The 41,488-nt window shown below is 58.1% G+C and carries 35 protein-coding genes; 18 read left to right on the top strand and 17 right to left on the bottom strand.

The window, feature by feature from the left end; all coding sequences use genetic code 11:
- The 3 genes from ACFSE1_RS19200 to ACFSE1_RS19210 form a co-directional block, all read right to left on the bottom strand.
- Window positions 1-970 (bottom strand): prolipoprotein diacylglyceryl transferase (locus ACFSE1_RS19200; protein ID WP_377405206.1); only part of this gene is annotated, 970 nt, incomplete at its 3' end.
- A gap of 356 nt (window positions 971-1,326) precedes the next feature.
- On the bottom strand, window positions 1,327-2,565 hold the full coding sequence (locus tag ACFSE1_RS19205) for a saccharopine dehydrogenase family protein (protein ID WP_377405209.1): 1,239 nt from the start codon (window positions 2,563-2,565) through the stop codon (window positions 1,327-1,329).
- A gap of 51 nt (window positions 2,566-2,616) precedes the next feature.
- Entirely contained in the window at window positions 2,617-3,714 is a 1,098-nt protein-coding gene (locus ACFSE1_RS19210; RefSeq protein ID WP_377405212.1) for a carboxynorspermidine decarboxylase, read from the bottom strand.
- A 269-nt stretch (window positions 3,715-3,983) separates the two neighbouring features.
- Here ACFSE1_RS19210 and ACFSE1_RS19215 point away from each other — a divergent pair, with 269 nt between their 5' ends.
- Both ACFSE1_RS19215 and leuA read left to right on the top strand, forming a co-directional pair.
- Window positions 3,984-5,165: a benzoate/H(+) symporter BenE family transporter gene (locus ACFSE1_RS19215; RefSeq protein ID WP_377405215.1), complete on the top strand. Its 1,182-nt coding sequence runs from the start codon at window positions 3,984-3,986 to the stop codon at window positions 5,163-5,165.
- A gap of 708 nt (window positions 5,166-5,873) precedes the next feature.
- A complete protein-coding gene (gene leuA / locus ACFSE1_RS19220; protein WP_377405218.1) occupies window positions 5,874-7,595 on the top strand; it encodes a 2-isopropylmalate synthase in 1,722 nt (573 codons plus the stop codon).
- Between the two features lie 62 nt (window positions 7,596-7,657).
- Here the strand turns inward: leuA and ACFSE1_RS19225 are convergent, their stop codons facing one another.
- Window positions 7,658-9,016 carry an aminotransferase-like domain-containing protein gene (locus tag ACFSE1_RS19225; RefSeq protein WP_377405221.1) on the bottom strand — a complete coding sequence of 453 codons (1,359 nt, stop codon included), beginning with the start codon at window positions 9,014-9,016 and terminating at the stop codon, window positions 7,658-7,660.
- 142 nt (window positions 9,017-9,158) lie between these two features.
- Here ACFSE1_RS19225 and ACFSE1_RS19230 point away from each other — a divergent pair, with 142 nt between their 5' ends.
- Window positions 9,159-10,022, top strand: a complete 864-nt coding sequence (locus tag ACFSE1_RS19230; RefSeq protein ID WP_377405224.1) for a DMT family transporter — start codon at window positions 9,159-9,161, stop codon at window positions 10,020-10,022.
- A gap of 5 nt (window positions 10,023-10,027) precedes the next feature.
- Here ACFSE1_RS19230 and ACFSE1_RS19235 read toward each other — a convergent pair whose 3' ends face one another.
- The 3 genes from ACFSE1_RS19235 to ACFSE1_RS19245 form a co-directional block, all read right to left on the bottom strand.
- Complete coding sequence (locus ACFSE1_RS19235; protein WP_377405227.1) at window positions 10,028-10,864, bottom strand: anti-sigma factor; 837 nt, start codon at window positions 10,862-10,864, stop codon at window positions 10,028-10,030.
- Window positions 10,861-11,349, bottom strand: a complete 489-nt coding sequence (locus tag ACFSE1_RS19240; protein WP_377405230.1) for a sigma factor-like helix-turn-helix DNA-binding protein — start codon at window positions 11,347-11,349, stop codon at window positions 10,861-10,863. Before ACFSE1_RS19240 ends, ACFSE1_RS19235 begins: the two co-directional genes overlap by 4 nt.
- Window positions 11,350-11,464: 115 nt before the next feature.
- A complete protein-coding gene (locus ACFSE1_RS19245; protein ID WP_377405233.1) occupies window positions 11,465-12,418 on the bottom strand; it encodes a metallophosphoesterase family protein in 954 nt (317 codons plus the stop codon).
- Window positions 12,419-12,459: 41 nt separating this feature from the next.
- Here ACFSE1_RS19245 and ACFSE1_RS19250 point away from each other — a divergent pair, with 41 nt between their 5' ends.
- Window positions 12,460-12,948, top strand: coding sequence for an NUDIX domain-containing protein (locus tag ACFSE1_RS19250; RefSeq protein WP_377405236.1), 489 nt, complete (start codon window positions 12,460-12,462; stop codon window positions 12,946-12,948).
- Window positions 12,949-12,952: 4 nt separating this feature from the next.
- On the opposite strand, the gene ACFSE1_RS19255 is transcribed toward ACFSE1_RS19250, so the two are convergent.
- Complete coding sequence (locus ACFSE1_RS19255; protein WP_377405239.1) at window positions 12,953-13,930, bottom strand: glutathione S-transferase family protein; 978 nt, start codon at window positions 13,928-13,930, stop codon at window positions 12,953-12,955.
- A gap of 187 nt (window positions 13,931-14,117) precedes the next feature.
- Here ACFSE1_RS19255 and ACFSE1_RS19260 point away from each other — a divergent pair, with 187 nt between their 5' ends.
- Window positions 14,118-14,717, top strand: a complete 600-nt coding sequence (locus ACFSE1_RS19260; RefSeq protein ID WP_377405242.1) for a GNAT family N-acetyltransferase — start codon at window positions 14,118-14,120, stop codon at window positions 14,715-14,717.
- A gap of 21 nt (window positions 14,718-14,738) precedes the next feature.
- Here the strand turns inward: ACFSE1_RS19260 and ACFSE1_RS19265 are convergent, their stop codons facing one another.
- Genes ACFSE1_RS19265 through ACFSE1_RS19285 form a run of 5 tightly spaced genes read right to left on the bottom strand, consistent with a single transcriptional unit; the run spans window position 14,739 to window position 22,022 of the window.
- Window positions 14,739-15,158 (bottom strand): GNAT family N-acetyltransferase, encoded by a 420-nt coding sequence (locus ACFSE1_RS19265; RefSeq protein ID WP_377405244.1) that lies wholly within the window; start codon window positions 15,156-15,158, stop codon window positions 14,739-14,741.
- Complete coding sequence (locus ACFSE1_RS19270) at window positions 15,158-17,230, bottom strand: hypothetical protein (protein WP_377405247.1); 2,073 nt, start codon at window positions 17,228-17,230, stop codon at window positions 15,158-15,160. Before ACFSE1_RS19270 ends, ACFSE1_RS19265 begins: the two co-directional genes overlap by 1 nt.
- 13 nt (window positions 17,231-17,243) lie before the next feature.
- On the bottom strand, window positions 17,244-20,051 hold the full coding sequence (locus ACFSE1_RS19275; RefSeq protein WP_377405250.1) for a DUF4159 domain-containing protein: 2,808 nt from the start codon (window positions 20,049-20,051) through the stop codon (window positions 17,244-17,246).
- Window positions 20,048-20,965 (bottom strand): DUF58 domain-containing protein, encoded by a 918-nt coding sequence (locus ACFSE1_RS19280; RefSeq protein ID WP_377405252.1) that lies wholly within the window; start codon window positions 20,963-20,965, stop codon window positions 20,048-20,050. Before ACFSE1_RS19280 ends, ACFSE1_RS19275 begins: the two co-directional genes overlap by 4 nt.
- A 43-nt stretch (window positions 20,966-21,008) precedes the next feature.
- Complete coding sequence (locus tag ACFSE1_RS19285) at window positions 21,009-22,022, bottom strand: AAA family ATPase (protein ID WP_377405254.1); 1,014 nt, start codon at window positions 22,020-22,022, stop codon at window positions 21,009-21,011.
- A 172-nt stretch (window positions 22,023-22,194) separates the two neighbouring features.
- Here ACFSE1_RS19285 and ACFSE1_RS19290 point away from each other — a divergent pair, with 172 nt between their 5' ends.
- The 3 genes from ACFSE1_RS19290 to ACFSE1_RS19300 are packed head-to-tail and all read left to right on the top strand — an operon-like array spanning window position 22,195 to window position 24,735.
- Window positions 22,195-22,818, top strand: coding sequence for a DUF1285 domain-containing protein (locus ACFSE1_RS19290; protein WP_377405299.1), 624 nt, complete (start codon window positions 22,195-22,197; stop codon window positions 22,816-22,818).
- A gap of 10 nt (window positions 22,819-22,828) precedes the next feature.
- A complete protein-coding gene (locus tag ACFSE1_RS19295; protein ID WP_377405256.1) occupies window positions 22,829-23,476 on the top strand; it encodes a CoA pyrophosphatase in 648 nt (215 codons plus the stop codon).
- Complete coding sequence (locus tag ACFSE1_RS19300) at window positions 23,473-24,735, top strand: CCA tRNA nucleotidyltransferase (RefSeq protein WP_377405259.1); 1,263 nt, start codon at window positions 23,473-23,475, stop codon at window positions 24,733-24,735. The genes ACFSE1_RS19295 and ACFSE1_RS19300 overlap by 4 nt, the downstream gene beginning before the upstream one ends.
- On the opposite strand, the gene ACFSE1_RS19305 is transcribed toward ACFSE1_RS19300, so the two are convergent.
- Window positions 24,736-24,936 carry a DUF1059 domain-containing protein gene (locus ACFSE1_RS19305; RefSeq protein ID WP_377405263.1) on the bottom strand — a complete coding sequence of 67 codons (201 nt, stop codon included), beginning with the start codon at window positions 24,934-24,936 and terminating at the stop codon, window positions 24,736-24,738.
- A gap of 636 nt (window positions 24,937-25,572) precedes the next feature.
- Window positions 25,573-26,487, bottom strand: coding sequence for an oxygen-dependent coproporphyrinogen oxidase (gene hemF / locus ACFSE1_RS19310; protein WP_377405266.1), 915 nt, complete (start codon window positions 26,485-26,487; stop codon window positions 25,573-25,575).
- Window positions 26,488-26,632: 145 nt separating this feature from the next.
- On the opposite strand from hemF, the gene ACFSE1_RS19315 reads away from it, so the two are divergent.
- Both ACFSE1_RS19315 and ACFSE1_RS19320 read left to right on the top strand, forming a co-directional pair.
- Entirely contained in the window at window positions 26,633-26,890 is a 258-nt protein-coding gene (locus ACFSE1_RS19315) for a hypothetical protein (RefSeq protein ID WP_377405269.1), read from the top strand.
- Window positions 26,891-27,001: 111 nt separating this feature from the next.
- Entirely contained in the window at window positions 27,002-27,961 is a 960-nt protein-coding gene (locus tag ACFSE1_RS19320; protein WP_377405272.1) for a flagellin N-terminal helical domain-containing protein, read from the top strand.
- 197 nt (window positions 27,962-28,158) lie between these two features.
- On the opposite strand, the gene ACFSE1_RS19325 is transcribed toward ACFSE1_RS19320, so the two are convergent.
- A complete protein-coding gene (locus tag ACFSE1_RS19325) occupies window positions 28,159-29,373 on the bottom strand; it encodes a hypothetical protein (protein WP_377405275.1) in 1,215 nt (404 codons plus the stop codon).
- Window positions 29,374-29,471: 98 nt separating this feature from the next.
- A complete protein-coding gene (locus ACFSE1_RS19330; protein ID WP_377405278.1) occupies window positions 29,472-29,933 on the bottom strand; it encodes a tRNA (cytidine(34)-2'-O)-methyltransferase in 462 nt (153 codons plus the stop codon).
- A 368-nt stretch (window positions 29,934-30,301) separates the two neighbouring features.
- Between ACFSE1_RS19330 and ACFSE1_RS19335 the strand changes: the two genes are divergently transcribed.
- From ACFSE1_RS19335 to ACFSE1_RS19370, 8 genes are all read left to right on the top strand, one after another.
- Window positions 30,302-32,158: an ABC transporter ATP-binding protein gene (locus ACFSE1_RS19335; protein ID WP_377405281.1), complete on the top strand. Its 1,857-nt coding sequence runs from the start codon at window positions 30,302-30,304 to the stop codon at window positions 32,156-32,158.
- 64 nt (window positions 32,159-32,222) lie between these two features.
- Entirely contained in the window at window positions 32,223-34,079 is a 1,857-nt protein-coding gene (locus ACFSE1_RS19340) for an ABC transporter ATP-binding protein (protein ID WP_377405301.1), read from the top strand.
- A 457-nt stretch (window positions 34,080-34,536) separates the two neighbouring features.
- The gene (petA, locus tag ACFSE1_RS19345) at window positions 34,537-35,115 is read left to right on the top strand and encodes a ubiquinol-cytochrome c reductase iron-sulfur subunit (RefSeq protein ID WP_377405284.1); all 579 of its coding nucleotides are present in this window, start codon (window positions 34,537-34,539) and stop codon (window positions 35,113-35,115) included.
- Between the two features lie 11 nt (window positions 35,116-35,126).
- The gene (locus ACFSE1_RS19350) at window positions 35,127-36,401 is read left to right on the top strand and encodes a cytochrome b (protein WP_377405287.1); all 1,275 of its coding nucleotides are present in this window, start codon (window positions 35,127-35,129) and stop codon (window positions 36,399-36,401) included.
- A 21-nt stretch (window positions 36,402-36,422) separates the two neighbouring features.
- Window positions 36,423-37,301 carry a cytochrome c1 gene (locus ACFSE1_RS19355; RefSeq protein ID WP_377405289.1) on the top strand — a complete coding sequence of 293 codons (879 nt, stop codon included), beginning with the start codon at window positions 36,423-36,425 and terminating at the stop codon, window positions 37,299-37,301.
- A 126-nt stretch (window positions 37,302-37,427) separates the two neighbouring features.
- Entirely contained in the window at window positions 37,428-37,970 is a 543-nt protein-coding gene (locus ACFSE1_RS19360; protein ID WP_377405291.1) for an adenine phosphoribosyltransferase, read from the top strand.
- Between the two features lie 485 nt (window positions 37,971-38,455).
- Window positions 38,456-38,911, top strand: a complete 456-nt coding sequence (locus ACFSE1_RS19365) for a cache domain-containing protein (protein WP_377405294.1) — start codon at window positions 38,456-38,458, stop codon at window positions 38,909-38,911.
- Window positions 38,912-39,279: 368 nt separating this feature from the next.
- Window positions 39,280-41,196 (top strand): methyl-accepting chemotaxis protein, encoded by a 1,917-nt coding sequence (locus tag ACFSE1_RS19370; RefSeq protein WP_377405296.1) that lies wholly within the window; start codon window positions 39,280-39,282, stop codon window positions 41,194-41,196.
- Window positions 41,197-41,488: the final 292 nt, after the last annotated feature.

Below are 41,488 nucleotides of genomic sequence, written 5' to 3' on the forward strand. Positions count from 1 at the left end.
CTACCGTTCCAGCCTTGTCCTTATCGACAGGCGAGGCATCGAGGTCCGACGCATCCGCCGTCTTGCCCTCCTGATCGACTGTGCCTGTCTTGGTGTCCGCTGCTTTTGGATCAGTCTTGGCGTCAGCCGCCTTTGAGGCATCTGCCTTCGGATCGGCAGCCTTTGTACTCGTCTTGTTGTCAGCGACCTTGTCAGTTGAAGCAGCTTTAGGATCAGCCTTTGCGGGTTCGGCCTTTACATCAGCCGCTTTGGCGTCCGCTGGCTTTCCAGTCTTGGTGTCCGCTGCTTTTGGATCGGTCTTGGCGTCAGCCGCCTTTGAGGCATCTGCCTTCGGATCGGCAGCCTTTGTATTCGTCTTGTTGTCAGCGACCTTGTCAGTTGAAGCAGCTTTAGGATCAGCCTTTGCGGGTTCGGCCTTTACATCAGCCGCCTTGGCGTCCGCTGGCTTTCCAGCCTTTGCGTCCGCTGTTTTCGGATCAGTTTTGGCGTCAGCCGCCTTTGAGGCATCTGCCTTGGGATCGGCAGCCTTTGTACTCGTCTTGTTGTCAGCGACCTTGTCAGTTGAAGCATCTTTAGGATCAGCCTTTGCGGGTTCGGCCTTTACATCAGCCGCCTTGGCGTCCGCTGGCTTTCCAGCCTTGGTGTCCGCTGCTTTTGGATCAGTCTTGGCGTCAGCCACCTTTGAGGCATCTGCCTTCGGATCGGCAGCCTTTGTATTCGCAGGCTTGGCAGCAGCCTTTTCATTTGCCGCGAAGGGTGTCACCTTTTGCGTTGCTGCGCCCTTTGCAGCGCCTGCAGATGCAGGCTGAGACCCGCCGGGGGCTACCTTGTTAGTGGAACTGGAAGGTGACTGTGCAGTTGACGAATTGGCTGCGGCTGCCTTCTTCTTCTCCTCATCAGCGGGCGGCGGTGGAGGCGTCTGTCCCCGAACAGGTGGACGCGCGGCTGCTGCATTCGAAACTGTGCTCATAACTGTCCCCTTTATATTTTGAATCTATAATGATTCAATATTATTGAGGGGGAGCATAGTCCTTGTTTGTGAAACTTTTAAGAGAATTATACTGAAGGTTTAACCAAAAAAAATCATCAAATCGCTGTTTCAATGGTACATTTTTCTGACAATAAGTCTTATTTTGCTGCCTTATGTATAGTCAAAATGATCAATACTCGCACCTATTCTTGGCATCCTAGAGTGGTGGTGCGCGCAATAATCTTTTAAATATCAGCAGCTTAGTTGCTGCATTGTTGCGTCGCAAAGTGAGCATAAAAGAAAAAACCCACTGAATTGCTTCAGCGGGTTTTACTATTCTAATTTAGAGTATTGATTCAGAATTCAACTGGGCGATCGCCGTTCTCATCCTGAATGCGAGTCGGCAGGCCGATCTTGTTCAGCAGGTTGATGAACGGCTTGGGCGGCAGTTCTTCCACATTGGCCATCTTGCGCACATCCCATTCGCCGGTTGCGATCAGCATCGCAGCGGCAACAGGCGGAACACCCGCAGTGTAGGAAATGCCCTGGCTGCCGACTTCGTTATAGGCTTCCTTGTGATCGGCGACGTTGTAGATGAAGACCGTCTTTTCCTTGCCGTCCTTCAGGCCCTTTACGTAATCGCCGATGCAGGTCTTGCCTTCATATTCAGGCGCCAGCGATGCCGGGTCTGGCAAGCAGGCTTTCACGACCTTGAGCGGTACGACTTCAGAACCATCCGCCAGCTTGACCGGCTGTTCGGAGAGCAGACCAATCGACTTCAGAACCGTGAAGACGTTGATGTAGTGATCGCCGAAACCCATCCAGAAGCGCACATCCGCGCCGTCCATGTTCTTGGCCAGCGAATGTACTTCATCATGGCCGCAGAGATAGGCTTTGCGCTTGCCCACGACCGGCAGATCATATTCCTTGCCGATCTCGAACATCTTGTTCACCTGCCACTGGCCCTTCTGCCAGGAGTAGACGACGCCGGTGAACTCACGGAAGTTGATTTCCGGATCGAAGTTCGTGGCGAAATACTTGCCGTGGCTGCCCGCATTGATGTCGACGATATCGACATCCGTGACCTTGTCGAGATATTCGTCCTTGGCGAGCTTGGCATAGGCGTTGACCACGCCCGGATCGAAGCCTGCGCCGAGGATGGCGGTAATGCCTTTCTCCTCGCATTCAGCGGCACGCTTCCACTCGTAATTGCCATACCACGGCGGTGTTTCGCAGATCTTGTTCGGCTCTTCATGGATCGCGGTATCGATGTAGGCGGCACCCGTATCCATGCAGGCGCGCAGAACCGACATGTTGAGGAAGGCTGTGCCGACATTGATGACGATCTCGACGCCAAGCTGCTTGATCAGGGCCTTCGTTGCCTCGATATCGAGAGCGTTCAAGGCATGGGCTTCCAGAACGCCCGGCTGCTTCATGGCCTTCTTTTCATGCACGCTGGCGATGATGGCATCACACTTCGACTTGGTGCGCGAAGCAATGTGAATATCGCCCAGCACGTCGTTGTTCTGTGCGCACTTGTGCGCCACGACCTGCGCGACGCCCCCGGCGCCGATGATGAGCACGTTCTTTCTCATGATGGGGACCAACTCCTTAAGTCCAATCGTCAGAGACCTTCCTGAGGAATTTCAGGAAAGGCTTTGTTCGTAGTCCGTGTAAGAAAATTCACGGACCGTCCTGAGGCTGCCATCCAGTTCCCGGATGGCGATTGCCGGCATTTTCACGCCGTTAAACCAGTTTTTCTTGACCATCGTGTAACCGGCTGCATCCTGAATGGAGATCCGGTCGCCAATGTTCAGCTCATTCGGAAAATCGAACTCGCCAAAAATATCGCCGGCCAGGCAGGACTTGCCGCAGACCATGTAACGATGCGGTCCCTGGTTGGGGGAAACCTTCGCGTTTTCACGATAGATCAGTAGATCCAGCATGTGCGCTTCGATGGATGAATCCACCACGACAAGGTTCTTGCCGTTGTAAAGCTTGTCGAGCACGGTGACTTCCAGCGTGGTCGATTTCGTGATCGAAGCCTCACCGGGCTCCAGATAGACCTGAACGCCGAATTCGCCGGAGAAACGCTTCAGGCGTTCCGCAAACTGCTCCAGCGGATAGTCCGGCCCCGTGAAGTGAATGCCGCCGCCAAGGCTCACCCACTCCGCTTTCTTCAAAAGCGGCGCAAACTTTCCTTCGATCTGGCCAAGCATCTTGTCGAAGAGGTCGAAATTGCCGTTCTCGCAATTGTTATGGATCATGAAGCCCGAAATCAGGTCCATGACCGGTTCGACTTCCTTCACATTCCATTCGCCGAGCCGCGAGAAGGGGCGGGCAGGGTCTGCCAGATCGAAGGTTGAGGAGGAAACGCCGGGATTGAGCCGCAGACCACGAATGATGCCGGAGGACTGCTTCTCAAAGCGCTGCAGCTGGCCGACCGTGTTGAAGATGATCTTGTCAGCGTGGCTGACCACTTCGTCGATCTCGTAATCGGCATAGGCCACGGAATAGGCATGCGTTTCCTTGCCGAAGCGCTCATGGCCCAGGCGCACCTCGTTCAGCGAGGACGAGGTGGTGCCGTCCATGTAATCGCGCATGAAGTCGAAAACCGACCAGGTGGCGAAACATTTCAGCGCCAGCAACGCCTTGGCGCCGGAGAGTTCGCGGAGCTTTGCAATCTTCTCCATGTTCTGAAGAAGCTTTGATTTATCGATGAGATAATAAGGTGTCTGGATCAAGGCTCTATCCTTCGTGAACCCAGCCGTTTCCGGCGGAAGTGAACGGGACGCCCCGAATTGCGTCGAGGGGGGCTTATGCAAAAGGGGGGCAGAAGGCAAGAGGCAAAGCCGATTGTGACAACGAGAGTTCGAATTTCCTTTCAAAACACGGTATGGCTCCCGCCGTCGGCGGTGCTTCGCCACAGTACCCGTTTGCGCGGGGCTGCCCTTGCTGCCGCACGCCAATTGTTGTTTCTGGATCGTCATTCGCCTTAATTCCGGGTCTCCTCATGCTGAAAGATTTCTCTCCCCAGGCCATGGTCATGGGTCTGCTCGTTGCGTTTGTCGGTTTCATCAGTTCCTTCGCCGTCATCATGCAAGGGCTTACAGCTATGGGTGCGCAACCGGATGAGGTTGCGTCGGCGCTGCTTGTTCTGTCGGTTCTGATGGGGCTTCTTGGAATATTGCTGCCACTGTGGCGGCGAATGCCGATCAGCTGCGCCTGGTCCACGCCCGGCGCGGCGCTTCTCGCCAATGTCGGAGCCATAGAGGGCGGCTTTTCAGCCGCGGTGGGCGCTTTCCTCCTGTGTGCGGTTCTGATTATCCTGTCCGGGCTGTTTTCGCCGCTGGGCCGCGCCATGCGCAAGATACCCGCTTCTCTGGCCAATGCCATGCTGGCGGGCATTCTTCTCGGTCTCTGTCTTGCGCCGGTCAAGGCGGTCGCGTTCAATCCCTGGCTGGGGCTGCCCATCGTGGGCGCATGGATGATCGTGCTGATGTGGAAGCGGCTCTGGGCCGTGCCGGCGGCCTTGGGGGCTTTCGTGCTTGTCCTGGTTTTTGGCGTCGATCTGCCGCCGGATCTGATGAGCCAGCTTGCGGGTTCCATTCATCCCACGCTGGTCCCCGTCATCCCGACCTTTACCTGGCATGCCTTCATTTCGATTGCCGTTCCACTTTTCATCGTGACCATGGCGTCGCAAAACATTCCGGGTATCGCTATCCTGAAGGTCTATGGCTACGAGCCGCCGGCGGGGCCGCTTTTCGTGGCGACGGGCATATTTTCGGCAATCGGTGCCCTGTTTGGCGCAGTGCCAGTGAACCTTGCTGCGATTACGGCCGCCATGTGCGCCAGCGAGGAGGCCCATCCCGATCCCAAAAGACGGTATTGGGCTGCGATCATAGGCGGAGTTGGCTATATTCTGCTTGGCCTGCTTGCTTCCGCAATCATTGCCTTTGTCGCTCTCTCGCCGCCGATCCTGTTGCAGGCGGTGGCAGGTCTGGCGCTGATCGGCGCCTTTTCGAACTCGGCGCAGGCCGCTTTTCGAGATGCAGCTTCGCGCGAGGCGGCGGCGGTAACCTTTCTCGTCACGGCCTCAGGCACGGCATTTCTCGGCGTTTCAGGTGCTTTCTGGGGCGTGGTCGCGGGTATGGCCATGCTGGGGCTGTTGAAATTCGTCAGGTTTAGCGCATGAGGCAGATTCGGATCCGCGCAATCATTTTTATGATGGTCGCTTGCCTGTTCGGCTTCCTATTCTACACGCGCTACTGGATCTGGCGGGATTGCATTGCGGCGTCAGAATCCAGTTGTCGTTTGCCTGATGGCAGTAACGTAACCAGTGGCGGGATGGTGTGGGGTTTGATGGCGATTGGTTTTCTGGCCGCTGCTATCCATGCTGAAATCAGGCGGCGATAGAGCATTTACCTGAGAAAAGCGTGTCGCGGTTTTCCGTCTGGAAATGGGTAAATACAAAGAGTTAGGGCGGTTCAGAGTTTCCGGGAAACAGTGAGCCGCCCTAGGCACGTCTTGCGCTTTGGCATCATGAAATTTTGATGGCTTTATGTCAGGCTGCGAAACGCACTTGCACGATCTCACTTCCCACGTTATTCCTCACCGCATGACGAAAAACGGCGCAACCATTGCTGGGACGGAAACGACGGCCTTTCACAAGGCTGGTTTCGTTGCGTCGGCGCCAAACTCGCTTCTTCTCCTCGGCCTTATCCGCGGTTGCCGGGTCCGTTGAGGAGCGCCCGGCGGCCGAAAGAGCCTGCCGGCAAGAGCTCCTCGCACAAAATCCCCAGTTGAAAACCGAAAGCCTCAAACGAGGTCTTGATCCATCGTCGTGACGCTGTAACAGGCCAGAAGCCAAAGCGCCGATGCTGGATGCGAAGGAGAGATGAAGATGGACGCCAAGATTTCCACAACCACGCAGTCTGCAACCTCTGCCAAGGGTATGGCCGATGCCGCCCGCAAATATCGCCCTTATCCGCAGATCAATATTCCTGACCGGACCTGGCCGTCCAAGGTGATCGACAAGGCCCCCATCTGGTGCTCCGTCGATTTGCGCGATGGCAATCAGTCACTGGTCAACCCCATGGGGCATGATCGCAAGGCGCGTATGTTCAAGCTGTTGCTGGACATGGGTTTCAAGGAGATCGAAATCGGCTTTCCGTCCGCCTCGCAGACGGATTTCGACTTTGCCCGCTGGTGCGTGGAAGAGGGCGGTGTGCCCCAGGATGTATCTCTGCAGGTGCTGGTTCAGTGCCGCCCGGAGCTGATCACCCGCACCTTTGAGGCGCTGGAAGGGGCTCATAAGCCCATCATCCATTTCTATAACTCCACTTCTGAACTGCAACGCCGCGTGGTTTTCGGCAAGGATGTCGGCGGCATCAAGCAGATCGCGGTCGATGCGGCCAAGATGATCACCGATATGGCCGCGAAGGCAGGCGGCGGCTATCGCTTTGAATATTCGCCGGAAAGCTTCACCGGCACCGAGCTGGAAGTGGCGCTGGAAATCTGCAACGCAGTGATCGCGGAAGTGAAGCCGACGGCGGATAACAAGCTGATCCTGAACCTGCCGTCGACGGTCGAAATGTCCACGCCCAACATCTATGCCGACCAGATCGAATGGATGTGCCGCAACATCGATAATCGTGAGAATGTCATCATCTCGCTGCACCCGCATAACGACCGGGGCACGGGTATTGCCGCAACCGAGCTGGGCTTGATGGCAGGCGCCGACCGCGTGGAGGGCACTCTGTTCGGCAATGGCGAGCGGACCGGCAATGTGGATGTCGTGACGCTGGCCTTGAACATGTACACCCAGGGCGTCGATCCGGAGCTGGATTGCACGGATATCGAGCGGATCAAGGCCATCTACGAATATTCTAACGAAATGGTCATTCCGGAGCGCCATCCTTATGTGGGCGAGCTGGTCTATACCGCCTTCTCCGGCTCGCACCAGGACGCGATCAACAAGGGCATGAAGGCAATCAAATCGGCCAATTCGCCGCTGTGGGAAGTGCCTTATCTGCCCATCGACCCGCAGGATGTGGGCCGCACCTACGAGGCAATCATCCGCATCAATTCGCAATCGGGCAAGGGCGGTATCGCCTATATTCTGCAGCAGGATTACGGCATCAACCTGCCACGTAACCTGCAGGTGGAGTTCCGCGAAGACATTCAGCGCATTACCGATGAGGAAGGCAAGGAACTTCCCTCCAAGCGCATCTATGAACGCTTCATCGAGCGCTATGTCGATCAGCCGGAAGGTCGCATCAAGTTCGTCGATCACCACACCTACCCGGCCGGATTGGATGAGAAGGGAATCCGCGTCGTTTCAGCGGAAATCACCGATAATGGTGAGACGAAAAAGATCGAAGGCAAGGGCACTGGCCCCATCGATGGATTCATCAATGCGCTGTCTATCTATCTCGGGGTAGAACTCTCGGTCGCCGATTATTCGGAGCACTCGCTGCAACATGGTTCCAACGCCGCCGCCATCGCCTATGTCGAGGTGGAGCATGCCGACGGGAAATTGTTCGGCGTTGGCATCAACAAGAATATCGTTGCGGCCTCGCTTGAAGCCATCGTTTCTGCTGCAAACCGGGTGAGCGGCAAGTAATTGCCGGTATTCTGTAAATGATTGGATAGCCTCTTCCCGAGTTGGGAAGGGGCTTTCCTTGGTCAACGTGACGTCAAAATATCTGCCAGAACCGCATCGATCCGTTTGTCCTGCATCTGCGCCACGTTGAAACGCATGAGATTGGCAGCATTCTGCGAGAGGCTGAACACATTGCCGGGGGCGAGCACAATGCCGTGCGCGAGAGCCGCCTGCGCCAACTCGGCGGCATCCACGCCGCCCGGTAGCGAACACCAGAGATAGAAGCCGCCGCGTGGGCGCAGCAACGGGCGAATTCCCAAGGCTTCAAGCCTTTTGCCGAGATCCTGTCTGGCGTGCGCCAGTTTGCGGCGCAGTTCCTCCATGTGCTTGCGGTAGCCGCCGCTGGTCAGAACATGGGCGATAATCTCTGCCGCAACCGGGCTTGGTCCACCAAAATTCGTGGCAATCTGTAGATCGACCAGGCCCTCGATCCACTCCTGACGGGCGGCGATAAAGCCGCAGCGGATGGAAGCGGAAAGCGCCTTTGAGAAACTGCCAATGCGAATGACCTGGTTGAGGCCATCCAGGGCGGCCAGGCGAGGTGAAGGCTCCGGCTCGAAATCTGCAAAGATATCGTCTTCGATGATCGTCACTTGATGTTGGCTGGCAAGTGTCAGCACCCGATGGGCGACCTGTGGGGAAAGCGTCGCGCCCGTCGGGTTATGCAGCGCTGAATTGGTGATGTAGAGGCGAGGGCGGTGCTGGCTGATTACGGCCTCGAATTCACTCGGATCCGGGCCGCTTTGCGTGTAGCGCACGCTGACAAGATTGACCTGATGTGCCTTGAGCAGCGCCTGGAAGTTGAAATAGCAGGGGTCGTCGATCAGCACCGTATCGCCGTTGCGCAACAGATACCGACAGATCAGATCGAGCGCCTGCGTCCCGGTATTCGTCAGCATCACCTGTTCCGGGCTGGCGGATATGCCTTCCTCCGAAAAACGGGACAGCAGCAAGCGCCGGAGCGTCGGCGAACCCCGGCTATTGCCATAATCGGTCATAATGCCAGTTTGCGTTCGTGCAACGGCACGCATGGCACGGCTCAAGGCAGCCTGCGGCATCCAGTCCGGCGGCAGCCATCCGCAGCCGGGGCGTAAGACAGTCTCGGCAGCATCCAGAGACTGGCGCGAAACCCAGAAGGGATCAATGGCGCGTGCTTCCGGTGTTTGTGCCTTCATCAAGGTCAGCGGCTGCAACACTGCATTTGAAACATAGAAGCCCGAGCCGGGCCGCGCTTGAATAGTGCCCTCCGCGACCAGTCGCTCATAGGCATCCACCACCGTTGCGGGGGAAAGCTTCATACTGCCCGCCAGCGCCCGCACCGAGGGCAGGCGATCGCCAGGCAGGAGCGAACGCTGCGCAATCCGCTCGCGAATTGTGTTCATCACCCGGTCCCGGCGGCTTGGGCTTTTGGTCAGATCCATTTGTATCGCTCAATGCACCAATACAGTTTTGCGTAACTGTATCGCTCTGTGCCTGTCTCTGCCAAGCGGCTTTTCCTATAGAACCACCAGAAAGAGAGGAACGATGAAGCTTTCGGTCGATGCCTGGCTCAGCGGTTTTGCGGGCGTGGTCATATTCAGCGGGTCTTTGCCTGCCACCCGCGCTGCGGTGGTGGATTTCTCGCCACTCTTTCTCACATCGGCGCGTGCAGTGATTGCTGCCAGCCTTGCCGCCGCCATGCTGGCGATGTTTGCCGATCAGCGTCCGGCGCGCGCCGATATTCTGCCACTCTGTGTTGTTGCTCTCGGTGTTGTGGTTGGTTTTCCGCTTCTCACCGCACTTGCGCTACAAACGATCACCTCTGCGCGATCTACGGTTTTCATCGGGCTTCTGCCTTTGGCGACAGCGCTCTTCGGCGTGCTTCGCGGTGGTGAACGTCCAAAGCGCCTGTTCTGGATATTCTCGTGCCTGGGAAGTGCTGCAGTGACAGGCTTTGCGGCACAATCCGGCGGCTTTTCGGGCGGAATGGGCGATCCGTTGATGCTGGCGGCGATCATTGTGTGTGGCTTAGGGTATGCGGAAGGGGCGCGTCTCTCCCGCCGCTTGGGTGGTTGGCAAGTCATCTGCTGGTCGCTTCTGATTGCGTCACCATTCATGCTCGCCTTGGCGCTTGCCTGCCTGCCGCAGCAATGGTCGAGCATTGGTTCCGGGGCCTGGGTGGGCCTCGCCTATGTGTCCGTCTTCAGCATGTTGATTGGTTTTGTGTTCTGGTATCGCGGGCTGGCGTTAGGCGGCATTGCCGCTATCGGACAGCTGCAATTGCTGCAACCCTTCTTCGGGCTTTTGCTTGCGGCCCTGCTTCTGGGCGAGCCGGTAAGCTCTGCGATGCTGATCGTGACGCTGGCTGTGGTGGCGTGCGTGGCGGCAGCACGAAAGTTTGCCCGGTAAGCTGGTCAGATGATGCCAGCAACCTTCGTGGCGAGCGATTCCAGAAAAGCATCGGAGGAGGGGCCGGTCAGCACGTAGCTGGCCTGCATTCCCTGCCACGTTACCATGCCGATATCGTCGCGAATGATTTCGCGCATATCCTGATCCTGCATGGGGGCGATGAACTTGGTGAAGGCGATGGATATGACTTCTCCATCGCGATTCTGGTAGATCAGCTGGCCGACGGGGCGGCCACCGGCGGAAAACAGCCGTGCACCCTGAAATGTCAGATGTTCGCTGGTCAGATCCGGAATGCGGAAGGAGAGGCCGGTGGTTGCCATGAGCCACTCGACGATATGGGCGGATTCCGCTGCCGGAACCTCGACCAGATGCCGCGACTGGCGGGAAAACAGCCTGTAGTGGGAAGCCACGTCATCCAGCCATGCCTTGGCCGGATCGCCAGCCATGTCTGCATACGTCACCATATGAGAAGGTGCGCCCAGCATATAGCCGGCCGCGGCCCCCATCGCGAACATGATCAGGCAGGACGAGGCCACCAGCCGATAGGTTGGGCGGATCTTCTGGCGAACGATTTCCTGCTTGGGAAAACGCAGTGCGCGCCGGCCTTCCTGGGCTGTCTTGATGCCGCGCACCAATCCGAGCGAAACCGGCTCTTTCAACATAGCGTCGAACGCGGCCCGCCCGTGCTCATTCGCCCGGTTGAGTTGCTCTGCCGTATCCCGGGCCTGCGCATCTTCCGCCAGAAGGGCCGATAATGCGGCTTTCTCCTGCGTGCTGACTTCATTGTCCATCAGGGCGGACAGGCGGGCGTCAAGGCTCATCTGGCGAATTTGATCTGTCATCGCGCCTTTCGCTCCGCATTTATGGGCATGAGGATGGCCAGCTCGCGGCGTGCGGCGAGAAGCGTCTCGGCAATACTGTCTTCGGTTGTTGCCATCACTGCTGCAGCCTCGCGATAGCTCAAGCCTTCGACGGCGCAAAGAAGGAAAGCCGCTGCCAGTTCGGCGGAAAGGGCAACAGGCATGCCGGATGCCGCGCTTGCAGGGGCGGCAGTCGCGCCGCGAAGGGCTGCCGCACTCTCGCAGGATGGTTTCTTCTTGCGAATATCCGTACGCCAGAGGGTGCAGGTCGCGCCAAACAGACGCAGATCCAGCCGATCTTCCCCGTCCTGGAAAGGAGCCTTTAAAAGCGCGTGTTCGCAAACTTTGGAGACAAGTTCGTCAGCCCGCGCAGTATTTTGTGTAAGCACAAGCGCAAACCGACGAAGCCTTGGTAGCAGCGCCACCAGGTCTCGCTTCATGTCAGAACTGTTCGACCTTGCGTCCATGAATCCGTTAGGCTTCGATTCGTTCAATGGGTTAAATCTGATTGTTCATTCAACCAGACGGGCCTTTCGCCAGGCTGGCTTAGGGTGGGTACTCAATCATTCTGCTGGCATTGCGTTATAGCTCAAGCTCCAGCGGCGGCGGTTCCGGCAAAGCCTCCGGTGACCCGTATAGAACGCGCCTCTGTTCGCGCGCAATTCCATCCGCAGTCGGCGTCAGCCCAAATCGATCGCATGCCAGATTCCAGGCCCCAGGCTGGCCGGACAATGTGAAGAAATTATAGGCGGCTGGCGGTTTATGTCCGCCCGGCCCCTGTGAGGCGGAGGCAATACCCACCACCGGCACGTTGCCGTGGTGCGTTTTCAATTGATACAGCGTGTTGAGATGGGTGTGGCCATGCAGGATCAGTTCTGCGCCACCTGTTGAAATGGCGGCGGTAAAGCGGCGTATTCCCAGCATCCTCTTGTGCGAAGCGGCTGCGCCGCGAATGGGCGGATGATGGATGAGCACCACCCGGAACAGCCCTTCTTCTCCAGCCTTGCGCAACAGATTGACGGTCTCTCGAGCCTGGCGCGCGCTGAACAGGCCGCTGGCTGAGAAGGGCAATGTGGCATTGGAGGTTGAGCAGCCGATAATGGCAATGGGGCCCCGCCGCCGATAGGTGGGGAAAATGTGCTCTTCATCGGGCCACTCGGCTGGATCGTCGTCACCGGCGATGAAGGGATACCATTCCTTGACGGAACGGTCATGCGCGCCCGGTACATAGGCATCGTGATTGCCGGGAACCACAGTCGTATCCAGCGGGTTGCCGATGCTCCGAAGCCATTCGCCCGCGAGCTTGATTTCGATGGAGGTCGCAAGATTGACGAGATCTCCCGTCACCATCAGGTGCTCCGGTTCCTTCAGGCGCATGTCGCTGAGCAGAAGATCCAGTGTGTTCACCAGCAAGTGCTTGCGCCGGTTGCGGTGCCAGTTAATAAAGCCGGTGATGCGCTTGGATGCCAGTTCGCGCACGGTGAGGCGAGGAAGTGGACCAAGATGAACATCGGAAATGTGCGCGAACGTATACATTCGTCGAGACATAGAGTGAGACAGCCGGAGGGGCAACCCGCATGAGCAGCGAAGGTATCCCCGAAATCAGCGGCATCCGGACGCGGGTGATGGTTTTCGTCCTGCACAAGCTTTTTGCCTTCACCCGAGGAATGACACTCGGCGTGCGCGCGGCCTGTTTCGATTCTGAAGGACGCGTCTTTCTGGTGCGCCATTCCTATGTTCCGGGCTGGTATATGCCGGGTGGCGGCGTGGAGCGTGGAGAAACGGCGGGTGCCGCGCTGGTGAAGGAGTTGCGGGAAGAGGGCAATCTTGACATTCAGGGAGAGCCTGAGCTTTTCGGGATCTACCAGAACCGCAATGCCAGCAAGCGCGATCACGTGGTTTTCTACCGCGTGAACGTTACGCAGGTCGCGCCGCGCGCACCGGATCGTGAAATTGCCGAAAGCGGGTTCTTTTCGCTCGATGCCTTGCCGCAGGATGTGACCGGGGCAACGCTGCGGCGCTTGAAGGAGCTTTCAGGCGCCGCGCCCAAGGCCGAGCACTGGTAGGAGATCAGCCCCGTCCGTGCGGGGCCTCCAGGTCCAGAGCAGGCCCGAGCGGCACAATGCCGGTGGGATTGATGGTCTTGTGGCTGCGATAGTAGTGGTGCTTGATGTGGCGGAGGTTGACCGTCTCAGCTACGCCCGGATGCTGGTAAAGTTCACGCAGATAGCCGCTGAGACTGGGGTAATCCGCAATGCGGCGAATATTGCATTTGAAATGGCCGACATAGACCGCATCGAACCGCACAAGCGTGGTGAATAGCCGCCAATCGGCCTCGGTCATCTGCTTGCCCACCAGATAGCGTGAGCCTCCAAGCCGCTCATCCAGCATATCCAGTGTTTCGAACAGCTTTTGCACATTCTCGTCATAGGCTTGCTGAGTGGTGGCAAAGCCTGCCTTGTAGACACCGTTATTGACCGTGTCATAGACGAGTGCATTCACCCGATCGATCTCCTCGCGCAGGTCTGGCGGATAGAAATCCACCTTTGAGCCGGTCAGGGCGTCGAAGGCGGAATTGAACATGCGGATGATATCCGCCGATTCGTTTGAAACGATGGTGTTCTTCTGCTTGTCCCACAGCACAGGCACCGTCACGCGGCCCGTATAGGTCGGGTTTGCGCGGGTATAGAACTGCCACAAGGCCTCTGATCCGAAGAGATGGTCTTCGGTTGCATCCTCATCGTCTGTCGGGCGGAATTCCCAGCCTTTGTCGAGCATAAGCGGATGAACCACCGAGACGCCGATGAGATCTTCCAGTTGCTTGAGTTTGCGGAAAATCAGCGTCCGATGCGCCCAGGGACAGGCGAGCGAAACATAGAGGTGGTAGCGATCGGCTTCTGCCCTGAAGCCGCCTTCACCCGTGGGGCCAGCTTCGCCATTCGGCGTGACCCAGTTGCGGAACCTGGACTGATCGCGCTTGAAATGGCCGCCCGTCGATTTTGTATCGTACCATACATCCTGCCATTGTCCGTCTACCAGCATCCCCATGGGGCATCCTTCCCTGTCTTCATTCCTTATATGTTTGACAAGAAATAAGGCCGTGTGCGAGTTCCGCAATGTTGACGCTGTGTTTTCGATAGACGGCGCAATTTTTTACTGATAATGCAAATTTCAAGTTTGAGGATTTTTGCCGATGGCCAGCACCCGGACACTGCGACGACGTTGATTGAACTGCTTGGGCACCTTGCGGTGTCGTTCACAATGCCGTTGTCTGTTTCCTTGCCTGGTCTCGCTGCTCATGAACAAGCATGAACTTGTCTACCTCACTGAAGATGCTTCCCACGACGACATCATTGAACTGATTAATGCCGAAGCCTTTGGGCCTGGCCGGTTCACCAAGTCTTCCGCCCGTATTCGCGAACAGGGCCCGCATGATCGCTCGCTCTCCTTCATCTGTGCCGATGATGGGGAAACGATTGCTTCCGTGCGGATGACGCCGGTGCGGGCAGGGGGCGTGGATGGACATCTTCTTGGTCCGCTTGCGGTTCGTCCTTCTCACAAGAATAGGGGCATCGGCCGCGAATTGGTGCGGATTGCCGTGGAAGCGGCGCGGCGCAAGGGCTCCGAAGCTGTCATTCTGGTGGGAGATCCGCCCTATTACATGCCGCTCGGCTTCGAGAAAGTGGCCTATAACGCACTGACTTTCCCCGGGCCGACAGATCCCGGCAGGATACTGGTCGTTCCCATGGCTGAAGGCGTGCATGAGCGGTTGAAAGGCGAAATTGCCTGGCAGGCATGGGTGCCGCCAATGACTGTGGCATTGGCGGCTGAGTAAAAAGCGCCTCTCAGTCTTTGTTCAAAACGTCTTGCTGAGCCAATGAATGTGGTGGCCGCCGGTAAAGGGGCCATGCTTGCCGATGATCTTGTAGCCGTATTTCAGATAGGCTTGCAGGGCATCCGGATTCATGGTGTCGATATAGGCGCCGATGCAATGGCGTTTTCTGGCTTCGTTTTCCGCCATGGTCAGCAGCCTGCCAGCCAGCCCATGGCCACGATTTTCTTCCGGTATGAACAGAAGTTGCACGTAAAGCCAGCCGCGGGCCGTCCAGCCAATGAGACCGCCGGTCATCTTGCCCTCTTCATCCTGCAGGCTGATGGCCAGTTCCTTCTTCTCGCTCTCGCCGAAGCGGGCATTGTTGTAAGCGATGAGCGGACCGCGCACGGCCTCTTCCATTTCCGGCGTGTAGTGGTCGGTGAGAACCAGTCGGAAGGTCATTATCGTCCTTCTCTCCACCACATTGCGGAAACCGCCAGCAGCAGTGCGGCAAGGCCGGCAAAGCCTGCGAAAAGCGGTGTCGTATCGATCCCCTTCAACACGGTTTCATCGGTCATGCGAATGACCATGCGGTTAGGGTCATTGATGCGAACTTCGCCGCGCACGGGAACGATATCCGGGATGGTGATGCTGTCGCCATTCGCAACGCGGCTGATGAGACCGCGCGTTTTCTGGGCATAGGGGGCGAGCACTTCGCCGGTGGAAATCATCGCCTGAAACTCCGGCGCATCGACATTGCCGATATGCACCAGCGTGGAAAGATCGCCGTTGCGCACTTCGAAGAGGCCGGTCTCATCCATCCGCTTTTCAATGCGGTAAAGGCCGGGGCCTGCTGCCGTGAAGGGCACGGTCTCCGTTTTGCCGGATGGGTAGCGAATGGTGGCCGGGCCGGGATCGTCGCCAATGGTCTGGCGTGTTGCCTCCAGTGTGCGGCCAAGCGCGCGTGCTGTCAGCGCCTCTTCCTCCAGTTCCGGTTCCTTCATCAGCCAATGGGCGATGCGGCGATAGAGCGAGACATGCGGCCCGCCGCCTTCAAAGCCACGCGCCCACAGCCAGCCCTGATCGGACAGCAAGGTTGCGATACGGCCTTCACCTCTGCGGTTCAACACCAGCAACGGACGGTTGCCATCGCCCACCATCACGGTCTGTCCCTGCGGCTGTTCCACATCCACCGTGCGGAACCAGCGTCCCCACGCCGGTGGTTCGCTGCCGGAGCCATCCAGCCCGCGCGTCACAGGATGCTTCTTGCCTTCCTCGGAAAGGCGCGGAAAGAACGGCGCATTGTGCACACCGCCGCTGGGAAGCGCGGGAAGAACCGTGGAAAGCGGCGTCCAGGCAATCGAGGAATCACCTGCATATTCCGGCCCGGCCGCCACCAGAAGCGCCCCGCCTTTTTCCACATATTGCGCGATGTAATCGTAATAGAGCATCGGCAAAATCGGAGTCACACCAAGGTTTTGGTAGCGATCGAGGATAATCAGGTCGAAGTCGTTGATCTTCTCGATGAAGAGTTCGCGGGTCGGAAATGCGATGAGCGACAGCTCGTTAATCGGCGTGCCATCCTGCTTGAAGCTGGGACGCAGGATTGTGAAATGCACGAGATCGACGGATGCATCCGACTTCAACAGGTTTCGCCAGGCACGCTCCCCGGCATGCGGTTCGCCCGAAACCAGCAGAACGCGCAGATTCTGGCGAATGCCATCAATGATGTGGACGGCGCGGTTGTTGGCAGCGCTGACTTCCCCGGCCAGTTCCGGCACGGAAAGCTCCATGATGTTGTTTCCACCGCGTGGAACGGTGAAACGCAACGGAACCGGCGTTCCGGGTGTTGCCTGAACGGTAGCGATGACCTCACCGTTCATTTTAACGGTGACGGGAGCCGCGCCGCCGGGAGAGGGGCCTTCATCCACTACCCTGAGCGTAATTTCCTGATCTTCGCCGACAATGCCAAAGCGCGGAGCTTTCACCACCTGGATGCGCCTGTCGAACTCGCCCTGACGGCCGGTGATCAGTCCGTGGATCGGCGCGTTGAAGCCGAGATCCTGATTGGTGCCCGGCATGTCATGGATTTGCCCATCGGTCAGGAAGATGGCTCCACCCACCCGGCTGGGGGGAACATCGGAGATCGACGCGCCCAACGCTGACCAGAGCCGGGTCGATGGGGTCTCCGCTTCCTTATCCTGCACCTCGACAATGCGCGGTTCGATGCGGGGAAAGCGTGACAGCTTGTCGGTCAATGCCTGCAAGGCCTGATCCGTCTGGCGTGCGCGTTCGGGGATTTCCTGGCTCTGCGAGCGATCCACGACGACGGGGATAATCGTGGACAGCGGCTCGCGGTTTTCCTGCGTCAGCGTGGGGTTGGTCAGCGCCAGCAGCAGGATGGCGAGCGCAAGGCCGCGCAGCAGCGAGCCGCGCAAACTCCGCCATAAGGCAAGCAGGATCAGCGCCGCGGCGAAGACGGAAAGACCGATCAGAACGGGCCAGGGCAAAAATGGAGCAAACTGCAAACTCATGGCAAGACCTTCCTTACTGGCCCAGCCGCTGCAGCAGATCCGGCACGTGTACCTGGTCCGCCTTGTAGTTTCCCGTCAGCATATACATCATGATGTTCACGCCAGCACGATAGGCATATTCCCGCTGCATTTCATCGGAAGGAACCGTGGGCAGCATGGGCACGCCATTGGCATCAACCGCCCATGCGCCTGCCAGATCGTTTGCTGTGATGAGAATAGGGCTAACGCCGTCACCGGATGAGGAGAGAGGCCTATCCGGATTGCGTGCTTCCTGGCGTGCCTCAACCCACATGGGGCTGCCGGAATAGCGGCCGGGAAAGCTGGAAAGCAGGTAGAAAGCGCGCGTCAGGATGTGATCGGCGGGGGCAGGTTCCAGCGAGGGAATGTCCACATTGGCCAGAATTTCCTGCAAGCGCTGGCCATTGGCCGTCACGGAGCCACCTTCCAGAGACGAGATCTGGTCGCGGGTATCGAAGAGAACCGTGCCGCCATTGCGCATATAGGCATCGATCCGCGAAATGGCCGCAGGACTTGGCATGGGCGCCGTTGCGGAAATCGGCCAATATATCATCGGATAGAAGGAAAGTTCATCCTTCGAAATGTCGACACCCACCGGCGCACCGGGTTCCAGCGCTGTTCGATAGGTCAGGAACTGCGTCAGTCCTTCGAGACCTGCCTCGGAAATACGATCGACGTCCGCCTCCCCGGTAATGACATAGGCGAGGTGCGTGGTATCCAGTCGCTCCATGGCCTGTTCATCGCCGGGCCTGCTGTCAGCGGCCTGCACTGGCGGCGCACCGAATACCACGGGGAGCGCAAGCAGCCCGAGCCCGATGGCTGCCGCTGCGCCCCGGCGCGGAAGTCTTGAGAAAGCACCGTTCAGGAACAGAACCACAAGGCTATCCAGAAGCAGGAGGCCGAGCGCGATCATGAAGAGTGCGGGACGCAATGAAACCGCCTCGCGACCGACCAGACCTTCCCGCACAATGGCCAGATTCGGTGCCGTCGCCGAGAAGGGCTCGAGCTTAGCGTCGGCAGGTAGGAGATTGACGGCAGAGAAGCCTTCCTCGCTGCCATAGAGGCCGGGCGGATGGTCTATGGAGGCAGTGGCAACCTGTCCGTTGGCAAGTGTCAGTGGCTTGGCGGCTCCCACCTGGGTGGTGAGAGCACCCTGCGCGTTCAGCAGCCTGTAGGGCGCAAGCGCGGCAGCGGCTTCCCCACCCTTGCCAGCCGGCTGGGCGCCGCCTGCGCGGGCAAGCTGGGTCAAGCGCCGCAGCATTTCCACGAAGGAGCCGGAAAGCGGTAGATCGGACCAGGTGGCTTCGGCACTGACATGGAAAAGCACGATGCGACCCGCATTCACATCCCTTGTCGTTACCAGCGGCGTGCCATCGGCGAGACTGGCCCATGTGCGCTCCGCAAGATCAGGGGATGGCTCTGCCAGCACCTGTCTCTTGATCGTCACATCCTGCGCACGCGCCATGCCCGCAAAGGGACCGAAGGAGGGGAAGTCCGCAAGCGGTTGCGGCTCTGCCCAGGAAAGCGCCCCGCCCAGGGCGCGTTCACCCCGGCGCAGATTGACAGGCACCAGCGGGTCATCCGTCGGAGCGGCGGCAAGACGTGGTCCGGCAAACCGGATCAGCAGGCCGCCACGCGCCAGCCAGCGTTGCAGCGGCTCATAGGTTTCCGCAGGCAATCGGCCAATATCGGCCATCACAATGGCGGAAGGGTTGCTCGCCAGAATGTCCGGCAGCGAGGTGGCAAGATCGGCGCTCTTGGGCTCGATGACATCCGCATAGGGCTGCAGCGCGCGGCTGATGTAATAGAGCGGCTGGAGCAGCGGCTGCATTTCGCTGCCGCTATCGCCTGACAGCAGCGCGACGCGGCGTCGCTTGAACCCGTCATCCAGCAGATGCACGGCACCCGCATTGGAGAGAGCCTGTACTGAGAGGCGAGCGAAATCGTTGCGAAGCTCAAAGGGCGCGGAAATCTCGGCACTTGCCGTGGCAGAGCCTGCCGGGAAATTCAGCGGCGCGGAAGCCAGCGAGCGACCTTGCTGATCGAGCGCGTCCACGGTCAGCGATTGGGCGGCGCTGCGCGAGAGGCGTTGCGCCGTCACCGTCATGGCGCCCGCATTGTTGACGGCCTGCGTCAGGGCCACCGCATTCTCACCCTCGCCGGATACGACGCGCAGATCCGCTGGCGAGAGGCTGGCAAGGTCAGACATCATGTCTCCGTCTTCCGGTGTGGCAATACCATCCGTCAGGAATACGACCGTACCGGGGCGATCTCCATTGAAGGCCTCGACAATGGCTTCCGCGGCGGAAAGCCTCTGGGCGGGAAGCGGCTTAGGTTCTGCGGCGGCCAGTTTCTCCCGTGCGCTTGCGGCGCTGCCCGGCACGGCATCATGCGTGGCATCGGCAGTAAAGACGATGGATACGGGCAGATCGGCCTGATCGGCATCGTCAATCAGCATCTGCGCCGTCTCGACGCGTCGTTCCCAATCATTTGCCGTCGCCCAGCTGTTATCGATCATCAGGGTGAGAGGCCCCCCGGTGGCGAGCGAGCCGGTGCGCGGATTGAGGATGGGATTGGCAATGGCAAAAATGAGCGCAGCCGCCATCAGAATGCGCAGAAGCGTCAACCACCAGGGGCTCTGGGCCGGTGTTTCCTGCCGCTTGAGCACGCGGGCTAGGATGGCAAGCGGCGGAAAAACTTCCGCGCGCGGCCTCGGCGGGGTCAGCCGCAGCAGCCACCAGATGGCGGGCAGCACGACCAGGGCAACCAGAATAAAGGGGCTGGCGAAGGCAAAGGCGCTCATCGGTGCCCTCCGGCAAGGCGGGGCGGATTGCCCGATAGATAGCCATGAACAGCCGCCAGCGCTTCAGAGGCAAGGCTGTCAGTGCGGTGGAACATGAAGCTCCAGCCCATCTGCCGCAGAGATTGACCGAGCGCTTCCCGCCGCGCCAGATAGGCCCGCTGGTAATCTTCCCGTAGCGTTTCGGCGCGACCGGCGGTCAGCTTCTCTCCCGTTTCAGGATCGGAAAATTCCGTGCGGCCGCTATAGGGGAAGGTTTCTTCGGCCGGATCGGCAATCTCGATCACGTGTCCGCGCAGGCTACGGCGGGCAAGCGGGCCGAGGCGTTCCATGATCCTGTCCGTATCGTCCAGAAAATCGCCAATCAACACGATATCGCTTGCGCCCCGGATCATGGAAGTCTCCGGCAGGCCCTCCGTGGAGGGGGCATGAATGAGGGCCGTGGCCAAACGCTCTGCCGCGTTGCGGGCAGAGACCGGCTCCATGACGCCTGGACAACCGATTCGCTCGCCGGAGCGGGCCAGGATTTCCGCCAGAGCCAGCATCAGCACAAGCGCCCGGCTTTCCTTGGAGACCGAGCCATAGGTGGACTTGAACATCATGGAGGGCGAAAGATCCGCCCATAGCCAGACGGTGTGCGCCGCTTCCCACTCGCGATCGCGCACATAGGTATGATCGTCGCGCGCCGAGCGGCGCCAATCGATGCGGGCCAGGTTTTCGCCTTCCGTATAGGGACGGAATTGCCAGAAATTTTCGCCAATGCCGCGTTTGCGGCGTCCATGCCAGCCGGAAATCACCGTATTGGCGATGCGACGTGCCTCCACCATGCAATCGGGAACCAGGGCTGCCCGTTGCCGGGCGCGCGCCAGTGCCTCAGTGCTCGATGTCTGCGAAACGATCTGGCCTATGGATGCCACGCCTGCTCCTTGTTCGCCGGATGGTCTAGCCGAAGCTGCCGGTTCAGCCGTTCAATTGTCTGACGAGACCGCCAATCACATCCCGCACCGACATGCCCTCCGCACGGGCGGAGAAGGTGAGTGCCATACGGTGTTGAAGCACCGGTTCCGCCAGCGCGTGAACGTCATCCACCGAAGGCGCAAGACGGCCCTCATAGAGGGCGCGGGCGCGGGCGCACAACATCAGTGCCTGACCTGCACGTGGACCGGGGCCCCATGCCACATGGCGGTCGGTATCGGCATTGCCCTGACCCGGGCGCGCGGAGCGCACGAGCGAAAGGATCGCATCGACCACGCGGTCGCTCACCGGCATCTGACGGATCAGCATCTGGATTTCCTGAAGGCGGTTCCCTTCCAGAACACGCCGCGGCTTGGTTTCGGCAATTCCGGTGGTGTCGAGAAGGATCTGCCGTTCTGCCGCGAGGTCCGGATAGAGCACATCCACCTGCAACAGGAAGCGATCGAGCTGTGCTTCGGGAAGCGGATAGGTGCCTTCCTGTTCAAGCGGGTTCTGCGTCGCAAGCACGTGGAAGGGTGAGGGAAGGTCGTAACGCTGCCCTGCCACGGTGATGTGGTATTCCTGCATGGATTGCAGCAGGGCGGACTGTGTGCGCGGGGATGCGCGGTTGATTTCATCGGCCATGAGCAACTGGGCAAAGACCGGACCCTTCACAAAGCGGAAGGAGCGCTTGCCGTGCTCGTCCTGATCCATGACTTCGGTGCCGAGAATATCGGAGGGCATGAGGTCCGGGGTGAACTGGATGCGGCTTGCATCCAGCCCGAGAACGGTGCCGAGCGTGGTGACGAGCTTGGTCTTGGCAAGGCCGGGTACGCCGACCAGCAAGGCGTGGCCGCCAGAAAGCACCGCGACCAGCGTTTTCTCGACCACATCCTGTTGCCCGAAAATAACCTTGGACACTTCGTCGCGAACGGCGGCAATATCGGTCAACGCCTTTTCCGCAGCGGCAACCATGGCCTTCTCATCGAGGGGAGTGTCGGTGGAAGTCATGACGCCCATTTCAGTCTCCATCGGTTGCTCTCTGCGGCGCCCTTGGCTTTGGCAAGAATCGCCATGAACAATTGTGTGCATCGTCCAGTTCAACTTATTCCCGCGATAGCGGCTGACAAGGACGTTTTGAATGACTATCTCGTGACACATTGGAACGTAAGCAGCAACCGTGACTGAAATTATGGCAGAGAGCGAAATCAAAACTGCCGGCGATGCTGCCGGATTGGCCGCCATGATTGCGAGGGCGGCAGAGCAGACGGCCGGGGGCAAGCCATCGCTTCCCCCTGTCGAGCGCTGGAATCCGCCCTTTTGCGGCGATCTCGACATGGAAATTCGCAGTGACGGCACCTGGTTCTACCTGGGTACACCCATCGGTAGGCAGGCACTGGTGCGCCTGTTTTCCACCGTTTTGCGCAAGGACGAGGATGGTAAAACCTATCTCGTCACGCCTGTGGAGAAAGTCGGCATTCGTGTGCAGGATGCTCCCTTCCTGGCTGTGGAGATGTCTGTGGAGGATGCGGATGGCGAGCAGGCAATCACGCTTCGCACCAATGTGGGGGATCTCGTCACGGTGGATGCCGAACACCCGTTGCGCTTCGACATGACGGGTGACAAGAAGGAGTTGAAGCCTTACGTGCTGGTGCGCGGCAGGCTGGAAGCGCTTCTTTCGCGTGCTGTTATGTACGAGTTGGTGGAGAAGGGAGAGGTCGTTATGGTCGACGGTGTGGAGACATTCGCAGTTCGCTCCTGTGGCCAGGTTTTTCCCATCATGCCCGCTGCGCAACTGGATGCCCTTTCACAATGATTGATGTGTAATGACCAATCCGGTTTTGAACCCCGCTTTTTATTCCGCTGGCGAGTTTCGCCGCCGAGCGCTGAACCAGAGTGGCAGTCCGCTCGAGGTTGCATCCATCGAACACGGCGATCATGTTCTCAACCCGGCCATTGTGGCGCGGGTTTCCGGCCTGAAGCTGAAGGATGCCGCGGTTCTGGTGCCGGTGGTTGACGATCCCGATGGCGCGAAGGTGATCCTGACCCAGCGAACGGCGACGCTGCGAAAGCATTCGGGCCAGATTGCCTTTCCCGGCGGAGGGGTGGACGCGGCAGACGGTTCCGTGGAAGCTGCGGCTGTCCGGGAGGCGCAGGAAGAAATTGGTCTTTCGCCGCAATTCGTTCAGCCTGTGGCGCGGCTGCCCGATTATTTCGCGGCCACCGGCTTTCGCATCACCCCGGTTCTTTCCGTGGTTCAGCGCGGTTTTGACCTGAAACTCAATCCGACCGAAGTAGACAGGGTTTTCGAAGTGCCCCTGTCTTTCCTGATGGACCCGGCCAACCACCAGCGCGGCACCCGTGACTTCAACGGTGTCGAACATCATTTCTACCGGATGCCCTACGGCGAGTGGAACATCTGGGGCATTACGGCAGGCATTCTGCGCACGCTCTACGAAAGGCTTTACGCATGACGACACTTGGCGACCGGGACTGGTTGAAGGATGCCGCCGTGCAGCGCGTGTTCGAACTGCTGAACGCCGATGGTGGCGAGGGGCGCGTGGTTGGCGGTGCGGTTCGCAACGCGCTTATGGCTATCCCGATTTCGGACATCGATTTTGCCACGACAAATCCGCCGGAAGAGGTGATGGCCCGCGCCAAACATGCCGGGATCAAGGCAGTGCCCACGGGTTTCGACCATGGCACAGTTACGCTTGTCATCGACGGTCGCGGCTTTGAGGTAACCACGCTGCGCAAGGATGTGGAAACCGACGGGCGGCGCGCGAAGGTTAGTTTCGGTAGGGATTGGCAGGAGGATGCAGAGCGGCGCGATTTCACCATCAATGCACTCTATGCCACGGCAGATGGAACCGTAATCGACCTGATTGACGGGCTGAAGGATATCGAAAGCCGTACGCTCCGTTTTATCGGCGATGCGGCAAGTCGCATTGCAGAAGATTATCTTCGGGTTCTGCGCTTCTTCCGCTTCTTTGCCTATTATGGCGTGGGGAGGCCGGATGCGGATGGTCTGAGGGCTTGTGCGCGTGCCAAGGATAGGCTGGATACGTTATCGGCAGAGCGGGTGTGGAGCGAGTTGCGCAAGCTACTGGCGGCCCCTGATCCCTCTCGCGCGCTGTTGTGGATGCGCACTTCGGGCGTACTGACGGCTGTTCTGCCGGAATCGGAGAAATGGGGTATCGACGCCATTCATGGTTTGATTGCAGCAGAGCAATCACTGGGCTGGTCCCCGGATGCACTTGTGCGCCTCGCGGCCATCATCCCCCCTCAGGCGGAGCGGATCGATTCGCTTTCGCAGCGCCTACGGCTTTCCAAGGCGGAAAGCGAGCAGCTTCTGAAATTTGCGTCGGCACCTGCAATCTCCGCAGATACGGCGGGCGCCGCCCTGGACAGGATGCTGTATCGGCATGGCCCGACGGGCATTCTGACGCGGCTGAAGCTTTCTCTTGCTTCCGCTCGCGCACAGGCCGTGGAAAATGATGAGCAGATGGTGAAGGCAGCGCGTTTCGACGCCCTTCTCAAGCGGGCGCAAGCCTTTACCCGGCCTGTCTTTCCGATTGGCGGGGCTGATGTGATTGCCTTGGGGGTAAAGCCCGGTCCGAAAGTGGGCGAAGTTCTCGGGCGGCTGGAAGACAGCTGGATCGAGCGCAATTTCACCGAAGACCGGGCAGCGCTCACCGCCCGGCTTCAGGATGTGGTTTCCAAACTCGATTAATCAGGCCGATGCGGCCTGATTATGCGGCTTATCATCGCGAATGCGTGCCTTGATGTTTTCCACCATGTTCTCGCGGATGATTGTTTCGCCGTGGGTTTCACGCATGTGATCGACGGCGCGGCGAACGACTTCTGCGTCTTCCGCAGCACGCGTATGCCATTCGCATCCGGGAACGAGAGTTCCGCATTCGAACAGTCTCATGGTCTTTCTCCCTTTGGTTCGGCAGATGCGGATTTAAAGAGCAGTTTGCTCTCATCCGTATCTGCCGTCTCAACGGGTGGAAGCGGTCAGCGTTCCATGTTCGGAGATGCCGCCTAAGCCTGACCCGATTATTCGGACTCGTCCGTCCCGCTTTGGATCTTTGTTTTAGCGCACGTCGTGATCGTGGGAAAATGCGGTAAAACAAGAAGTTAGAGCGGCGTCTTGCTTCCATGAAACAAGGAGCCGCTCCAGACCCTTTTGCGCGATAGGCTTTAGTCCGGCATGGCCCAGGAGTGGAAGACGGAAATTTCCGGTGTTTTCCTCAGTGTTTCAGGGGGCGTTTGCTGGCCAGGGGCCGGTTGGCCTCCCTGAACCATCAATTGCCGCCGAACCTGGGCTACGTAGAACGCATGTGGCAGGTCTGTATCACTGCGGGCCCTGAGGTCCGCAGCCATTTGATTAATGACATCCGGTGATGCTGGCAAACGCGTTTTGTCGGTTTGCGGGTGTACTGCTACGCTCCTTGATGTGACCATGACGATCCTCCTCCGGTGCAGTCCAATATGCGCAGAATGATATACATTGCGTGATTGTCAATGCTCCAGAGGGTCACACCCTTTCACGCCCGTGTCAGGATCAGGGCCAGCGCACCATCGGGGGAAGCGAGGACAGGATCGACTCCACATTGCCGCCGGTTTTCAGGCCGAAGATCGTACCTCGGTCATAGAGCAGGTTGAACTCTACATAGCGGCCACGTCGGACCAATTGTTCCTCGCGATCCTGATCCGTCCAGGGGGTGTTGAAGTTGGCCCGGACCAGTTGCGGGTAGATGTCGCGAAACGCACGACCGACATCCTGCGTGAAGGCGAAGTTTGCCTCCCAGCCGCCTTTCTCTTCCTGCGGATAGAGCCAGTCGTAAAAGATACCGCCGATGCCGCGTGCTTCGTTGCGGTGCTTCAGGAAGAAATAGTCGTCGCACCAGCGCTTCAGCGCCTCGTAATCGGCAACGTTCGAATGTTTGCGGCAGGCTTGTTCCAGCGCGGCATGGAAGGCGCGTGTATCTGGATCTTCCTGGGTGCGGCGTCGGTCCAGCACGGGCGTCAGGTCTGCACCGCCCCCGAACCAGAGGCCGGAGGTTACCACCATTCGCGTGTTCATATGCACGGCGGGTACGTTGGGATTGACCGGATGGGCAATCAGCGAAATGCCGGATGCCCAGAAGCGGGGATCCTCCGATGCACCCGGCATCTGCTTGCGAAAATCTTGCGAGAACTCACCGTAAACGGTCGAGGTGTGCACGCCCACCTTCTCAAAGACGCGGCCTTCCATCATGGACATCCGCCCGCCGCCGCCTGCGCCTTCCTCTCGCAACCAGTCCTTCGGGCGGAAACGGCCGGGAGCACGCTCGCTCAAGGGGCCGGACAGTTCATCCTCAAGGCGTTCGAAGGAGGCACAGATTTCGTCCCGCAGGTTTTCAAACCAGGCGCGGGCGCGGGCCTTCTTGTCCTCAACATCACTGGGCAGGCCCACCGGGATCTGTGGTCGCTCCATGTTTTTCTCCCCCTTCACTCGGGTTCTGGCAATGCCGGAGGGTTCTAACCATGGGCACGTGGCAAAGCAACGTCCTCAAAGTCGCATCTGATTCGACTCGTCATATGATTTTCTGCTACTATGTCCTTCTTCAGAGGTAGAGAGCATGGCGAAATTCACATCACCGCCGCTCGACGGCTTGAAACGCAGGATTGATCGGCATCGCTCTAGCCACGGCGAGCGCCCGAACGGACATTTCGTGCGGGAAACCTATCGTCTTTCCCGTGAGCAGGCGCGGGAGAAAGCTCGCGAATGGTTCGATTCCTTCCCCAAAGCTGCCTATTGGACCGAGGTGGAAAGCTGGCGTCAGCTTGAAGGCGACCAGATCGAATTCACCATGCGACGCCTGCCTACTGCAGATTGATCCTAATTTTTATTGATACAAGTTTAGCGGTTATTATAACTTGGCCGCAAATTCTCCCTGCTAGACGTTAACGGAACAAATTCTTCCGTCATCAGGTCGAGCGGAGCCTTTATGTCAGTTTATGCAAGCAACGCGACAGCGCTTTCGGCCATCTCGGCGTTGAACAGCACCGCGAAGGCGAAATCGCAGACAGATATGCGGATTTCGTCCGGCCTCGCTGTTCAACGGGCGAGTGACAATGCGGCCTACTGGTCCATTGCAACGACAATGAAGTCCAGCAACCTCTCGCTGTCCAGCGCAGAGGATGCTCAGGGCCTTTCAGCGGCCATTGCCGATACGGCATCGATCGGCATGAATGCGACGGTCAAGATCCTGAGCGATATTCAATCCAAACTGGTTCTGGCGAAATCTGCAGGCGTAGACAAATCCTTGGTCAACAAGGAGATCTCGCAGCTGAAGGAACAATTGCAGACGGTGGCTCAATCCAGCAATTTCGGCGGCCAGAACTGGCTGCAGACTGAAGCTGGCCAGGCACCAAAAATTCAGTCCATGGTGGGGTCCGTGACGAGTGATGCCAAGGGTGACGTCGCGATCAACGTCATTGATTTCGATACTGCCAAGTCCAATCTCGTGGCCAAGGGCGATGCCTCGGACGGCCTTCTGACGCGCTCCTATTCCGGGATCACGAAATCGGGCGCAGCCTACGACTTCCATCTGCTGAATGCCGGCTCCCAGGTGCCTGTATCCGGCGCGTCCAGCGAAATCGGCGTTTCGAACAGCACGACCGGCGACGAGATCGATGGAATGATTTCGGCGGTCAACAGCATGCTTCGTGGCGCGACCGACGCAGCCGCAGATATCGGCGCGACAAGCCAGCGCATAGGCAGCAATGTCACCTTCCTGCAGGATCTTCAGGATGCCTATTCTCGCGGCGTCTCGCGCATGGTCGATGCCAATATGGAGGAAGAGGCCGTTCGTCAGGCTTCCCTTTCGGTTCAGCAGCAGTTGCAAACGGTCGGTCTGAACATTGCCAACGCGACCATGGCCAATTCGCTGAAGCTGTTCCGGTGAGGATCAGCGAACCAGATTGATCACCCGGCCGCGTCCTTAGTCCCTTGTTGGCGCCGAAGAGTGATCAAAGATGAGAGTGCCGGCATGTCCGCTGTCGGCACTCTCTCACTTTCTGGCACATGTCGCGCAAACCTTTGTCGATGTCTGCGCGAGTCGATGTCTGGGCGAAATGCCCGAAGGCTTCGCCCTTGCCCCGCTTATCGGCTGCGGGGCGGATTGCGCCTTACCCCTCGCTTTGCCTTCAAGGTCTGGATGCTGGCCTGCGCCTTCGCGGGCTCAGCCGCCACGGGCTGAATGGTTTCGGGCAAGGCTGTGCCTGAGGAAAGTGCCTCGACCGAGGTTTGCGTCGTATCGGCGACAAGGACCTCTGCGACAGCTGGCTCGGCAACCTCTTCTACAGCCTCCTCGTAAGCCGTTACGGGCTGAACAGTGATTGGGGCAGGGATTTCCTCCGGCGTCCCGGTGCCTGCATTCTGGCCTTTCGAAAGGATCTTCCTCAGGACCTCGGTCACAGGCACATGGTTCGGGACTTCCGTATTGGTGTGATGGAAGGCGTGCGGCACGATCTCATCTGCAGGAATTCCCTTGAGCGAATTGATGTCTCCAAACCAATCCCACTCACCCATCACGTCCACCACATCGGTAAACAGAGGGGGCATGGCAATGCGGGCGCTGATCGTGACGATCTTGATGCTTTCCGCCAGCTGTCTTGCGCGCTCCTTTTCATTTTCCGCCAGATCGTAAAGCGCTTCGGAAATAACGAGATTGCCTTTCGAATGCGCGACTATGAGGCGGAAGGACAGGCGCGAATCGAGCAGCAGGGCACGGATCGTCTGGGTGTCGAGGCTGCCCTGGCAGAGTTTTTCGCTGCTCAGGCGTGTGGCGATGCCGAATTGCGGGCGACCGAAGAATTCGTCCAGTTGCTCGAAGGCATGGCGCACGGAATTCATCTGGCCGAAGAGAAAATAACCGCCGAGCGATTCGGTGACGGCGTCCGCAAGGCCATAACCGGAAATCACCACGGCCACTGGTTTGCCGGTGGCATCGGCAATATTGCGACCGAGCGCGGCGGAGCCAAGAGCGGAGCTGCCAACGCCCGCAACGGCCAGCGTATCGACCGTTGCCCCGCCATTCTGGATGAAGTCATCCACCGTGTCGCAGAGGCGAAGCTGTCCTGCGTCTGTTGGCGGAACGATCAGGATAGCGCCTTCTGCCGCAAGGCAGCTGCTGATGTAGAAGGCTTCCTCGGCGTTCACAACTTTTACGTCATAAAAAAAGGAATCCAGCGCCGTGTTGCGGCGGCGAAGCCCTTCCAGCGCCATGTTGCGGGCTGGAGAGTGATACAGTCGCTCGGGCAGGCTGAGCGTGCGTGCAAATTGGGTAATGCCATGCGTGAATGCGGTGGGGAACATGGATGTGTCTCCAAGGCTGGCGATCATACTGATTATGCATTGGCCAGATCAGCTTCGCATAAACGCACCCCAGCGCCAATACCACCGTTGCGTGTTCATTATCTCCAGGCGATTTGCCGCAGCGCTTCTCCGGTGATCATCGCGGCCGACATGGCGACGTTGATGGAACGCTGACCTTCCACCATCGGGATCAAAAGGCGGGCATCCGCCATCTCATGCACATCATCCGGCACGCCTGCGCTTTCGCGTCCAAACAACAATATGTCGCCGTCCTGAAAGGCAAACTGTGTATAGGGCTGAGCGGCTTTGGTGGAGGCCAGAACAAGCCGGCGTCCTTCGCTGTTTCGCCACTCATCGAAGCGTTGCCAGTTGACATGGCGTGTCATGGCAACACTTGCCAGATAATCCATGCCAGCCCGCTTCAGGTTCTTGTCAGACAGCACGAAACCTGCCGGTTCGATAATGTCCACCTTCAGGCCAAGGCAGGCGGCCAGCCGCAGAATGGTGCCGGTGTTACCGGGAATGTCCGGCTGGTAAAGCGCAATACGCAGTCTCGTCATCTCAGGCTCCAGATCGATGACGCTCTATCGCATCGCGATCCCTGTCGCGCAATCGTCACACCATGCCTCTTATGGTACTCAAAAGACGAATCCTGCTTTTCTTTTTGGGGTATCAGTGGTAGTGGAAAAACTGTGTTTAGCGCGAACCGAAGGAGAGCTACATGGATATTGCCGTGAAGATGCGTCTCCTGCGTCCGGCCCCCGTGGCCCTGATCTGAGCGCTCTGACTACCGCTTTCTCTTCTTAACCTGTTTCCCTTAGCGGTCGTTTTCGGCCTCGTCATTTGAATTTAGCGAACCAGCCGCCATTTGCGCAATTGAGCACTGGAGGTGCGGTATCGCGTTCCGTCCGATGGAGCCATAGTTCCTATGTTTGCCTGGTTTGAAAGTCGAGTTAACCCCTATCCCGTAGGTGAGCCGCAGCTGCCGCCCAAGGGTCTTTTCGCCTTCTGCTGGTACTATACCAAGCCCGTTTGGCCGTGGCTGCTCCTGTTGGGCCTCTGCTCAATGGGTATCGCCGTGATCGAAGTGTTCCTCTACCAGTTCCTCGGCAATATCGTCGACTGGTTGAGCAATGCCGAGAAAAGCACATTCCTGGCCAATGAAGGCTGGCGTCTTGCCGGCATGGCCGCCTTGCTGCTCATCGGGCTGCCCGCCGTCGGGATGATCCATACGGTCACGATGCATCAGGTTCTGGCTGGCAATTTCCCCATGATTGCCCGCTGGCAGATGCACCGCTTCCTGCTGCGTCATTCCATGACCTTCTTTGCCAATGAATTTGCCGGTCGCGTTTCGACAAAAGTCATGCAGACGGCGCTGGCCGTGCGCGAAGCAACGATCAAGATCATCGATGTTTTTGTTTATGCGCTCAGCTTCTTCATTTCCATGCTGGCATTGGTGGCGGCGGTCGATTGGCGGCTGGGTGTTCCGCTCGTCGCCTGGATTGTGATCTACGGCCTGATCCTGCGCTATTTCATTCCCAAGCTGCGCCAAAGCTCCAGCGCACAGGCGGACGCCCGCTCCATGATGACGGGCCGGATCGTGGACAGCTATACGAATATCGCGACGGTGAAGCTGTTTTCACATGCCGGGCGCGAGGAGAGCTATGCGCGCGAGGGCATGAATGAATTCCTCGGCACGGTTCACCGGCAAATGCGCCAGATCTCGCTGCTCAATATTGCTGTGGATGTGAACAATGCCCTCGTCCAGTTCTCGGTCGCCGCGCTTGGCATCTGGTTCTGGTTGCAGGGCAGTGTTTCCGTCGGCGCCATTGCGGTGGCCATCGGTTTGTCCATGCGAATTAACGGTATGTCGCAATGGATCATGTGGGAAGTGGCGGCTCTGTTTGAAGCTATCGGTACGATTTACGATGGCATGAACATGATGACGAAGTCGCATGACATCGTGGATAAGCCGGAAGCGAAGGCGCTTGCCGCACCAAAGGGCGAGATCGTCTATGATGGCGTCCGCTTCCACTACGGCAAGCAGAAGGGCGTGATCGAAGACTTCTCTCTGAAGATCAAGGCTGGTGAGAAGGTCGGGCTCGTCGGCCGCTCCGGTGCAGGCAAGACGACGCTGATGAACCTTTTGCTTCGCTTCTATGATGTAGAGAAGGGCCGCATCCTGATCGATGGCCAGGACATTTCACAGGCTTCGCAGGATAGTCTTCGTGCAATGATCGGTGTCGTGACACAGGATACATCGCTGCTGCACCGCTCCATCCGCGATAACATTGCCTATGGCCGCCCTGAAGCCAGTGATGAAGAGGTGATTGAGGCAGCGAAGCGGGCGAATGCATGGGAGTTTATCCAGACCCTTTCCGACCAGCAGGGGCGTACGGGTCTCAACGCCCATGTGGGTGAGCGCGGCGTGAAGCTTTCCGGCGGTCAGCGTCAGCGTATCGCAATCGCCCGTGTTTTCCTCAAGGATGCGCCTGTCCTCATTCTGGACGAGGCGACCTCGGCGCTGGATTCGGAAGTGGAAGCCGCCATTCAGGAGAGCCTGTTCAAGTTGATTGAGGACAAGACGGTTATTGCCATTGCCCACCGCCTTTCCACCTTGACGCAGATGGACCGTCTGATCGTTCTGGATAAGGGGCGTATCATCGAGCAGGGAACGCATTCGGAACTGGTTGCCCATGGCGGCGTCTATGCCGACCTGTGGAACCGTCAGTCTGGCGGCTTCCTGGGCGATGACGACGCTGAAACGGAAGCGGCAGCGGAATAAGATTGCCAAGAATTAACCGGTCCGCAACTTGTTGCGGACCGGAAATGCCATATACCTCATCATTATGATCGACGCCTTTTTCCGGTTCTTCGAAACCCGCATTCAGCCTTTCGCCTCCAAGACAGATTTGCGGCCTCCACGCAGCACGTCTGGCTTCATCTGGTTCTATATCCGTCAGGCAAAGACACCGTTTCTGATCATGCTGGTTCTCGGCGGCATGACCGCTGCCATCGAGGCGGCGCTCTTCTGGTTTGTCGGTCGTCTGGTGGATATTCTGGCCACTGTCGATAGGGCCGCGGGCTGGCCCGGCCTTCTGGCGGCGCATGGCTGGGAACTGGCGGGAATGCTTGCTCTGATTGCCGTGGTGCGCTTTGTTGTGGCCATGGCGAACGCCCTGGTGGATCAGCAGATCATAACGCCGGGCTTTTACAATCTGGTGCGCTGGCAATCCTACCAGCATGTTGCGCGCCAATCGCTCTCCTTCTTCCAGAATGACTTTGCCGGACGTATCGTCACCAAGGTCTGGTCGGGCGGGCAGGCAACCGGCGACCTCGTAACCTCGCTGATGGAAAGCGTCTGGTTCGTTGCCATCTATTCGGTTTCCATGTTGACGCTCATCGGCGGCCTGGACTGGCGGCTCGCCTTGATTGTTCTCGTCTGGGTGGCCATCTTCTCCATGCTGGCGCGCTATTTCGTGCCGCGCATCCGCTACCATTCCCGCGAGACGGCGGAAGCCGCCTCCATGCTGAGCGGGCGCATGGTGGATTCCTATAGCAATATTCAGACACTGCGCCTGTTTGGACGAAACGAGGCCAACGACCGCTATATGCGTGAAGGCTTCGAGGTTTATCAGGGCACGACATTGATGTTCACACGCTTCATTACGGGCGTGCGGGCCTCCATGGCGCTGCTTTCCGGCATCATGATCACCAGCATGGCGGGCTTGTGCATTCACCTCTGGTTATCGGGAAAGATCAGTTCCGGCGCGGTGGCCTTCACTCTTGCCCTGGTTCTGCGGCTGAATTTTCTTCTTGGCCGCCTCATGACGCAGTTCAACGGCATCATGCGCAATTACGGTACGGTGCAGAATGCGGCGGAGCTGATCTCCCGGCCGATTGACCTGCAGGATGCGCCCGATGCGCCTGACCTGCAGATCACCCAGCCGGAAATCTGCTTTGACAATGTCAGCTTTCATTATGGGCGTGGACAGGGCGTGATCGACCGGCTTGATCTGACGATCCGACCGGGAGAGAAAGTGGGAATTGTCGGCCGTTCAGGTGCGGGAAAATCCACGCTCGTCAATCTCTTGCTGCGCTTCTACGATGTGGAAAGCGGGCGCATCCTGATCGATGGACAGGATATATCGCAGGTCACGCAGGAATCCCTGCGGGCCCAGATCGGCATGGTCACACAGGATACGTCGCTGCTGCATCGTTCCATTCGCGATAATATTCTCTTCGGACGGCCGGGGGCGACAGAGGCCCAGCTTGTCGAGGCTGCAAGGCGGGCTGAGGCATACGACTTCATCGAAAAACTGGTGGACCAGAAGGGCAGAACAGGTTTCGATGCGCATGTGGGCGAGCGCGGCGTGAAGCTTTCCGGTGGGCAGCGGCAACGCGTGGCAATTGCGCGCGTAATGTTGAAGGATGCGCCGATCCTCGTTCTCGATGAAGCGACTTCTGCCCTCGATTCCGAAGTGGAAGCGGCCATCCAGGCCCATCTGGATGAGCTCATGAAGGGCAAAACGGTCCTCGCAATCGCGCATCGGCTCTCCACCATCGCAGCACTGGACAGGCTGATCGTGATGGACAAAGGCCGAATCGTGGAGCAAGGTCATCACGCAGAACTTGTGGAAAGCGGGGGGCTTTACGCAGATCTCTGGTCACGACAGTCGGGCGGCTTTCTGGCTTCACAGGATTGATCGGAATTTTCTCCCCCGAAATCCGGTGGGTTTCCGGAGCAATTTGATCCATCGCAAACGCGGCTGAGCCCAGCGAACGTAGAAGCGTCTCTCACGCCTGTCACCTTACTGTCCGAAATCGGCGGGTACACAGGATTCAGTAACCGTTAGAAGTGCTTGCAAAATTCTGCACCTCATTGGTGCGGATGCGTTGGCGAATCATGCTAATCACGCCTTTGAGAGGGAATATGTGTGTTCTGGAAGGCAGATCAGCCTGTAAGAAACATGGCTAATGTGTTGCGTGCATCCATCGGGGCGCGACAATGTGCCTGTGGCCGATGGGAGGAGACTGGACTTATCCTGCGTTCACGCTTAGACAATTTTCGGGGAGAATAGTGTCCAATTGTGTCTGAATTGGACCACGAGGGTGAGGGGCAATGCAAATTCAGTACATTTCTGCGCAGAGGATGGGTTGAACGTGAGCGAGCACGACACGAACAGCGGCACGATGGGTGAGCCCACGCGCCGTGATTTCCTTTATCTGACCACTGGAATGGCGGGCGCCGTGGGTGCTGCTGCCGTCGCCTGGCCGTTCATCGATCAAATGCGACCGGACGCTTCCACGCTTGCTCTGGCTTCCATCGAAGTTGATGTCTCCAGCGTTCAGCCGGGCATGTCGCTCACGGTGAAGTGGCGCGGCAAGCCGATCTTCATCCGCAACCGCACCGAAAAGGAAGTGGCCGAAGCAAATTCGGTTGATCTTGGCGAACTGAAAGATCCGGTTGCACGCAATGCAAACCTTGCTGCCGATGCCAAGGCGACCGATCTCGATCGCTCTGCCGGAAAGGGCAAGGAGAACTGGATCGTGATGGTCGGTTCCTGCACCCATCTGGGTTGCGTGCCGCTTGGTCAGTCCGGCGATTTCGGCGGCTGGTTCTGTCCTTGCCACGGCTCGCACTACGATACGGCGGGCCGCATCCGTAAGGGTCCTGCGCCGCAGAACCTTGCGATTCCGACGTTTACATTTGCTTCCGATACTGTGATCCGGATCGGGTGAGGGGACAGGACATGAGTGCAGGGCATTCCAATTATCAACCTTCGACGGCTGTCGAAAAATGGATCGACGCGCGGCTTCCCCTGCCGCGCTTGATGTATGACAGCTTCGTCGCCTATCCTGTTCCGCGCAACCTGAACTATGCATACACCTTCGGTGGCATGCTGACGGTGATGCTGCTGGTGCAGATCCTGACCGGTGTCGTTCTCGCCATGCATTATGCGGCGGAAACCACGGTCGCCTTCAATTCCGTTGAAAAGATCATGCGCGACGTGAACCACGGCTGGCTGTTGCGCTATATGCACGCCAATGGTGCGTCCTTCTTCTTCATTGCGGTCTATCTGCATATCGCACGTGGACTTTACTACGGTTCCTACAAGGCACCGCGTGAAATCCTCTGGATTCTGGGCGTGGTCATCTTCCTTCTGATGATGGCAACCGCATTCATGGGCTATGTTCTGCCCTGGGGCCAGATGTCTTTCTGGGGTGCGACCGTTATCACCGGCTTCTTCACCGCCTTCCCGCTGGTGGGTGAGTGGATCCAGCAATTCCTGCTCGGCGGCTTCGCGGTCGATCAGCCGACGCTGAACCGCTTCTTCGCGCTTCACTATCTGCTGCCCTTCATGATCGCAGGTGTTGTTATCCTCCACATCTGGGCCCTGCATGTGACCGGCCAGACCAACCCGACCGGCATTGAGGTGAAGACCAAGACCGATACGGTTCCCTTCACGCCTTATGCGACGCTGAAGGATGCGCTGGGCCTGTCCGTCTTCCTGCTGGTCTATGCCTGGTTCGTCTTCTACATGCCGAACTATCTGGGTCACCCGGATAACTACATCATGGCCGACGCCTTGAAGACACCGGCGCACATTGTGCCTGAATGGTATTTCCTGCCGTTTTACGCCATGCTTCGCGCCATCACCTTCAATGTTGGCCCGATCGATTCCAAGCTAGGCGGCGTTCTGGTGATGTTCGGCGCGATCATCGTGCTGTTCTTCCTGCCCTGGCTGGATACTTCCAAGGTTCGTTCTGCGGTTTATCGTCCGTGGTACAAGCTGTTCTTCTGGATCTTCGTGGCCAATTCCATCATGCTTGGCTGGCTTGGCGCTATGCCTGCTGAAGGAACCTACGTGGTCATGTCGCAGATCGGCACCGCCTACTACTTCGGCTTCTTCCTGATCCTGATGCCTCTCCTGGGACTGATCGAGACTCCGCGGCGGATCCCGAATTCGATTACCGAAGCGGTTCTCGAAAAGAACGCCAAGTCTGCCGGTCCCGCGCAGGTCTGATTCAGAGAGAGGACATACATTATGAAAAAGCTTGGAATGAGCCTCGCTCTGATCGCCTCGATCGCTGCCTTCTCTTTCTCACCGGCGTCCGCCGAAGAGGGGCATGATCTGGCTGAGACGACGCATCACGCGATCCAGAGCGGACATTTTCCCGTTCTGAAGCCAAAGAATGAGAGCTGGTCCTTTGCCGGCCCCTTTGGCAAGTATGACAAGGCGCAGCTGCAGCGTGGATTGAAGATCTACAAAGAAGTCTGCTCTGCCTGTCACTCCATGTCCCTCGTATCGTTCCGCACCCTGGAGGATCTCGGCTATTCCGAAGCGCAGGTGAAGGCCTTCGCATCGGAATATGAAGTTCAGGACGGCCCGAACGATGATGGCGAGATGTTCACCCGCAAGGCGGTTCCCTCCGATCATTTCCCGTCGCCTTTCCCGAACATGCAGGCTGCAGCGGCTTCCAATGGCGGGGCTGCCCCACCGGATTTCTCGCTGATCGCGAAGGCACGTGGCGTCACACGTGGCTTCCCGCTCTTCGTGGCTGATATCTTCACCCAGTATCAGGAAGGCGGGCCGGACTACATCTACTCGCTGCTGACGGGCTATCAGGATCCGCCGCAGGGTGTTGAAGTGTCAGAGGGTACGCACTTCAATCCCTATTTCTCCAGCGCGATCGCGTTGAAGATGGCACCGCCGCTTTCTGATGGTCAGGTGACCTATGACGACGGAGCGCCGCAGACGCTGGATCAGTATGCCAGGGACATTTCCGCTTTCCTCATGTGGGCTGCTGAACCGCATCTGGAAGAGCGTAAGCGGACTGGCTTCATGGTCATGGTATTCCTCGCCATCTTTACGATCCTCATCTACCTGACGAAAAAGTCGGTTTATGCTAGCAAGGATCATTGAGCATCAGGCTCATGCTCTGTAAAAAGGCGGCTTCGGGCCGCCTTTTTCAATTTCCGGCCTGTTCTTGCCTGGGCAGTGGCCGATATTCGGCTGCTGCTGCCACACACTGTTACTGCGGAAGCTTCCATGTCAGACATCGCAAAAACTCTTGCCGCGTCCATCCGTGCCATCGAGAACTATCCAAAGCCTGGCATCATCTTTCGCGATATCACCACCTTGCTGGGCGATGCCAAGGCATTTCGGGCAGCGGTGGATGAACTCGTCCGGCCCTATGCCGATCTCGCTGTGGATCAGGTGGCTGGTATCGAGGCGCGCGGCTTCATTCTGGGTGGGGCCATGGCGCATCAGTTGGCGTCTGGCTTTGTTCCCATTCGTAAGAAGGGCAAACTGCCGCACACCACGGTGCGTGTAGCCTATAGCCTCGAATACGGTGTCGATGAGATGGAAATGCATGTCGATGCGGTAAAACCCGGCGACAAGGTTATTCTCTGCGACGACCTGATTGCGACAGGTGGCACCGCAGAAGGGGCTGTTAAGCTGCTGCGTCAGATGGGCGCAGATGTTGTGAGTGCCTGCTTCGTCATTGATCTTCCCGAACTGGGCGGACGCAAGAAGCTCGAAGCGCTTGGCGTCGAAGTGCGCACGCTGGTGTCATTCGAGGGGCACTGAGGCGATAGGGCATAGCCTCGCAAGGGATCTCGTTTGGACCGGATTGACGAGGTCCCCCACGGCATCGCGCTCTTCCGAGAGCGTTTTCTTATCCAACAGAAACACGACAACGCTTTGTTTTGACGCAGTTCCTGACGGAAACCGCTACGCACATTTCTCAGGTCAATGCTCAACGCGCTCCACAATCACCCCTGTCGCTCGCATTTTCCGGCTTGTACCATGCCGATGGAGGGGCAGTTGGTCTCGCTCTGCCTTGCCCACCATGTGCAATTCCCGGTCGAACATCGACGATGCCTATTTCGGGCAGCCCCGCTCTAATTGAATCCGCGCTCCAGCAATCTAATCATAAGAATCTTCTCATGTGCATGAGAAATATCTATATAGATTAGAATATACTTATTATTACAACTATATATAGCAACCTATTTGGGCATTATTAATGTTTCCGCCTCAAGCTTCCGCCACAGTTGTGTATGGGAGTTTCTATGACTGTTACCAAAAATATATTCATTGCATCTGTTCTGTCGGTATTTGTAGCTTCATCGGCTTTTGCCGAAGAGCGCGGAACGGCTGATGAAGCCATGAAGCTTCTTGATAAGGCGGAAGCGCATTTCAAGACCGTTGGTGCCGAGCAGGCTTACAAGGATTTCTCCTCCAAATCGCCTGAGTGGCAGGATCGCGATCTGTATGTTTTCTGCTTTGACAAGGCGGGGGTGACACTCGCGCATGGCGCGAACGAGAAGCTGATCGGCAAGGATCTGACTGAACTTAAGGATGCTGACGGGAAGAAATTCATCGCCGATCTGGTCAAAAGCGGCCTCACAGGCGGAGGTTGGGTTGATTATCGCTGGACAAACCCGATGACCAAGAAGATCGAACTGAAATCTTCCTACGCGCGCCCCTTTGGTGAGAGTGTCTGCGGCGTTGGTATCTACAAGTAATTGGAATGATCTGCTCTCAAGTCGTGAGAAGCAGATGGCTCTGGCAAGAGCGCATCAGGCTGAAAAGCGGAAACGTTTTGCAAGCAATCAGCGGTGGGAACACTAAGGGAGCATCGACCTGAAACCGGGTTTTCCTGCGATGTCCCAGCGCTTGTCCAGCAAAACTGCCTCAGCGATTCTGCCTTCGGACTGCGTCTAAGCTTCTCGCGAGATTTCCGGTCATCGCATTTTTGACCGGAAATGCTCCAAGCCGCGGCCTGACTGAGCCATGCGCGTGTGCCATCCTTCCATGTTGAAGCATGTAGCGGACATCTGAGAGAAAGAAGGCTTCTTCTTCCAAGGGTGCCCAAGCTGGTTGAGGATTTGTCGTGCGTTGGTTTAATGACCTGAAACTCTCATCGAAACTGCTGTTCACACCCATTATCTTTCTCGTTTGCTTTGGCGTGATTTCCACCATCGCCTATGGCACGATTTCCATGATGCGGGCGGCAATAGACGAGCTGAATGGCACGCATGTCGCAGCGCTTGAGAGCATGGCGGTTACGCGCTCCGCGCTGGCCGAAGTCCAGATCAAACTCTACGAATTGATCACGACATCCTTGAGCGAGTCCGACACCGCCAAGATTGAGAGCAAGCAGGCGGAGACCATGGCTCAGTTGCAGGCTTTCCAGCCGCGGTTTGCCAGCCTGGATCTCTCGAAACTGAATGATCAGAAAATTGCCAGCATGCAGGCAAAGATCCTTGCTGGTGCCAAGGAATATCTGACGGTGGCGACAAGCACCGCAGACATGGTTTCGGTTGACGCTGCAGCAGCGGGGATCATCATGGCCGATGTTGCGCGCCAGCACGAGGTTCTGGTGAAGGATCTTGTCGCGCTTGGGGCCATGGTCGCGGAAAGCCGAAAGCAGGCCATTGTCACGATCAATGATCGTGCGGACTCGGGACTGGCGATTTTCTTTGCGACGATTGCCATTGTGAGCGTGATCAGCGTCGGACTGAACGTCATCATTGCACGTCTGCTTGCAAAGCCCCTGGCCCGGACTGTCGACCAGATGACGCAATTGGCCGATGGGAATCTGGAGCTTTCGGTTTCGGGCGCAGAGCGTCGCGATGAAATCGGCGCGATTGCCCGTGCCGTTGATGTGTTCAAGCAAAGCATGGTGCGCAACCGTGAAATCGCCCGTCAGGAGGCGGCTCTGGAGCAGCAGGCGACGGATTTGCGCCACGGCATTGCTGATGTGGTGAATGCCGGTGTTGCCGGTGACTTCAGCCGCCGCATCACCAAACGATACGATCGTGAGGATCTGGATGGTTTCGCCGATAACGTGAACCGTCTGGTCGCATCCGTGGAGATCGGCGTTTCGGAAACGCAGAGAGTGATACATGCACTTTCCAGCGGAGACCTGACGCAATCCATGCAGGGTCAATACCAGGGCGCATTTGCGGATCTTCAGAAGAACGTCAACCAGACGATCGGTACCCTTGCGCGGGTTCTGGGTCAGGTGTCTGAGCGTGCGATGTCCATCGATGGCGGCACAGTTGAACTGAGCCGGGCGGCGGAAGATCTTTCAAAGCGTACGGAAGTGCAGGCTGCCTCTCTGGAGCAGACTTCGGCTGCTGTGGATGAGATTACGGCCGCTGTTCGAATGTCCAGCGAGAGGGCGCAGGAATCGAGCCGCCTGATGAGCGAGACGAGATCGTCTGCCACCAGTTCCACGCATATCGTCGATAATGCAACAGCGGCAATGGCCAGGATTGAACAGGCGTCCAGCGAGATTGGCCAGATTATCAATGTCATTGACTCGATTGCTTTCCAGACCAATCTCCTGGCGCTGAATGCAGGCGTTGAAGCGGCGCGCGCCGGTGAGGCCGGCAAGGGCTTTGCCGTTGTTGCCCAGGAGGTGCGTGATCTTGCGCAGCGCTCCGCCGCCGCGGCAAAAGACATCAAGAATCTTGTCAACCGTTCCACAACGGAAGTGTCCGAAGGCGTCACCCTCGTAAACTCCACAGGAGAGGCTTTGAGGCAAATCGAGGCGCAGGTCGTGGGCGTTGCCGACCACATCAATTCCATTGCATCGGCTGCAAGGGAGCAGTCTATCGGTCTTTCGGAAGTATCTTCCGCCGTTGGGCAGATGGACCATGTGACACAGCAGAATGCGTCCATGGTGGAGCAAACCGCCGCAGGAACCACGCGCCTTGCCCATGAAACGGCGCAGCTCATGGATCTGTTGAAGGCGTTCAAGCTGCCGCCGCGTCAGGCGAGCACCTATGCTCAGGCGGCCTGACTGGCTCACGCGATAGGTGCCTATCGCTGAGGTTGACGAAGCGCACCGGACCGGTTTGGTCATGGGTGCGCTTTCGTTTGCCTGTCCCGCTGCGCAGGCTGTCAGGGCCTGCGAGAGAGCTTTTGCGACAGGCAGCACCTCCCTGAGACGGTATTCACCGCCAGAGAAGTGCCAGTGGATCTGATTGGAGCGTTTTCGTATCCAACAGAAACACGACAACGCTTGTCTTATGATTTCCGTGCTTCTCCATGAGATAAAGAAGCGCCGGCTTGGGTTGCAGCCCCATGCCGGC

Origin of the sequence: Affinirhizobium helianthi (assembly GCF_042680945.1) — a bacterium.
Classification (GTDB): Bacteria; Pseudomonadota; Alphaproteobacteria; order Rhizobiales; family Rhizobiaceae; genus Neorhizobium; species Neorhizobium helianthi.

What these genes read in the sequence shown, in the direction of transcription:
- ACFSE1_RS19205 (WP_377405209.1), bottom strand. Translation starts at nt 2,565, where the DNA reads ATGAGAAAGAACGTGCTCATCATCGGCGCCGGGGGCGTCGCGCAGGTC.
- ACFSE1_RS19215 (WP_377405215.1), top strand. Translation starts at nt 3,984, where the DNA reads ATGCTGAAAGATTTCTCTCCCCAGGCCATGGTCATGGGTCTGCTCGTT.
- leuA (WP_377405218.1), top strand. Translation starts at nt 5,874, where the DNA reads ATGGACGCCAAGATTTCCACAACCACGCAGTCTGCAACCTCTGCCAAG.
- ACFSE1_RS19225 (WP_377405221.1), bottom strand. Translation starts at nt 9,016, where the DNA reads ATGAACACAATTCGCGAGCGGATTGCGCAGCGTTCGCTCCTGCCTGGC.
- ACFSE1_RS19230 (WP_377405224.1), top strand. Translation starts at nt 9,159, where the DNA reads ATGAAGCTTTCGGTCGATGCCTGGCTCAGCGGTTTTGCGGGCGTGGTC.
- ACFSE1_RS19235 (WP_377405227.1), bottom strand. Translation starts at nt 10,864, where the DNA reads ATGACAGATCAAATTCGCCAGATGAGCCTTGACGCCCGCCTGTCCGCC.
- ACFSE1_RS19240 (WP_377405230.1), bottom strand. Translation starts at nt 11,349, where the DNA reads ATGGACGCAAGGTCGAACAGTTCTGACATGAAGCGAGACCTGGTGGCG.
- ACFSE1_RS19245 (WP_377405233.1), bottom strand. Translation starts at nt 12,418, where the DNA reads ATGTATACGTTCGCGCACATTTCCGATGTTCATCTTGGTCCACTTCCT.
- ACFSE1_RS19250 (WP_377405236.1), top strand. Translation starts at nt 12,460, where the DNA reads ATGAGCAGCGAAGGTATCCCCGAAATCAGCGGCATCCGGACGCGGGTG.
- ACFSE1_RS19255 (WP_377405239.1), bottom strand. Translation starts at nt 13,930, where the DNA reads ATGGGGATGCTGGTAGACGGACAATGGCAGGATGTATGGTACGATACA.
- ACFSE1_RS19265 (WP_377405244.1), bottom strand. Translation starts at nt 15,158, where the DNA reads ATGACCTTCCGACTGGTTCTCACCGACCACTACACGCCGGAAATGGAA.
- ACFSE1_RS19270 (WP_377405247.1), bottom strand. Translation starts at nt 17,230, where the DNA reads ATGAGTTTGCAGTTTGCTCCATTTTTGCCCTGGCCCGTTCTGATCGGT.
- ACFSE1_RS19275 (WP_377405250.1), bottom strand. Translation starts at nt 20,051, where the DNA reads ATGAGCGCCTTTGCCTTCGCCAGCCCCTTTATTCTGGTTGCCCTGGTC.
- ACFSE1_RS19285 (WP_377405254.1), bottom strand. Translation starts at nt 22,022, where the DNA reads ATGGGCGTCATGACTTCCACCGACACTCCCCTCGATGAGAAGGCCATG.
- ACFSE1_RS19290 (WP_377405299.1), top strand. Translation starts at nt 22,195, where the DNA reads ATGGCAGAGAGCGAAATCAAAACTGCCGGCGATGCTGCCGGATTGGCC.
- ACFSE1_RS19295 (WP_377405256.1), top strand. Translation starts at nt 22,829, where the DNA reads ATGACCAATCCGGTTTTGAACCCCGCTTTTTATTCCGCTGGCGAGTTT.
- ACFSE1_RS19300 (WP_377405259.1), top strand. Translation starts at nt 23,473, where the DNA reads ATGACGACACTTGGCGACCGGGACTGGTTGAAGGATGCCGCCGTGCAG.
- ACFSE1_RS19305 (WP_377405263.1), bottom strand. Translation starts at nt 24,936, where the DNA reads ATGAGACTGTTCGAATGCGGAACTCTCGTTCCCGGATGCGAATGGCAT.
- hemF (WP_377405266.1), bottom strand. Translation starts at nt 26,487, where the DNA reads ATGGAGCGACCACAGATCCCGGTGGGCCTGCCCAGTGATGTTGAGGAC.
- ACFSE1_RS19315 (WP_377405269.1), top strand. Translation starts at nt 26,633, where the DNA reads ATGGCGAAATTCACATCACCGCCGCTCGACGGCTTGAAACGCAGGATT.
- ACFSE1_RS19320 (WP_377405272.1), top strand. Translation starts at nt 27,002, where the DNA reads ATGTCAGTTTATGCAAGCAACGCGACAGCGCTTTCGGCCATCTCGGCG.
- ACFSE1_RS19325 (WP_377405275.1), bottom strand. Translation starts at nt 29,373, where the DNA reads ATGTTCCCCACCGCATTCACGCATGGCATTACCCAATTTGCACGCACG.
- ACFSE1_RS19330 (WP_377405278.1), bottom strand. Translation starts at nt 29,933, where the DNA reads ATGACGAGACTGCGTATTGCGCTTTACCAGCCGGACATTCCCGGTAAC.
- ACFSE1_RS19335 (WP_377405281.1), top strand. Translation starts at nt 30,302, where the DNA reads ATGTTTGCCTGGTTTGAAAGTCGAGTTAACCCCTATCCCGTAGGTGAG.
- ACFSE1_RS19340 (WP_377405301.1), top strand. Translation starts at nt 32,223, where the DNA reads ATGATCGACGCCTTTTTCCGGTTCTTCGAAACCCGCATTCAGCCTTTC.
- ACFSE1_RS19350 (WP_377405287.1), top strand. Translation starts at nt 35,127, where the DNA reads ATGAGTGCAGGGCATTCCAATTATCAACCTTCGACGGCTGTCGAAAAA.
- ACFSE1_RS19355 (WP_377405289.1), top strand. Translation starts at nt 36,423, where the DNA reads ATGAAAAAGCTTGGAATGAGCCTCGCTCTGATCGCCTCGATCGCTGCC.
- ACFSE1_RS19360 (WP_377405291.1), top strand. Translation starts at nt 37,428, where the DNA reads ATGTCAGACATCGCAAAAACTCTTGCCGCGTCCATCCGTGCCATCGAG.
- ACFSE1_RS19365 (WP_377405294.1), top strand. Translation starts at nt 38,456, where the DNA reads ATGACTGTTACCAAAAATATATTCATTGCATCTGTTCTGTCGGTATTT.